General features: G+C 59.2%; 53 protein-coding genes and 1 tRNA gene (1 of these 54 only partly in view). 27 read left to right on the plus strand and 27 right to left on the minus strand.

Going from position 1 to position 56,674, the window contains the following annotated elements; genetic code table 11:
• Positions 1-29: 29 nt before the first annotated feature.
• Together J5289_RS17535 and J5289_RS17540 are read left to right on the plus strand one after the other, a co-directional pair.
• On the plus strand, positions 30-1,124 hold the full coding sequence (locus J5289_RS17535) for an AraC family transcriptional regulator (RefSeq protein ID WP_209207652.1): 1,095 nt from the start codon (positions 30-32) through the stop codon (positions 1,122-1,124).
• 257 nt (positions 1,125-1,381) lie between these two features.
• Positions 1,382-1,567 (plus strand): helix-turn-helix transcriptional regulator, encoded by a 186-nt coding sequence (locus J5289_RS17540; protein WP_161990996.1) that lies wholly within the window; start codon positions 1,382-1,384, stop codon positions 1,565-1,567.
• A gap of 49 nt (positions 1,568-1,616) precedes the next feature.
• On the opposite strand, the gene fabI is transcribed toward J5289_RS17540, so the two are convergent.
• The 3 genes from fabI to fabA form a co-directional block, all read right to left on the minus strand.
• On the minus strand, positions 1,617-2,423 hold the full coding sequence (gene fabI, locus J5289_RS17545; RefSeq protein ID WP_142831518.1) for an enoyl-ACP reductase FabI: 807 nt from the start codon (positions 2,421-2,423) through the stop codon (positions 1,617-1,619).
• Between the two features lie 4 nt (positions 2,424-2,427).
• Complete coding sequence (fabB, locus tag J5289_RS17550) at positions 2,428-3,651, minus strand: beta-ketoacyl-ACP synthase I (protein ID WP_142831519.1); 1,224 nt, start codon at positions 3,649-3,651, stop codon at positions 2,428-2,430.
• Between the two features lie 67 nt (positions 3,652-3,718).
• Positions 3,719-4,234 carry a 3-hydroxyacyl-[acyl-carrier-protein] dehydratase FabA gene (fabA, locus tag J5289_RS17555; protein ID WP_209207651.1) on the minus strand — a complete coding sequence of 172 codons (516 nt, stop codon included), beginning with the start codon at positions 4,232-4,234 and terminating at the stop codon, positions 3,719-3,721.
• 298 nt (positions 4,235-4,532) lie between these two features.
• Here fabA and irrA point away from each other — a divergent pair, with 298 nt between their 5' ends.
• Entirely contained in the window at positions 4,533-4,952 is a 420-nt protein-coding gene (gene irrA, locus J5289_RS17560; RefSeq protein ID WP_111220854.1) for an iron response transcriptional regulator IrrA, read from the plus strand.
• A gap of 16 nt (positions 4,953-4,968) precedes the next feature.
• Here irrA and J5289_RS17565 read toward each other — a convergent pair whose 3' ends face one another.
• Positions 4,969-5,604, minus strand: coding sequence for a trimeric intracellular cation channel family protein (locus tag J5289_RS17565; protein WP_142831520.1), 636 nt, complete (start codon positions 5,602-5,604; stop codon positions 4,969-4,971).
• Between the two features lie 136 nt (positions 5,605-5,740).
• On the opposite strand from J5289_RS17565, the gene J5289_RS17570 reads away from it, so the two are divergent.
• On the plus strand, positions 5,741-6,217 hold the full coding sequence (locus J5289_RS17570) for a hypothetical protein (RefSeq protein WP_142831521.1): 477 nt from the start codon (positions 5,741-5,743) through the stop codon (positions 6,215-6,217).
• Positions 6,218-6,246: 29 nt separating this feature from the next.
• Here the strand turns inward: J5289_RS17570 and J5289_RS17575 are convergent, their stop codons facing one another.
• From J5289_RS17575 to J5289_RS17590, 4 genes are all read right to left on the minus strand, one after another.
• The gene (locus J5289_RS17575; protein WP_209182124.1) at positions 6,247-6,978 is read right to left on the minus strand and encodes a pentapeptide repeat-containing protein; all 732 of its coding nucleotides are present in this window, start codon (positions 6,976-6,978) and stop codon (positions 6,247-6,249) included.
• A gap of 101 nt (positions 6,979-7,079) precedes the next feature.
• The gene (locus J5289_RS17580; RefSeq protein WP_111220850.1) at positions 7,080-7,322 is read right to left on the minus strand and encodes a DUF2188 domain-containing protein; all 243 of its coding nucleotides are present in this window, start codon (positions 7,320-7,322) and stop codon (positions 7,080-7,082) included.
• 182 nt (positions 7,323-7,504) lie between these two features.
• Entirely contained in the window at positions 7,505-7,711 is a 207-nt protein-coding gene (locus tag J5289_RS17585) for a hypothetical protein (RefSeq protein WP_111220849.1), read from the minus strand.
• Positions 7,712-7,781: 70 nt separating this feature from the next.
• Positions 7,782-7,958, minus strand: coding sequence for a hypothetical protein (locus J5289_RS17590; protein ID WP_209182125.1), 177 nt, complete (start codon positions 7,956-7,958; stop codon positions 7,782-7,784).
• A 205-nt stretch (positions 7,959-8,163) separates the two neighbouring features.
• Between J5289_RS17590 and tkt the strand changes: the two genes are divergently transcribed.
• The gene (gene tkt / locus J5289_RS17595; protein ID WP_209207650.1) at positions 8,164-10,209 is read left to right on the plus strand and encodes a transketolase; all 2,046 of its coding nucleotides are present in this window, start codon (positions 8,164-8,166) and stop codon (positions 10,207-10,209) included.
• Between the two features lie 105 nt (positions 10,210-10,314).
• Here tkt and J5289_RS17600 read toward each other — a convergent pair whose 3' ends face one another.
• Complete coding sequence (locus J5289_RS17600) at positions 10,315-10,896, minus strand: hypothetical protein (protein ID WP_209207649.1); 582 nt, start codon at positions 10,894-10,896, stop codon at positions 10,315-10,317.
• 318 nt (positions 10,897-11,214) lie between these two features.
• On the opposite strand from J5289_RS17600, the gene J5289_RS17605 reads away from it, so the two are divergent.
• From J5289_RS17605 to J5289_RS17620, 4 genes are all read left to right on the plus strand, one after another.
• Complete coding sequence (locus tag J5289_RS17605) at positions 11,215-11,532, plus strand: PepSY domain-containing protein (RefSeq protein ID WP_142831524.1); 318 nt, start codon at positions 11,215-11,217, stop codon at positions 11,530-11,532.
• Positions 11,533-11,572: 40 nt separating this feature from the next.
• Positions 11,573-12,187, plus strand: coding sequence for a general stress protein (locus tag J5289_RS17610; RefSeq protein ID WP_209182128.1), 615 nt, complete (start codon positions 11,573-11,575; stop codon positions 12,185-12,187).
• Between the two features lie 139 nt (positions 12,188-12,326).
• Entirely contained in the window at positions 12,327-14,444 is a 2,118-nt protein-coding gene (locus tag J5289_RS17615) for a catalase (RefSeq protein ID WP_209182129.1), read from the plus strand.
• A gap of 287 nt (positions 14,445-14,731) precedes the next feature.
• Positions 14,732-15,016, plus strand: a complete 285-nt coding sequence (locus J5289_RS17620) for a hypothetical protein (RefSeq protein ID WP_209182130.1) — start codon at positions 14,732-14,734, stop codon at positions 15,014-15,016.
• Positions 15,017-15,027: 11 nt separating this feature from the next.
• Here J5289_RS17620 and copD read toward each other — a convergent pair whose 3' ends face one another.
• Together copD and copC are read right to left on the minus strand one after the other, a co-directional pair.
• Positions 15,028-15,915 carry a copper homeostasis membrane protein CopD gene (copD, locus tag J5289_RS17625; RefSeq protein ID WP_247749741.1) on the minus strand — a complete coding sequence of 296 codons (888 nt, stop codon included), beginning with the start codon at positions 15,913-15,915 and terminating at the stop codon, positions 15,028-15,030.
• On the minus strand, positions 15,912-16,280 hold the full coding sequence (gene copC, locus J5289_RS17630) for a copper homeostasis periplasmic binding protein CopC (RefSeq protein ID WP_209182131.1): 369 nt from the start codon (positions 16,278-16,280) through the stop codon (positions 15,912-15,914). Before copC ends, copD begins: the two co-directional genes overlap by 4 nt.
• A gap of 322 nt (positions 16,281-16,602) precedes the next feature.
• Here copC and J5289_RS17635 point away from each other — a divergent pair, with 322 nt between their 5' ends.
• A complete protein-coding gene (locus tag J5289_RS17635; protein WP_209182132.1) occupies positions 16,603-17,340 on the plus strand; it encodes a metallophosphoesterase family protein in 738 nt (245 codons plus the stop codon).
• 6 nt (positions 17,341-17,346) lie between these two features.
• Here the strand turns inward: J5289_RS17635 and J5289_RS17640 are convergent, their stop codons facing one another.
• Positions 17,347-17,640 (minus strand): exopolysaccharide production repressor protein, encoded by a 294-nt coding sequence (locus J5289_RS17640; RefSeq protein ID WP_142831531.1) that lies wholly within the window; start codon positions 17,638-17,640, stop codon positions 17,347-17,349.
• A gap of 301 nt (positions 17,641-17,941) precedes the next feature.
• On the opposite strand from J5289_RS17640, the gene J5289_RS17645 reads away from it, so the two are divergent.
• From J5289_RS17645 to J5289_RS17660, 4 genes are all read left to right on the plus strand, one after another.
• Positions 17,942-18,202: a hypothetical protein gene (locus J5289_RS17645; RefSeq protein ID WP_209182133.1), complete on the plus strand. Its 261-nt coding sequence runs from the start codon at positions 17,942-17,944 to the stop codon at positions 18,200-18,202.
• A 204-nt stretch (positions 18,203-18,406) separates the two neighbouring features.
• The gene (locus tag J5289_RS17650; protein ID WP_142831532.1) at positions 18,407-19,087 is read left to right on the plus strand and encodes a sugar transferase; all 681 of its coding nucleotides are present in this window, start codon (positions 18,407-18,409) and stop codon (positions 19,085-19,087) included.
• A gap of 174 nt (positions 19,088-19,261) precedes the next feature.
• On the plus strand, positions 19,262-19,888 hold the full coding sequence (locus tag J5289_RS17655) for a ribonuclease D (protein ID WP_209182134.1): 627 nt from the start codon (positions 19,262-19,264) through the stop codon (positions 19,886-19,888).
• Positions 19,889-20,119: 231 nt separating this feature from the next.
• Positions 20,120-21,733 (plus strand): hypothetical protein, encoded by a 1,614-nt coding sequence (locus J5289_RS17660; protein ID WP_209182135.1) that lies wholly within the window; start codon positions 20,120-20,122, stop codon positions 21,731-21,733.
• Between the two features lie 102 nt (positions 21,734-21,835).
• Here J5289_RS17660 and rpsA read toward each other — a convergent pair whose 3' ends face one another.
• The 3 genes from rpsA to J5289_RS17675 all read right to left on the minus strand — a co-directional run bounded on the left by rpsA (position 21,836) and on the right by J5289_RS17675 (position 25,013).
• Positions 21,836-23,536, minus strand: a complete 1,701-nt coding sequence (rpsA, locus tag J5289_RS17665; protein WP_142831535.1) for a 30S ribosomal protein S1 — start codon at positions 23,534-23,536, stop codon at positions 21,836-21,838.
• A 173-nt stretch (positions 23,537-23,709) separates the two neighbouring features.
• Complete coding sequence (gene cmk, locus J5289_RS17670; RefSeq protein WP_209182136.1) at positions 23,710-24,342, minus strand: (d)CMP kinase; 633 nt, start codon at positions 24,340-24,342, stop codon at positions 23,710-23,712.
• A 26-nt stretch (positions 24,343-24,368) separates the two neighbouring features.
• Positions 24,369-25,013, minus strand: a complete 645-nt coding sequence (locus tag J5289_RS17675) for an FMN-binding negative transcriptional regulator (RefSeq protein ID WP_209182137.1) — start codon at positions 25,011-25,013, stop codon at positions 24,369-24,371.
• A gap of 307 nt (positions 25,014-25,320) precedes the next feature.
• Here J5289_RS17675 and J5289_RS17680 point away from each other — a divergent pair, with 307 nt between their 5' ends.
• On the plus strand, positions 25,321-25,710 hold the full coding sequence (locus tag J5289_RS17680) for a TIGR02300 family protein (RefSeq protein ID WP_142831538.1): 390 nt from the start codon (positions 25,321-25,323) through the stop codon (positions 25,708-25,710).
• Positions 25,711-25,857: 147 nt separating this feature from the next.
• Positions 25,858-25,933, plus strand: a tRNA-Ala gene (locus J5289_RS17685).
• A gap of 88 nt (positions 25,934-26,021) precedes the next feature.
• Here the strand turns inward: J5289_RS17685 and J5289_RS17690 are convergent.
• Positions 26,022-26,501, minus strand: coding sequence for a MarR family winged helix-turn-helix transcriptional regulator (locus J5289_RS17690; RefSeq protein WP_142831567.1), 480 nt, complete (start codon positions 26,499-26,501; stop codon positions 26,022-26,024).
• A 236-nt stretch (positions 26,502-26,737) separates the two neighbouring features.
• On the opposite strand from J5289_RS17690, the gene J5289_RS17695 reads away from it, so the two are divergent.
• The gene (locus J5289_RS17695) at positions 26,738-27,700 is read left to right on the plus strand and encodes a zinc-binding alcohol dehydrogenase family protein (protein WP_209182138.1); all 963 of its coding nucleotides are present in this window, start codon (positions 26,738-26,740) and stop codon (positions 27,698-27,700) included.
• Between the two features lie 78 nt (positions 27,701-27,778).
• Positions 27,779-28,192, plus strand: coding sequence for a cupin domain-containing protein (locus tag J5289_RS17700; RefSeq protein ID WP_209182139.1), 414 nt, complete (start codon positions 27,779-27,781; stop codon positions 28,190-28,192).
• Between the two features lie 298 nt (positions 28,193-28,490).
• Here J5289_RS17700 and J5289_RS29730 read toward each other — a convergent pair whose 3' ends face one another.
• The 3 genes from J5289_RS29730 to J5289_RS17715 all read right to left on the minus strand — a co-directional run bounded on the left by J5289_RS29730 (position 28,491) and on the right by J5289_RS17715 (position 32,592).
• Positions 28,491-30,167, minus strand: coding sequence for a flagellin (locus tag J5289_RS29730; protein WP_209207648.1), 1,677 nt, complete (start codon positions 30,165-30,167; stop codon positions 28,491-28,493).
• A gap of 171 nt (positions 30,168-30,338) precedes the next feature.
• Positions 30,339-31,745 carry a glycosyltransferase family 39 protein gene (locus J5289_RS17710; protein WP_209182160.1) on the minus strand — a complete coding sequence of 469 codons (1,407 nt, stop codon included), beginning with the start codon at positions 31,743-31,745 and terminating at the stop codon, positions 30,339-30,341.
• A 262-nt stretch (positions 31,746-32,007) separates the two neighbouring features.
• The gene (locus J5289_RS17715; protein WP_209182141.1) at positions 32,008-32,592 is read right to left on the minus strand and encodes a dual specificity protein phosphatase family protein; all 585 of its coding nucleotides are present in this window, start codon (positions 32,590-32,592) and stop codon (positions 32,008-32,010) included.
• A 256-nt stretch (positions 32,593-32,848) separates the two neighbouring features.
• Here J5289_RS17715 and J5289_RS17720 point away from each other — a divergent pair, with 256 nt between their 5' ends.
• The 4 genes from J5289_RS17720 to J5289_RS17735 all read left to right on the plus strand — a co-directional run bounded on the left by J5289_RS17720 (position 32,849) and on the right by J5289_RS17735 (position 35,411).
• Entirely contained in the window at positions 32,849-33,064 is a 216-nt protein-coding gene (locus J5289_RS17720) for a hypothetical protein (RefSeq protein ID WP_142831543.1), read from the plus strand.
• A 271-nt stretch (positions 33,065-33,335) separates the two neighbouring features.
• A complete protein-coding gene (locus J5289_RS17725; protein WP_209182142.1) occupies positions 33,336-33,743 on the plus strand; it encodes a hypothetical protein in 408 nt (135 codons plus the stop codon).
• 97 nt (positions 33,744-33,840) lie between these two features.
• Complete coding sequence (locus J5289_RS17730) at positions 33,841-34,560, plus strand: YoaK family protein (RefSeq protein ID WP_209182143.1); 720 nt, start codon at positions 33,841-33,843, stop codon at positions 34,558-34,560.
• A 59-nt stretch (positions 34,561-34,619) separates the two neighbouring features.
• The gene (locus J5289_RS17735) at positions 34,620-35,411 is read left to right on the plus strand and encodes a YdcF family protein (protein ID WP_209182144.1); all 792 of its coding nucleotides are present in this window, start codon (positions 34,620-34,622) and stop codon (positions 35,409-35,411) included.
• A 48-nt stretch (positions 35,412-35,459) separates the two neighbouring features.
• Here the strand turns inward: J5289_RS17735 and J5289_RS17740 are convergent, their stop codons facing one another.
• From J5289_RS17740 to bcsA, 4 genes are read right to left on the minus strand one after another with little or no spacing between them, the layout of a single operon-like run.
• On the minus strand, positions 35,460-37,217 hold the full coding sequence (locus J5289_RS17740) for a hypothetical protein (protein WP_209182145.1): 1,758 nt from the start codon (positions 37,215-37,217) through the stop codon (positions 35,460-35,462).
• Entirely contained in the window at positions 37,214-38,302 is a 1,089-nt protein-coding gene (locus tag J5289_RS17745; protein ID WP_209182146.1) for a glycosyl hydrolase family 8, read from the minus strand. Before J5289_RS17745 ends, J5289_RS17740 begins: the two co-directional genes overlap by 4 nt.
• Positions 38,296-40,626, minus strand: coding sequence for a cellulose biosynthesis cyclic di-GMP-binding regulatory protein BcsB (locus tag J5289_RS17750; RefSeq protein ID WP_209182147.1), 2,331 nt, complete (start codon positions 40,624-40,626; stop codon positions 38,296-38,298). The genes J5289_RS17745 and J5289_RS17750 overlap by 7 nt, the downstream gene beginning before the upstream one ends.
• A complete protein-coding gene (gene bcsA, locus J5289_RS17755; protein WP_209207647.1) occupies positions 40,623-42,863 on the minus strand; it encodes a UDP-forming cellulose synthase catalytic subunit in 2,241 nt (746 codons plus the stop codon). The genes J5289_RS17750 and bcsA overlap by 4 nt, the downstream gene beginning before the upstream one ends.
• 959 nt (positions 42,864-43,822) lie before the next feature.
• On the opposite strand from bcsA, the gene J5289_RS17760 reads away from it, so the two are divergent.
• Positions 43,823-45,784, plus strand: a complete 1,962-nt coding sequence (locus tag J5289_RS17760) for a methyl-accepting chemotaxis protein (RefSeq protein WP_209182149.1) — start codon at positions 43,823-43,825, stop codon at positions 45,782-45,784.
• A gap of 859 nt (positions 45,785-46,643) precedes the next feature.
• On the opposite strand, the gene J5289_RS17765 is transcribed toward J5289_RS17760, so the two are convergent.
• The 4 genes from J5289_RS17765 to J5289_RS17780 form a co-directional block, all read right to left on the minus strand.
• Positions 46,644-48,779, minus strand: coding sequence for a methyl-accepting chemotaxis protein (locus J5289_RS17765; protein ID WP_209182150.1), 2,136 nt, complete (start codon positions 48,777-48,779; stop codon positions 46,644-46,646).
• Between the two features lie 20 nt (positions 48,780-48,799).
• Positions 48,800-49,729: a substrate-binding domain-containing protein gene (locus tag J5289_RS17770; protein ID WP_142831553.1), complete on the minus strand. Its 930-nt coding sequence runs from the start codon at positions 49,727-49,729 to the stop codon at positions 48,800-48,802.
• Between the two features lie 428 nt (positions 49,730-50,157).
• Positions 50,158-51,879: a ubiquinone-dependent pyruvate dehydrogenase gene (gene poxB / locus J5289_RS17775; RefSeq protein ID WP_209182151.1), complete on the minus strand. Its 1,722-nt coding sequence runs from the start codon at positions 51,877-51,879 to the stop codon at positions 50,158-50,160.
• A 146-nt stretch (positions 51,880-52,025) separates the two neighbouring features.
• Positions 52,026-53,429 (minus strand): PLP-dependent aminotransferase family protein, encoded by a 1,404-nt coding sequence (locus J5289_RS17780; protein WP_209182152.1) that lies wholly within the window; start codon positions 53,427-53,429, stop codon positions 52,026-52,028.
• 366 nt (positions 53,430-53,795) lie between these two features.
• On the opposite strand from J5289_RS17780, the gene J5289_RS17785 reads away from it, so the two are divergent.
• The 4 genes from J5289_RS17785 to J5289_RS17800 all read left to right on the plus strand — a co-directional run.
• Positions 53,796-54,278 (plus strand): MSMEG_0572/Sll0783 family nitrogen starvation response protein, encoded by a 483-nt coding sequence (locus tag J5289_RS17785; protein WP_142831556.1) that lies wholly within the window; start codon positions 53,796-53,798, stop codon positions 54,276-54,278.
• An 83-nt stretch (positions 54,279-54,361) separates the two neighbouring features.
• Entirely contained in the window at positions 54,362-55,405 is a 1,044-nt protein-coding gene (locus J5289_RS17790) for a Nit6803 family nitrilase (RefSeq protein WP_209182153.1), read from the plus strand.
• Entirely contained in the window at positions 55,332-56,450 is a 1,119-nt protein-coding gene (locus J5289_RS17795) for an MSMEG_0568 family radical SAM protein (RefSeq protein WP_209182154.1), read from the plus strand. The genes J5289_RS17790 and J5289_RS17795 overlap by 74 nt, the downstream gene beginning before the upstream one ends.
• Positions 56,447-56,674 carry the beginning of an MSMEG_0567/Sll0786 family nitrogen starvation N-acetyltransferase gene (locus tag J5289_RS17800; protein WP_209182155.1) on the plus strand. Its footprint extends 315 nt past the window's final position, so 228 of the gene's 543 nt are visible here — the first part of the coding sequence; the start codon lies at positions 56,447-56,449; its stop codon lies off the right edge, out of view. Before J5289_RS17795 ends, J5289_RS17800 begins: the two co-directional genes overlap by 4 nt.

Raw genomic sequence — 56,674 nt, forward strand, 5'->3', positions numbered from 1 at the left:
GATATTTAACATCCAACGCCAGAAGCTCAATGTCTAAGCAAACGGTCAACGATGAACTGACCACTGTCGCCGGTGTGGGCTCTGCAATAGCTCTTCACGCGCAGAGTTATGGCTTCGACATCGTCCCGATTTGCCGAGCCCTCGATATTGATCCGGACGACCTGCAAAGCCTGACAGCGCGCATCAGCCTAGACCGCATGTGCCGCCTGTTGGAAGCCTGCGCATTAATGGCGAATGATGAAGCCTTCGGACTGAAATGTGCCGCCGGCTTTACGCTCGGCTCCAGCGGTCCGTTTGGCTACGGCATGATGACGGCACCCACCGTTCGCGATTTCCTGGATTTTCTCGTCGACCATCTGGCATTTGCGTCGCAGGTTCGCGACTGTAGTCTTCAGAAGTCAGACAACGGCTCGCTCCTTTCCTGGAATTTCTCCCCATTGGTGTCGAAACGGGATCAGTATGTCGATCTGATCGTCGGCCTGCATCTGCGCCATCTGGGCTGTCTGGTCGGCAAGGACATCGACCGCGTTGGCGTTGGGCTGCAACGGCAGAGGCCGCGTCATCCGGCCTTCTTTCGACAGCACATGACCCGCCATCTGTCGTTTGGCATGCCCGTCAACAGCTTGCACGTGCCGGCCAGCCTTCTCGACCGTCGCAACCCCCGTGGCGACCCTACCCTCTTCAAGCTGATGAATATCCAGATCCGGACCCTGCAGGCGGATGAGGTGACTGAGGAGGAGTTTGTCGAGCAGGTGCGCCGCTACATCCGGCGACGGATCGCCGAGGCGACGCTCTCGCTTGATCTGATCGCAGCCTACTTCGGCTTGTCGGAGCGCACGTTCCAGCGGAGACTGGCAGAATTCGGAACGACGCTCAACGATCTCCGCGACGACGAGCGGCGGCGGCTGTGCCTCGCCTTGCTGCGCGACGGCAGCCTTTCCATTACCACCATTTCCTATCGACTGGGATATTCGGCGCCCAGCGCTTTCACGCGGTCGGTCTATCGCTGGTTCGGCGCGTCGCCCAAGACTTTGCGCAACGTCAATGCCGAAGAAAGCAGCAGACTGCAGGAATCCCGGGGAGATGACCTTGACGCGCCTACACAAATCAGGAAGATTTCATGACGTCGTCTCGATAGGCGACTACAGCCATGAACTGTTGCGCAGAAAGATAAATTTCTGGCGCCCGTCGTTAACGACAGATGAGCCTCTCCATAGTATTCAGCGCTTTCAGCCAGTCATTATCGCGTCGGTCGCCTTGGGCGTAGCGCCGGTAACAGATCTTGCGCCCCCTCATTTAGCGGACCGCCATGCCTAGAATCTTTCCGTCGACGGAATCTACGCCTCCGTCGCCCAAACTCACATCTCGTGAAAAAGATATCTTGCAACTGATAGCCGACGGCCATCGGCTGGAGGAGATCGGCCGGACGCTGGAGCTGCCCGAACCAGAAATCGAGCAGCTGATGAAGACGGTCGAGGAGAAACTGGGAGCAAGCAACCGGCTGCACGCAGTGACCATCGCCGTGCTGCATGGCCATATAGCCATAGGTCCGGAACAGCCAAGATAGGCCCCGCCGTATAGACCGACGCAGCACTGCGCCGGTCTGATGTTTGGTATCAGTCGATTTCAGCCCGCGTCAGCGTTTCCAGCGTCGGCATCGAGGTGATGTTGAAGCCGGAATCGACGTGATGGATTTCGCCCGTCACGCCTGCGGAAAGATCCGACAGAAGATACAGCGCCGAACTGCCGACATTGTCGATCGTCACGGTCTTGCGCAGCGGCGCGTTGTGCTGGTTCCACGACAGGATGGCACGGGCGTCGGCAATACCGGCGCCTGCAAGCGTGCGGATAGGGCCGGCCGAGATGGCGTTGACGCGGATCCCGCGCGGACCGTAATCGGCCGCCAGATAGCGCACCGATGCTTCGAGCGCTGCCTTTGCTACACCCATGACATTGTAGTTCGGGATCACCCGCGACGAGCCGTTATAGGTCAGCGTCAGCATGCTGCCGCCTTCGGTCATCAGCGTGGCAACCCGCTTGGCGATTTCGGTGAAGGAGAAACAGGAGATTACCATGGTCCGCGAAAAGTTATCGCGCGTGGTGTTGGCATAGAGACCCTTGAGTTCGTTCTTGTCGGAAAAGCCAATGGCATGGACGACGAAATCGACGCTGCCCCAGCGGCTCTTCAGGGCATCGATAACGCTATCGACCGAGGCGATATCCTCTACATCGCAGGGCAGGATGAAGTCCGAACCGAGTTCGGCGGCGAGCGGCTTAACCCGCTTGCCGAGCGCATCACCCTGGAAGGTGAAGGCCAATTCCGCCCCCTGGGCAGCCAGCGCCTTCGCGATGCCCCAGGCGATGGAATGATTGTTCGCGACACCCATGATGAGGCCGCGCTTACCCTGCATTATTCCGGTCATTGATTTATCCGTTGTGGCGCTGGAACACGAGCGTAGCGTTGGTCCCGCCGAAGCCGAAGGAGTTGGAAAGCACGGTATCCATCCGGGCGTTGTCGATGCGCTTGCGCACGATCGGAACGCCGTCAAATTCCGGGTCGAGTTCTGTGATGTGGGCGCTCTCGCCGATGAAGCGCTCCTGCATCATCAGGATCGAGTAGATCGATTCCTGGACGCCGGCTGCACCGAGCGAATGGCCGGTCTGCGACTTCGTCGATTGGATCGGCGGAATTTTGTCGCCGAACACTTCGCGGATCGCGCCGATTTCCTTGCTGTCGCCCACCGGCGTAGAGGTCCCGTGAGTGTTGATGTAGTCGACCTCGCCGTCCACTGTCTTCAGCGCCTGGCGCATGCAGCGAATGGCACCCTCGCCCGACGGTGCGACCATGTCGTAGCCATCCGAGGTGGCACCATATCCGGTGATCTCGCAGTAGATCTTGGCGCCCCGCGCCTTGGCATGCTCGAGTTCTTCGAGCACCAGCACACCGGCACCGCCGGCAATGACGAAGCCGTCCCGGCTGACGTCATAGGCGCGTGACGCGGTTGACGGGGTGTCGTTGTACTTTGACGACATCGCGCCCATGGCATCGAACAGGTTGGACATAGTCCAGTCGAGATCTTCGTGGCCGCCAGCAAACATCACGTCCTGCTTGCCCCACTGGATCATCTCCATCGCATTGCCGATGCAATGGGCGGAGGTCGAGCAGGCGGACGAGATCGAGTAGTTGACGCCGTGGATCTTGAACCAGGTGGCAAGGGTCGCCGACGCGGTCGATGACATCGCCTTCGGAACCGCAAACGGGCCGATGCGCTTCGGGCTGTTGTTCTTGATGGTGATGTCGGCCGCTTCGATCAGCGTTCGCGTCGAAGGCCCGCCGGAGCCCATGATGATGCCGGTGCGCTCGTTCCCACCGATATCCGAATCCTCGAGGCCTGAATCAGCGATTGCCTGCTTCATGGCCACGTGGTTCCACGCACCGCCCTGCGACAGGAAGCGCATGGCGCGACGGTCGACCAGATCGGTCGGATCTAGCGACGGCTTGCCCCAGACGTGGCATCTGAAACCGTGCTCGGCAAAATCCGGCGAGAACGAGATGCCGGACTTGGTCTCGCGCAGCGCAGCAGTGACTTCGGCGGCATCGTTTCCGATGGAAGAGACAATACCAAGACCTGTGACAACAACCCGTCTCATGTGTTGGACCTTTTTGTTAGTGTCGAATTGCATGCAGTGGATAGAGGATCGCGCGCGTGAACACCAATCACTCTGCCTTTTCCTTGGCCAACCCGACCCGGAGGTCGGTTGCCCGGTAGATTTCCTCGCCGTCGGCCTTCATCCAGCCATCGGCGATGCCAAGCACCATGCGGCCGCGCATCACGCGCTTGAAATCTATGCCGAATTGCAGAAGTTTCGTCGCCGGACGAACCATGCCCTTGAACTTCACTTCACCAGTCGAAAGCGCCATGCCACGGCCCGGTTCTCCGAGCCAGCCGAGATAGAAGCCCGTCAACTGCCACATGCCGTCGAGACCGAGGCAGCCTGGCATGATCGGATTGCCGGCAAAATGGCACGGGAAATACCAGTCGTCGGGACGCACGTCGTATTCCGCGCGCACGTATCCCTTGTCGAAGGCGCCACCAGTTTCCGAGATATCGGTAATGCGGTGAACCATCAGCATCGGCGGCAACGGCAATTGTGCGTTACATGGGCCGAACAATTCGCCGCGACCGCAGCTCAGGATTTCCTCGTAGTTGAAGCTGGATGGTTTCGTCGTCATAAAAATCCGTTTCCCCCGCATGAATGCCTTTGGCGAGTGAGGTTAGTGTAAGATCGGCAGGAATTGAAGCTCTAGCATTGGCTTGTCCATTCCCGCCCACTGATCGGGCACGTTTCACCTTTATGTGGTGGTCGCATACAGGAAGCCCAAGGCCGCTGCCAGAGGCAAATGCTCTAAAAGCCGGACATTGCGGCTTTTTGCCCGTCAATGTCCCCACTCGAACTATTGAAAGCCGGGCAAGCAAAAGATATATGAAGCACTCAAGAATAGTCGACACGACGACTTTGGAGTCCGTTTGATGGCGTTTGCAGCCGAATTGCCGATCGAGACCAGACTGCGCATGGCGGGCCTGCGGCCGACCCGTCAGCGAGTCGCGCTGGGCGATCTTTTGTTCGCCAAGGGCGACCGTCACCTCACCGTCGAGGAACTGCACGAGGAAGCCGTCGCCGCAAAGGTGCCGGTGTCCCTGGCTACCGTTTACAATACGCTGCACCAGTTTACCGAGGCGGGCCTTATCCGCGTACTCGCCGTCGAGAGCGCCCGCACCTATTTCGACACCAACGTGTCGGACCATCACCACTTCTTCGTTGAAGGACACAACGAAGTTCTCGACATTCCGATCAGCAATCTTGTCATCGACAATCTTCCGGAGCCCCCGGAAGGCATGGAAATCGCCCATGTCGACGTGGTCATCCGCCTGCGTCCGATCCAGCGCTAGCTGCCAGTCAGTCCTTCTATAAGACATCGTCCGGATGCCGTCCGGGCCTCGGGCGATAGCCGCGAAAAGTCCAACCGAACCACAAAGCTCCGCCTCGAACCCCGAACGCCGCGATCACCCCGAGCGCAGAGGCGGCATACAGCGGCATTGGCGTCGAATTGGCGGCAACAAAGACGCATGCGCCGATGAGCGCGGCCGTCACATAGATCTCCGGACGCAGGAGCACCGATGGCTCGTTGCTGATCATATCGCGCAGGATCCCACCGAAGGTGGCCGTCAATGTGCCGGTGACGATGGCAACCGTCGGCGAACCCGTGGCTGCCAGGCCCTTGGCGGCGCCCATCACGCAATAGGCCGCCAGCCCGACGGCATCGAGCCAGATCAGCAGCTTGTATCGCGACTCCAGCAGATGCGCCGTGAAGAACACGACGACACCGATCACGCAGCAGACGAGGATATAGGTCGGATTGAGCACCCAGAAGACCGGCAGCCTGCCGAGCACGATGTCGCGCAGCGTGCCCCCGCCAATCCCCGTCACCGCCGCCAGAAACAGGAATCCGATCAGGTCGAGCTGCTTGCGCGATGCCGACAGGGCGCCGGTCGCGGCAAACACGGCAACGCCTGCATAATCGAGGAACGACAGTAGCGACATGAATGGCCCCACGAACAGGTCTGCTGCAAATGCCGCAGTGGATCACGGCAGTCAGGGCCGCGCAAGGAGGAAGGACTAACTTGCAGCCCGGACTGCCACGCGCCTGTGTCGGAGCCCGTTATTGCGAGGTGATTTTGTGAGATTTTTGTTTCTGGCATTTTTGAATGTGATGGCGTTCGTGGTCATGCCCGCAGTCGCCAGCGCCCAGCAGGCGCTCCTGACCGATCCCGTCGCTTTCGAAAAGGAGCATTTCACCAAGCGTTGCGGCGCCGGTGTCACCTTTGGCGATGGATTTGCAACAGAGCAGGACATCAACAACGACAAGCGCGGCGATATCGTCATCAACGAAGGTGAAATCACCTGCAAGGGCGAAAAAGGCCCCGACTGCACCGATGAAGGTTGCCCGCACAACTTCTACATCCAGGTCGACACCGGCGGCTACCTTATGATCGCCACCGCGCAGATCTACAGCTACGACTTCATCATGCGGTTCGGCAACATGGTGCTTGTGATGAAGATGCATCCGCGCTTCTGCGACCGCACCGACACCGAACCATGCCAGATCACGGTGCGCGTGCGCGGTACAAAGTTCACGACGATATTCAAGAAGTAGGGGCAGGCGCCATTGGCGTCTTCGAGGTCTCAGTCCGCGTGGCAGGGCCAGCCGGCCGGCTTTTTCAGGGCGGGCGGCAGCTTAGTCTTGTCGTCGCCGCAGGACAGATCGATCTGCGGCTGCAGCAGACCGCGCGCATTTGAGAGATCCAGACCTTCGATATCGGTCAGGAACATGAATGCCCTATCGAAGTTTATCGGCCCCTGGACGCTGGCAGCATCGAAATGGGCACGCGAGAGGTTGGCCAGGGTAAAATTCGTATCGCCCAGCACCACCTTGTCGAAGTTCGCCCGTCCGAGTTCGGCCTTCTGGAAGTCGGCCCCAGTCAGTTTCGCTCCGGAAAAATTGGCTCTCTGCAGTTCGGCACTGGCAAAAGACGCACCATCGGCCGACACCTTGGAAAAGCCGCTGCGGTAGGCCTGGACTCGCGCGAAGTCCGCCTTCTTCATCGTCGAGCCGGTAAACCAGGCGCGCATAAGGTTGGCTTTTTCAAGCTGCGCCCCGTCAAGGTTGGAGTTCGGAAGCCCGGTGACAGACAGATCGGCGCCGGAAAGGTTGGCATCCTTGAGGTTGCTGCCGTCAAGCATGATATTCTTCTTGCTGCATTCGCTCCAATCGAGACCAGGCTCCGGCATGCTGTCGCAATCGGCAGCCCGGGCGCCCGGCGCGCAATAAAACGCCAGCGAGGCAGCGAGTGCGAACATGGCAAGCGGCACGGGGTGGCGAAGGCCTTTGCCGCCGATGGCTTCAGCCAAAGGCATTCCCCGTCTCGACGAAACTACCGGCGTATCAACAACCATGCCACACCCATGTCACCTGATTTCCAACGCTCCAGCCTCCGGCTTTTGCGCCTGTCTATCGATCAGCCATCATCCTTGACGTCCGCTTCCGGACGGTCGCCGCCGCTGGCCGACTCGGTCTTCCAGCTTCCGTCCGCCGCCTGATAGGCGATCTCCGCATCCTGGCCGCCGATCTGCTGGCGTTTCGCGGCGTCCTTGGCAGCTTTCAGGGCCTGCGCATGATCAGGGAATGTTTCAGACCATACGTCGCCCAGTCGATAACCCCAGCCTTCGTCGTGTTCGGCAACATGATACGTAACGTGCATGACATATTTTCCTAATTCCAGATGTCGCGCAGCTTAGCCTACTTTGCACGCCGGAAGGCTTAAATCCTTGCGGCTTGCCCGGTAGTCGTCTTCCACGCCTATCGGAAATAGGGCTTCAACGGCCACTGGACAATGTGGATGCTGCGATTGCATCCGGAAATTGTCGTTAGACCGGAGGGGCCCTATTCCACCATGAGCCCGTCAAACACTTCGAGCATGGCATCGGAGATCGCCTTGCCGAGAGCGCCGCCGGTACGCTGCAAGGCTTCCTCGTCCATATCGCGGGCAGACAACGCCAGCGCCGAGCCTTCATTGCGAACGATTTCCTGCGCCCGCTGGATGGCCCAGAGTGCGAATTCGCTGCGGCTGTTGATTTCAACGTTATCCATGACGGCTCCGGCTCAAGGCTGAACATACTGCATTTTCAACCGCCGGTGTCACGCCGGCAGGCCGTGAAAATCACCACCAGCGGCTGGCGTGATCGAGATTGGTGTCCTGACGTTCCTGGACGGGACCCATCAACATCTTCAGCCGACCGATCTGCTTTTTGTCAAGAAGATCGCGGCGTGCAAATTCGTGCATGCTCCAGATGTCGCGAAGGCTGGTATCGCGTTTGTCGGATCGTTTTAATGTCATGGAGCCCACTACAAGACAATCTGGTCAAATGATAGGCGTCGCATGCCCAATCGAGGAGCAATACGCCTCCGACTGCCATCCCCAGCCGTTCACCTTTTGCGGAGGACGGTTGAATTCCACAGCCTGGCTATATCTACCAGTAGACGAGCCCCGGCCCTGTCGCGCGGCAAAACCATTCCCAGCGAACGAAATTTGGAGCATCACCATGGCAACCCAATCCCCGGTCCAGACCGCAAAAACCGTTCCTGCCCCGCGCGATCAGCACCTGCGCGACATGGCCGATTGCATCCGTTTCCTGTCGATGGATGCGGTGCAGAAAGCAAAAAGCGGCCATCCGGGCATGCCAATGGGTATGGCTGATATCGCCACGGTGCTTTTTTCCGAGTTTATGAAATTCGATGCAGCAGACCCGCACTGGTTCGACCGCGACCGTTTCCTGATCTCCAACGGCCATGGCTCGATGCTGCTCTACAGCCTCCTCTACCTGACCGGCGTCAAGGAAATGACCATCGACGAAATCAAGAATTTTCGCCAGATCGACAGCCGCACGCCAGGTCACCCCGAATACCATCATGCCCCGGGCATCGAGACCACCACAGGTCCGCTCGGCCAGGGTCTCGCCAATTCCGTGGGCCTGGCTTTTGCCGAACGCATCATGAATGCCAAATTCGGCGATGCCCTGGTCGATCACTTCACCTATGTATTCATGGGCGACGGTTGCCTGATGGAAGGCATCAGCCACGAGGCAATCTCGCTTGCCGGCCACCGCAAGTTAGGCCGTCTGATCGCTTTCTTCGACAACAATTCGATCACGATCGACGGTGCAGTCAACTTGTCCGAGTCCGATGATCAGGCAGCACGCTTCCGGGCGTCGAACTGGCATGTGCAGGAAATCGACGGTCACGACACCGATGCCATCCGCGCAGCAATCGTCGAAGCACAGAAGGTGACCGACAAGCCGTCGATGATCTCCTGCAAGACCGTCATCGGCTTCGGCTTCCCGACCAAGGCGGGCACCCAGAAGGCGCACAGCGATGCACCCGGCGAAGAAGAAATTGCCGGCGCGCGCCGTCTGCTGAAGTGGGATGCAGCGCCTTTCGAAATCCCGCAGCCACTGCTGGATGCCTGGAGGGCGATCGGCGCCAAGGGGCGCGATGCTCGCATGGCCTGGGCCGACCGCGTCAAGGCAGCCCCCGATGGGCTGGGCGTAGATTTCGACCGCCGGATGAAAGGCGAGCTGCCGGCCGGCTGGAAGCAGGCAGTCACCGACGCCAAGACAGAGCTGCTTGGCAGCGACAAGGATCTCGCCACGCGACAGGCAAGCGGCATCGTCCTCAACCATCTGTTCGATGCCATTCCGGAGATGCTCGGCGGCTCGGCTGACCTGACACCATCCAACAACACCAAGGCGAAGAACCAGGTTGAAATCCCAGCCGGCCAGTTCGACGGCTCCTATGTCCATTACGGCGTTCGGGAGCACGGCATGACTGCGGCGATGAACGGCATAGCCCTGCATGGCGGCCTAGTGCCCTACGGCGGCACCTTCCTGACGTTCTCCGACTATTGCCGCCCGGCACTCCGCCTGGCAGCGATGATGGATATTCGCACTATCTTCGTCATGACCCACGATTCGATTGGCCTCGGCGAAGACGGTCCGACGCATCAGCCGGTCGAGCATCTGAGCGCGCTGCGTGCCATCCCGAAGCTTGCAGTCTACCGCCCGGGCGATCCGATCGAAACGGCCGAATGCTGGGAAGCCATTCTCGACGCACCGCGCCAGGCAGCGCTCATTGCCCTGTCACGCCAGCCGATGCCGCTGCTGCGCCGCGATCCCGGCAAGGAAAATCTTTCTGCCAAGGGTGGCTACGTGCTGCTGGAAGCGGAAGGCGGCCCCCGCCAGCTGACGATTTTTGCGACCGGATCGGAGCTGCACCTTGCCGTCGAAGCGCGCGACCTACTGCAGGCCGAGGGTATTCCGACCGCCGTCGTCTCCATGCCCTGCAAGCTGCTGTTCGAAGCCCAGGATGCCGCCTACAAGGCATCCGTGCTCGGCGAGACGCGCGCACGCGTCGCGGTTGAGGCTGCCGTGCAGGATAGCTGGGACAGGTATCTCGGTCTCGACGGTCGTTTCGTCGGCATGCACGACTTCGGCGCATCCGGTAAAATCGAGGATGTCTACCGCAAGTTCGATATCAACACCGAAGCCGTCGCCCGCGCCGGCCGCGAAGTGGTTGCTGCCCTCGCTGCTTGAACCGCTGAAGAAAACTCCCAATCTGCCGGATAGAAAATGCCGCCCGGTGAGGCGGCATTTTCGTTGAGGAATTAAGTCTGTCCTCTCTCGACCATATTACCGAAGTCAGAGGTACGGCGAATACGTCCCACCCGCCTCGTAGGCTGGCCGGCGAGATGCTGCCGCGGCATTGCTTTCCCGGCGCTCTGCCATGCGCATCGACTGCTGGAACAGATCGTCCAGGCGAACGCGCTCCGTGGCCATCGCCGCGAAAGCGCGATCAAATCTCGCGATTAGATGGCGATGTTTTTTCATTGCCGCCTGCAGCTCTTGCTCGCTCATCCTTTCCTCTGCTGGAAGCGGACGCATGGTCATGCGCTGGCCGATATCGTCCTGGAAGGAAGCGAGAGTTAGCCCGACCTTGCGCAGCTGCTGGCGGGTGGTTGCCGAGGATTCCGTTGCGATCAGGAGACGCACCGCGCTGACAAGCAATTGTTTTCGGAACGGGAGATCGTCGATGTCGACGACGTCGAGCCCCAGATCCGCCAGCTTTAGATAGCGCAGATACTGGTCGACCAGATCGCGCGCCTCGCGCAACGTGTCTGCATCCGACTGCTTGCTGGAATTGGCGCGAAAATTCTGTCTCTGCTGGGTAGGGTTCATCGGGTCCACCATCCTTGTCGACAGCGTAAACGTGATGTGAACCATAATGTTTCACGCAATGACGGTCATTTGATCGTTGCTGTTTTGCGGGCATTTCTGAGCCCGAATAATTCTCGCCCGGACGGCCGCGAATGCCCGCTTGTAAACGGGCTCACGTCCCCCGACCGATTGCTTGATCAATCGGAAATCCGAGCTATCCCAGAGGGTTGGCGTGCACCTTGCGTAAGTCTTGGAGGGCTTGCTGCAAACTCCCCATACCGTTGGGCCCACGCAATTAGTTCAATTTCGACTTGGAACAACTCAACAGCGAACTGGTTGTCAGAGGGCAACAAACAACAACAAGACACAGACGAGGAAACACCGATGAAGAAGATTTTGCTGACGTCGATTGCTGCCCTGATGACGACTTCGGTTGCCTTTGCGCAGAGCCAGACACCGACAACCTCGCAGGATACACCGGCCGTCGCCACGCCTGAAACCACAAACGCGGGCGCACCGGTCCAGGGCAAGAACAGCTTTACGGAATCGCAGGCGAAGTCGCGCATCGAAGCGGCCGGCTTTGCAGATGTCGCTGACCTCAAGCTCGACGACCAGGGCATCTGGCGCGCCAGCGCAAATAAGGACGCCAAGCCAGTTCAGGTGTCGCTCGATTATCAGGGCAACGTTGTCCAGGCCAAGTAATCGCGTCCTCATCAATAATAACATTCGGAAGGAAAACACCATGAGAACTGTCACAGGTCTGTTCGACAACTACGATGATGCAAAGACTGCGGTTGGCCAGCTCGAAAGCGCCGGTATTGCATCGAAGAACATCAGCATCGTTTCCAACACTAACGACGGCCGCAAGGTTGAGGATCAGGGTAACAACGCAGCTGAAGGCGCCGGAACTGGCGTCGGCATTGGCGCAGTTGCTGGTGGTGCCGGCGGATTGCTCGCAGGCCTCGGCATGCTTGCCATCCCAGGCGTGGGCCCGGTCGTCGCAGCCGGTTGGCTTGTCGCCACGCTGACGGGCGCCGTTGCAGGTGCAGTGGTAGGCGGTGCGGCCGGCGGTGTTGTTGGCGCCCTCATCAGTTCCGGCGTGCCGGAAGAAGACGCCCATGTCTACGCTGAAGGTGTCCGCCGTGGTGGCACTCTGGTCACCGCACAGGTCGAAGAGGACGAAGCCGTTTCAGCTGAAGCGATCCTTGACCGCTCCAAGCGTGTAAACCTGACGGACCGTCGCACGGCCTATACCGCCGAGGGCTGGAACCGCTTCGACGACACGCTCGACCCCTATTCGCAGTCGGAAATTGATGCCGAGCGTAACCGTTACGGTACTAACAATCCCCGCATCTGATCGTCTTATGATCCAAAGGAAAGCCGGCCCCCGCGGCCGGCTTTCGTGGTTTTCGGGCATCGGGCTATTTTGAGAAAATAGGGAACGATGTCGCGAGGTCTAGGTTGAGCTTGGACCTACCCCCGACCGGAGAACCCAGATGGCTAGAAAACCAACCCAGACCTTTGTCTCTGACAAGGTGACAATTCATGACCAGACGCTGCAGCGCGGCAACGGTGGCGAACTTCACCAGTATGCCGAAGGCGATACGCCTGTTCTGACAACGTCCCAGGGCGGCCCCGTCTCGGATGACCAGAACACTCTCAAGGTCGGAGCGCGCGGCCCGGCACTGATCGACGACTTTCATTTCCGCGAAAAAATCTTCCATTTCGACCACGAGCGCATCCCTGAACGCGTCGTCCACGCGCGCGGCTATGGTGCCCACGGCTATTTCGAAACCTATGAGTCGCTGGCCGACTACACGCAAGCCGACCTGTTCCAGCGGCCTGGCGAAAAGACACCGGCTTTCGTGCGTTTTTCGACGGTTGCCGGCAGCAAGGGCTCGTTTGACCTTGCCCGCGACGTGCGCGGCTTTGCCGTCAAGATCTATACCAAGGAGGGCAACTGGGATCTGGTTGGCAACAACATCCCGGTGTTCTTCATCCAAGACGCCATCAAGTTTCCCGACGTCATCCACGCCGTCAAGCCCGAGCCTGACAAGGGCTTCCCACAGGCGCAGTCGGCCCACGACAATTTCTGGGACTTCATCAGCCTGACTCCTGAAAGCATGCACATGATCATGTGGGTGATGTCCGACCGTGGCCTTCCCCGCTCCTTCCGGTTCATGGAAGGGTTCGGCGTACACACCTTTCGCTTCGTCAACGCCGAAAACAAATCGACCTTCGTCAAGTTCCATTGGAAGCCGAAACTCGGCCTGCAATCGGTCGCCTGGAACGAAGCGGTCAAGATCAACGGCGCCGATCCGGATTTCCATCGCCGTGATCTCTACCAAGCCATCCAGTCCGGCAATTTCCCTGAGTGGGAACTGCAGGTCCAGCTCTTCGATCAGGACTTTGCCGATAAATTCGACTTCGATGTGCTCGATGCGACGAAGCTCATCCCGGAAGAGATCCTGAAGCCGGTAGCCGTCGGCCGCCTTGTGCTGGACCGGATGCCCGACAACTTCTTTGCCGAGACCGAACAGGTCGCCTTCATGACGCAGAACGTCCCGCCCGGTATCGATTTCAGCAACGATCCGCTGCTGCAGGGCCGCAACTTCTCTTATCTCGATACGCAGCTGAAGCGCCTGGGTGGCCCGAACTTCGCCCATATCCCGATCAATGCGCCGAAATGTCCGTTCAACAATTTCCAGCAGGACGGCCACATGGCGATGCACAACCCGAAGGGTCGTGCCAACTACCAGCCGAATTCCTGGGGTGAAGGTCCGCGCGAATCGCCGACAGCGGGCTATCGTCACTTCCCTTCGGAGGAGCAGGGCCAGAAGGTTCGGCTGCGTCCGGAAAGCTTTGCCGACCATTACAGCCAGGCCCGGCAGTTCTATATCAGCCAGACGCCGCCCGAGCAGCGCCACATTGTGGCGGCCATCACCTTCGAACTCAGCAAGGTCATGACGCCGGTCATCCGCGAGCGGGTCGTCTCGCACCTCTTCAATATCGACGAGACACTGGCCTCGACGGTTGCCCGCAAGCTCGGTCTGCAGACAATGCCGAAGCCGGCCGACGCTGCTGTCGCGACACGCCAGGACCTCGAAGAGTCGCCCTCGCTCAGCATTGCCAGAAAAGGCCCGATGCGCTTCGAGGGTCGCAAGCTGGGGATTCTTGTGACCGACGGCGTCGATGCTGCCATGGTCAAGGCAGTCGTTGCGGCCGTGGTCGATGCCAAGGCGGACTTCGAGGTGATCGCCCCAAGGGTCGGCGGTGTCACCGCATCTGATGGCAAGTGGCTGGCCGCGCATCAGATGATCGATGGCGGACCGTCCGTTCTCTACGATGCTGTCATGCTGTTGACCTCACCGGAAGGCACGGAAGAGCTGGTACGGGAAGCAACGGCACGCGACTTCGTGGCCGATGCCTTCTCTCACTGCAAATACATCGGCTATGTCGATGCAGCTCTTCCGTTGATGCAGAAGGCCGGCATCGCCGATGCGCTCGACGAAGGCACGATCAGTCTCTCCGGAACCAGGGATCTGACTGGCTTCTTCGAGGAAATCGGCAAGCTCCGCGTCTGGGGCCGCGAGCCATCGGTCAAGCTGCCATAAGGCTTCGCGATAGTTTGAAAACAGGCCACGCAGCCACTTCAAGGCTGCGTGGCCTTTTTATTTTCCGCAATGGATATTGCAATAGGCACGATTGTTACGAAAAAAGCCCTATTTCGTCGTACCTATCCATATTGATCAGATTTTCTGAACAGTCCGTTTCGTTTTCCGCCCTTCAATAACCCACGCCCCGATCACACATTACGCCTGCAAGTGCCATGCCCAGCCTCACCCGCTGGTTTGCGGTCGGCCTTGCATCAAAGCGACCTTAAGCGCTGGGAGATATTGATATGGCATGTTGCGATTTTTTCGAGCAGCCCCACCGGGACGAACCTGCAGGCAATGGCGAAAAGGATTATCGCGAACACGTTGCCGCCCACAAGCTGTCGTTCGGCGAGATTATTGTGGTCGTCGCAGCCGTCGTGATGCTGGCGGGAATGGGCTTAGTACACCGTGACCCCGCGCCTGAGCCCCGCATTACCGGCTCGATTTCGGCCTCCGGCGCCTCTCCGGCGAGTGGCTTCACCCGCTGCGACGACGACAACCATTATCTCTCGCAAAGATGCGAGCGTTGAAGCCCGGACAGTCAAGTCGGATCGAGCGTGCCGAACACGGCCACCAGCCCGATAGCGGCAACACCCAGCAGGATCTCGACCAAGCTAGCCCGCCGGATTGACAGCAACGCGGCGTCCGGGTTTTCAGCGATCGCCGGAACGAACACATAGCGGTTGACGATAGCAAGACATGTCATCATGCCGACAGCAGCGATCTTCATCGTCAGCATCAGCAGGTATGGCGATGACCAGTCAGTTGGCCAGCGGCCGAGCGTCATGATGGAATTGACGATCCCCGTCGCCAACACCAGAAAGACGGCGCCGTGTCCGACGTTCGAAAAACGCCGCAGCGCAACTTGCGCCGCGGTATGATATTCGGGCACCGCAAGCATCCTCAGCACGACCACAAACGGGATCAACGCCCCCAACCAGGCACCGCCGGCGAGAAGGTGGACGATGTCGTTGAGCCGATGGGCAATCCGGAGCAGGCCATCTTCCATGGAGGCATGCCCGGTCAGCGCCAGCCCCGCGAGGCCAACCGCTGACGCAAGGGCCACGGTCCCCATTCGCCTGTCAGCGCGGCGGATGAAGGCCAGCATTAGAAGCAACCCTGCCACCGCCTGCGCCTGAAAGAAAAGAGCGAACGGACTTGCGACGAGGACGGCATACACCGTTGCCCCGTCCACGGCATCGGGCCACCCATTGCCCAGAGCTGCCGCCTGCAACGGTAATGCTGCCACTGTCGTCAGAACCGCCACCCCGGCTGCAGCGAGCGGAAAGATGCCGAGACGTATCAGCATCTGGGCGGCCAGCGAGGGTGGCATGAGAAACGCGACGAAAGCAGCCGTACCCCACAACAGCAACAGGGCGCTATCATGCAGAAAGCGGCAGATTTGGATCGCTGTCGATGGTTCGATCAAGGCTTGACGGTGAAACTGAAGGAACCGCTGGTCTTGTGCCCATCGCTCGACAGCACATGCCATTCGACGGTGTAGGGTCCAGCCGTGAGCGGACCGGCGACAGGCACGGTCAGACCCTTGTCCTCATCGCTGAGGCTCGCATCTCCCGTTTTCACCGCAGCCTTTTCCGGCCCGATCAGCTTGATGCCCGAAAATTTGAGATTTAGGCTTTCGGTGAACGTCATCGTCACCGCCGAAGGCGCCGATGCAACGGTACTCTTATCCGCCGGCAGCGAGGTCTTGAGATGGGCATGCGCCGACGCCTGGCCAGCGACGCCGAGCGTGCAGAGAAAGAGGAGGGCTGAAGCGACGCTACGATTTGTCATGATGACTCCTTGCGACAGATGAAACAACGCTCACGGAACGTGAAGGTGCAGCTAGTCGGTCTGAAAAACCAAAACTGCACGAAAAGCCGGTAGGAGCGTCAAAAGCCCCTGTCAATCGAATGATATCGTTGCGCTCCCCATGGTGACGCTTTGCCGCAAGCCCTTGCACCAAGGGCGCAGATGGAGGATTGCAGGTGATATACCCAAGGCTGCAAAGAAAGTGGCGGTCATTTGAGGGCCAAGCGAGTAGCATGTCAGCGAACCGGCGCCGCGATGGCGAATAACCCAAGGACCGTGAAGGCATTTTATGGCAGGCAATGGAATGCAGGAAAGTCAGCGTCGACGTGAGTTTCGCGATATAGCAGGAGTACCGACTTACGCGATCGGCGATATCCACGGTCGCTACGATCTGTTGACCGCCATCGAGGCATTGATCACCGCCGACGCAGCGCAATTTCCCGGGCGCAAGCTGATGATCACGCTCGGCGACTATATTGATCGTGGCCCGGATTCGGCCAGGGTCGTCAGCCATCTCATGGCACCGGCGCCGGAGGGTTTCGACCGCATCTGCCTGACCGGTAACCATGAAACGGCGATGCTGGCCTATGTCGACGGCGAGATCACCTTGACGCAGTGGCTGGCCATGGGCGCCGAGGCCACGCTTCTATCTTACGGCCTGGATAGCAATCACCTGGCGCGGCAATATCCTTCGCCCAAGAAGCTCGACGACTTTATCCGCGCCTCGCTGCCTGCGGATCACATCGCATTTCTGAGAGACCTGCCGATCATGCTGGACACCCCGAGCGTGCTTTTCGTTCACGCCGGCATAGATCCGCACTTGTCCATAGCCGACCAGACCGACCAGGATCTCGTCTTCATCAGAGGCCGGTTCCTGAAAAGCCGAACGCCGCTTCCAAAGCTCGTGGTGCATGGCCACACGCAGGTGAAATCGCCGGAAGCGCGTGGTCGTCGCCTCAATCTCGATACCGGCGCATTTCACTCGGGAAGTTTGTCGGTGGCACGATTTTACGAGGGCACGGTCAACGTCATGTCGACCTGAGCGTTGTTAATGGCCCAACGGACCAGGCTGGTTGAAAGGCGTGGACGGCAAATGGGAGATCTTGTCGTCGCGAAGGCTTTCGGCGCTGTTGATGAGATCGGTGGCGCCGCTGGCCGCCGCGCGCTTCGCCTGCTTCCACACAAGATAGCCAATGCACAGAAAATAGCCGAGCTGCAGCAAGATTGCCGCAGCAATTGATTCCAGTACGGTTATGACGAGAGATCCGGTCATGCAATATGTCACGATTGCAAAGACGATGATCGTAACGAACATGCCCGCGAACACGCGTGGCGCACTCATGAATGTCACCTTGAAGTAGATTTCGTTGATAAGCCGACCGAATACATCGCTGCAGTTCTTCCCGCTCCCGGAAAATGAATATATTTTAGAAAGCGGTATAATTCAATCACATGCTGTTCTTCAGTCGCGGTTTTATGATGCCCTGTGATCATGAATTTTTGGTGTAGTCCAGGCAATTCTACGCCGATCGACACGACGTTAAGTTGCATCAATATTAACGGCGGATGAAGTCGCTCGATTTAATATTCGTCATTTTCCTGCCACTTTTTAAACCCCAAATCCTGCAGTCGGAACGCGTTGAATGCGGCCACAACTGTCTGCAAAAGTTAGCTTCAATCAAATATTATTACAAAGTGACGATGCCGATGGCGCAAGAGTGCGTCGCAACAAAATCGGTGCATTGCAGCAAAAACGATTAGAATTTGAAACGATTGAAAGGCGGCAGACAATATATCCTGCGATTATGCGGATGGAGACAACGTATATATTTCCACCTTCTACGCGATTTTTGGGACAATTTTTGTATAATGTCATTATAAAATCGATTTTAGCAAAAAATTAAGCAACTTTTCTAAGCATAAAAACCGAAAATTTGGGCTTGAAAATTTCTATAGTATCGACAAACGCCGCGATTTTTCACGTCGCCACACGTGTTACAAAAATTTGGCTTAAAAAAACCATGTCCTGCGATATACTCTTGAACATGGAGCCCTATCTACCCTCCCCTGACGCATCCGACCAATCGCCAACAAAAGTGGAGCAATCTATGAAGTATGCGACGAGATCGGCCGATCCGGCTTTTTTCAACGCCGCAAGTTCCGGCACTCATCCACCGACAGGCGGTATTCTGAAGCGGGGATTCGACCTCGCACTGGCGTCGATGGCCCTGCTGTTTCTCAGCCCGGTTTTCCTGATGCTGGTTGCATTGGTCAAGTTTACGAACAAGGGCCCTGCGCTTTACGGGCATTCTCGTATCGGCCACAACGGTCGCACATTTAAGTGCCTGAAGTTCCGCACGATGGTCGTCGATGGCGATCAGGTGCTGCGCAAACATCTCGACGCCAATCCAAAGGCGCGCGAAGAGTGGCTGGCAACCCGCAAGCTCCAGGACGATCCTAGGGTTACGCCTGTCGGCGCAGTGCTCCGCAAGCTCAGCCTCGACGAATTGCCGCAGCTGCTGAACATCATCCGTGGTGAAATGAGCATTGTTGGTCCACGTCCCGTCGTGGAAGACGAATTGATGCTCTATGAGAGCTCCGCAGTCTACTATCTGAAGGCACGTCCGGGTCTGACAGGTCTCTGGCAGGTCAGCGGACGCAACGATGTGTCCTACGCTGAACGCGTTGGCCTCGACACGCACTATGTAAAGAACTGGTCTCTCCTGAGCGACGTGACAATCATCGCCAAGACGATCCCGGCTGTATGCCTCTCCCGCGGCAGCTACTGATCGACCTCTGCAATTGAAAATGCCGGCATGGCGATTTGCCGGCATTTTCTGTGTCTGAGGGCTAAGCCCCACGACCAACCTCTTCGTCCAGTGCCCTCGAGAGGTATCCCCGGCAGTGTCTCTGCGCTATAGCGGTCTCAAAGCTCGCAAGTGGACGACCAGACCGGAGACATCATGGCAACGACCATCCGCTATCACGAAGGCGACATTTCCGACGTGGCCGCAGCGCGATATTCCGACGCGATCGCAATCGATACCGAAACACTGGGCCTGATACCGCGCCGTGATCGCCTCTGCGTTGTGCAGCTTTCGCCTGGCGACGGCAGCGCCGACGTCATCCGGATCGCCGCCGGACAAACGGATGCCCCCAACCTCGTTGCCATGCTCGCAGATCCGGCCCGCCAGAAGATCTTTCACTACGGCCGATTCGATATTGCCGTGCTGTTCCATACGTTCGGCGTCACCACCGTCTCTGTGTTCTGCACCAAGATAGCCTCGCGCCTCTGCCGCACCTACACCGATCGCCACGGCCTGAAGGACAATCTCAAGGAAATGCTGGAGGTCGACGTGTCCAAGGCACAGCAGCAGACCGACTGGGCCGCAGACAAGCTTTCGCAGGCCCAGCTCGAATATGCGGCCTCAGACGTGCTCCACCTTCATGCGCTTCGCGACAAGCTGACATATCGCCTGGTTCGCGACGGACGAATGGAGCATGCGCAAGCCTGTTTCGAATTCCTGCCGACCCGGGCCAAGCTTGATTTGCTCGGCTGGCAAGACACCGATATTTTCGCGCATAGCTGAGCTACGAAGCCTTTTTGTGTGCAATGCGGAATTATCGGCCGATGGATTTAGCTTCCTTAACGGCTTGTTAACGCTCTTGGCGATATTTTATCGGTAACTACTCGCATTCGACAGGCGCCATGATGCGCCGCGCAGCCGTTATCTGGCTCTGGGATGCCATGTCTGCATAAGCAGCCCTGTTTTGTTTCCGTTATTGTGTCCATTTTCAGCTGTCCGATATGGAGCATGCCGATGTTGCCTCCCGTTGCCGCAGTTTCCAGCGCAAGTCCCGTCGCACCGCAGCGCGAGGTCGCAGTCGTAACGGAGATGCTGTCCGGGCTCTCGGCCGAGCCGGATGCAGCGGTTGCCTTGTCACTGGCTGCCAGCGCCGGGGTGGAAGGCAAGCTGAACATCCTCCTGCTCAATGCACGTGCCCGAATGCTCGACAGCCTGTTTGCCGTCATCGACGCTGTCAGCCAGTCCCTCGCATTGCCGCAGGCACCCGGCGAGAGCAAGGCTACCTATGCGCTGAGGCTGGCCGATACCATGACGGAACTGCCGCCGAAGCAGATGGCGGCACTGCAGCAGCAGCTGGCCGCGAAGGGGCAGACGGCACCCTTGGCGCTGGTGGCTGCCGCCCTTCACGATCCGGCCGGCGCCGAGGCAGCGCAACTCATCGCCTATCTCGAAGTCGTCCGCTACAAGGAAAAAGATCTGGCAACCAAGTCGGTCGTTGCCTCCTACGGGCAGAACAACAGCCAGGCCGAAACGGCAGCCGCAGCGCTACCTTTGCCTTTGCGCAACGGAGCCACGCAGACCGCCGCACTCCCGACCACCGTTCCTCCGCAGTCGGGCCAACCTGCCGCCGCGACGTCTGCCGCCACCGCTCCTGCAGACATCGTGCAACTCCAACCACCGGAAACTACTGTCGATCCGCATCCGCCGGAAACTGCCACCATTGCCCTGAAGGACCCGACAGACCAACAACTGCGAAATCCTTCGGTGCCTGCCGCGACCGCCCAGCCCTCGACGGCGCCGGCAAACACTGCAGCCGCCCAAGCACCACAGGCGCCACAAGCACAGACCGTTGCCGCACCGGCACCTTCAGCAGACCCCACAAAGACGGCCGTCCCGACTTTGACGCCGGACGAAAGCATACCGCGCGCCAACCAGCAGATCCGTAGCGACATCAAGGAAGGGCTAAAGGCCGTCTTTGACCGGTTGGTCCAGGCAACCGGCACCGATTTGCTGCAGACCATGGCTGAAGCTGCGCCGCTCGCCGACAAGGCCATTGCCCAGGCGCTGATTTCAGACATGATAGACGGCACGGAACTGCAGAACTTGCCGGTACCGGGCGCAGCAACCGCACCGGAGCGGACACCTCCTCTTGCCAACGCCATACCCGTCTCGCTGACGCAACAAACCTTGGCAGAGGAACAGGCACCTTCGGTGGTCGTTGCCAATGCCCAGTCCGATCAGCCCGAAGCCGCACCGCTGGTGGCCCTGCAGCACGCCCCCGCTGCCACCCCGCCGGGTCTTGCCGTCGCCTTCGTCACCGTGCCCTATGCGCCGGGCGACGATGTCGTCAAGAATAAGGAAGCCCTCCGCATCGACCGCGTCGACGCCGTCGATGACGACGAGCACGAATATCCCGGCCACCAGCCGCAAGAGGACGCCGAACCCGAGGAAGAGCCGGAAACGCCCGCCGAAGAGGCGCTCGACATGCTGGAAGCTGGGCCAGATTCCGAAGCTTCCGCTGATTTGCCTTCGGTCAGCCGCTCGTCGCTGACAGCCCTGCCCCGCCCGACATCCACGGAGCCGGTGCCGAGCGCCGGTTACGATCTCTACCAGCGCATCGGCGCCTGAGCGTTCCACGACGGGTTCCGACAAATCCAGCCTATATGCGGGCACAAAAAAACCCGCCGGATCGCTCCGGCGGGTTTCTTAATTCAGCAAGACTTGCGAAGATTATTCGCCGCGGTTCTTCAGAGCCGCGCCGAGGATGTCGCCAAGCGAAGCGCCGGAGTCGGACGAACCGAACTGTGCGACGGCTTCCTTCTCTTCAGCGATTTCGAGCGCCTTGATGGACAGCATGATCTTGCGGTCCTTCTTGGAGAAGTTGGTGACGCGGGCATCGACGATCTGACCGACCGAGAAACGCTCAGGACGCTGCTCGTCACGATCGCGCGACAGGTCGGCGCGACGGATGAACGAAGAAACGTCTTCGTGCTCGACGAGCTTCACTTCAATGCCGCCTTCGTTGACTGCGGTCACTTCGCACGAGACAACCGCATTCTTGCGGAGTTCGCCCGATGTAGCTGCGTCGCCGACGGCGTCCTTGCCGAGCTGCTTGATGCCGAGCGAGATACGCTCCTTCTCGATGTCGACGTCGAGAACCACGGCCTTGACCATGTCACCCTTGTTGTACTCCTCGATGACCTGTTCGCCTGGACGGTTCCAGTCGAGGTCGGAGAGGTGCACCATGCCGTCAACGTCGCCGTCGAGGCCGATGAACAGGCCGAATTCGGTCTTGTTCTTGACTTCGCCTTCGACTTCAGTGCCGGCCGGGTGGTTATGGGCAAAGGCCTGCCATGGGTTTTCGAGAGTCTGCTTGAGGCCAAGCGAGATACGACGCTTGGTCGGGTCGACTTCGAGAACGACCACTTCGACTTCCTGCGTCGTCGACAGGATCTTGCCGGGGTGTACGTTCTTCTTCGTCCAGGACATTTCCGAGATGTGGATCAGGCCTTCGATGCCGGGTTCCAGTTCGACGAATGCACCGTAGTCGGTGATGTTCGTGACGGTGCCGGAGATCTTCTTGCCTTCAGGATACTTGGCCTGGATGCCATCCCAAGGATCCGACTCGAGCTGCTTCATGCCGAGCGAGATACGGTGGGTTTCCTGGTTGATGCGGATGATCTGAACCTTGACCTGCTGGCCAATGGACAGGATTTCCGACGGATGGTTGACGCGGCGCCATGCCATGTCGGTCACGTGCAGCAAACCATCGATACCGCCGAGGTCGACGAACGCACCGTAATCAGTGATGTTCTTGACGACGCCGTCGACAACCTGGCCTTCTTCGAGGTTCTGAACGATTTCCGAACGCTGTTCAGCGCGGGATTCTTCGAGAACGGTACGACGCGAGACAACGATGTTGCCGCGACGCTTGTCCATCTTGAGGATTTCGAAGGGCTGCGGGTTGTGCATCAGCGGCGTGACGTCGCGGATCGGGCGTATGTCTACCTGCGAACGTGGCAGGAAGGCGATGGCACCGTCGAGATCGACGGTGAAGCCGCCCTTAACCTGGTTGAAGATCACGCCTTCGACGCGCTCTCCGGCTTCGAACTTGGCTTCGAGCTTGACCCAGCTCTCTTCGCGGCGAGCCTTTTCGCGCGACAGAACGGCTTCGCCCAGCGCATTTTCGATGCGTTCGACGTAAACTTCGACTTCGTCGCCGACTTTCAGTTCGCTACCCTTGGAGCGGGCGCCGAATTCCTTGAGCGCGATGCGCCCTTCGACCTTAAGGCCGACGTCGACAACCGCAACATCTTTTTCGATGGCGGTGACGATACCCTTGGTAACGTAGCCTTCAGCCAGATCGTTCTTGGCAAAAGACTCTTCGAGCAGGGAGGCAAAATCCTCATGCGAGGTGGCAGCTACAGACATAAAATCTCCTGGCGTGTCCCGGATGGTCTCGGACACTGGGCGCCGGTGGGTTGTTCTGATGAACCTGGATCCAGTCCGCCCTCTCGAAGAGGACAATCCGGCGCGGGGACGGAAACCCAGGCTTTGCTTGATGCAAAAGCGCCCCGTGGCAACCACGTGACGCCGACTTTAATTCAGGCATGTCGGTTCAGGGCAGCATCGATGATGGTTTTAGCCGCCTGAAACGCCGCCTCTATACTCATTTCCGACGTATCAAGCAAGTGCGCGTCTGCAGCGGGACGCAAAGGGCTGTCGGCCCTTCCCATGTCGCGCTCGTCGCGCCGCTTCACGTCCTCGAAAATCGCCTCGTAATCCGCTGTGACGCCATTCGCGACGATCTCGTCAAACCGCCGACGGGCGCGGATGTCGGCCGATGCCGTCACGTAGAATTTCACCGGTGCTTCCGGGCAGACGACGGTACCGATATCGCGGCCGTCAATCACGGTGCCCGGCAACATCCGCGAAAACTGCCGCTGCGCCTCCACCAGCGCCCGGCGCACCGTCGGCATGACGGCAACCTTTGAGGCCGCCTCGCCGATCTCGTGGCGCGACAGGACCGACCGGTCGAGCGCGTTGAGGTCGAGCCCTGCCGCCACGGCCGCGGCCACCGCCTCGTCGTCCAGAGGCTGGCCGGCATCGAGCAACGCCTTCGCCGTCGCGCGGTAGGTCAGGCCTGTGTCGAGATGGTGGAAGCCATAGGTCTCGGCAATCCGGCGCGACAGCGTTCCCTTGCCGGCAGCGGCCGGCCCGTCGATGGCGATGATCATGCCTTGCTCCTGCTGTCTAAGATTGCTCACGGCGTGCCGCGTTCGCTTACCATGGCGGCCATGGCCGCCGCGTCGTTCGCAACGTCCGGCTCGGCCATCAACCCTTCCGCGACGCCATTGCGGTCGGCTTCAGAACGGTTCTGGCTGACTTTCCACTTGCCGTCGATCTCGGCAATGTCGATTTCAATGCCGACGATGCCCTTGATCTGGGACGCAATATAAGTGTCGGGTGCGTCCCCGACCGCCCAGGGCTCTGCGCGCGGTCCTTCCTGGTCGCGGGTCAATGCCTCGACCTGGGCGCGGATCCAGGCGCCATCTTCTATGACCCGTGCCGGACCGCGCACCTGAACGATGGCGTAATTCCAGGTCGGCACGACCTTGCCGGTTTCCTGCTTGGTGCGGTACCAGGACGGGGTGATGTAGGCATGCGGCCCCTGGAAGACGACCAGCACCGGTGCGCCGTCACGGATCTCCCGCCACTGGCCGTTGGCGCGCGCCACATGCGCCTGCAGCCGGCCCTTGCTACCAAAGGACGGATCGAGATGAAAAGGTATGGGATTGGCAACCGGACCATCGGCGCCCGAGGAGATCAGCAACCCGAGCGGATGGGCGCGGATCAGCCCGTGCTGGATATCGATGCGGTCTTCCCGGAAATGCGGCGGCTGGTACATGGAAACCCTTGGCGAAGTGTGCATCCGGCCGTGCGGGACGACGCGGCAAACGTGGCGCGATTTATCACGGTTTGGCCGTTGCCGACCAGTCATCAACCAAGGTTTTATGAAGGAGCGCGACCGCTCGATAAGAGCAAATTTCAAGCCTTTGCGGGCATTCCGATGAGCCCGGAAAGGCCTTTGGCGAAGTTAGGCTTTGACAGAAACGGCCATAACGACTATGGGGACCGGCTAATAATTTCCCTATGAAACGCCGGCTTGCACGGCACTGCCGAATATCTCTTCGGCCATTCACGAGGCTATGACAGTGGCGAAAGCGGAACTTGGAACGAAGCGGACCGACCCGGACTCCGGCAAGAAATTCTACGACCTGAACCGGGACCCAGTGGTTTCTCCCTACAGCGGCAAGTCCTGGCCCCTGTCTTTCTTCGAGGAAACCGCAGCTGCCGTGAAGGAAGTTCCGGAAGAGGAAGAGGTCGCGGAAGTCGACGTTGAAAACCCCGAAGTCGAACTGGTTTCGCTGGAAGAAGCCGACGAAGCCGCCGCTGGCGACGACATCCCGGATATCGGTGACGACGACGTCGAGATCGACGGCGACGACGATGACGACGACACATTCCTGGCGCCCGACGAAGACGACGATGACGACGATATGAGCGACATCATCGGCGTTACGGGCGATGACGACGAGGTCTGATCGACCCGCTCCGGCCCGCGCAAAGAAAAGTGCGCGGGCCCTGATTTTTCGGCTTGCTATCTGAATTTACCAGACGTAATAAGCCGCCACCCCAACGAGCGAAGCGCTCCACGGGGACCCAGGCCGGCCAGACCGGACCATTTCGATGGGGCTATAGCTCAGCTGGGAGAGCGCTTGCATGGCATGCAAGAGGTCAGCGGTTCGATCCCGCTTAGCTCCACCAAATTTTCCCAAGAACAAATCATTCACAACATCGCAATTTCATCATTCCGCCAACCGCGATCATCGCAGGCGGACCGGATCTCGCCTGATCAATCCTCGAATTCGGCATTCATCGCATCTGCCAGTTGTCGCATCAGGCGTACGAGATTGGCGACGTCCTCTTCTGCCCATGTGCTGAAGATTGCCCGGCCAATTTTCTCCCGGGCCAGGTCGACTTGGTCGGTCATTGCCTTGCCGGCAGCGGTGATCGTGGCTTGTCTCGATCGGCGGTCGGAAGGGTTCTCCTTGCGGTCGGCCAGCCCGAGGCTCTCAAGCTTGGCAACCTGGCGACTGACGGTGGTGTAGTCCCGTCCTACCCGGTCGGCCAATTCGATGACACCTATGGGTCCCAGCCTCTCGATCATGACGAGCAGTGGGAAAAGAGCGCGATCAAGCGAGATTCCTGCCTTTTTGACCATGGCCTCGTCCCGCTGAGGACGGTTCATCACGCTGACAATATCGAGCAGCGCGCCGTGGAGTTCGCGGAGAACTTTTCCATTAAGTGTATTATGCACGTTTTTATTTGACATCGTAGCAATCCCTCTGATACATGCATAATACACGCAATTGAGTGCCGATGACAAATCGTTTTGCCGCCTGCGCTAAACAGGGTTCACCAATGCGCGCTATCTCGTGGGAAAATGACCCGGCGTCTTCAGCGACGCCGAAATCGGGAAGCCCCCCGGGCGCCGCACTCGGCGTTGGGCCGCGGCCCTCAGTGCTTATCCGGCCGAGATAGCCCCGGCACAATCAAAGGACAAAATCTATGAAAGCCGCGATCGTTACAGCTTCCGGGCAACCGCCCATCCTGACAGACATTCCGGAACCCGTTGCCTCCGCAGGCGAAGTCCGCGTCAAAGTCACTGCCTCGGCCGTCAGCCAGGTTACCAAGAGCCGGGCATCCGGGCATCACTACAGTGCTGTCGGCCAGTTTCCCTTCGGCGTGGGCATTGACGGTGTGGGGACTTTGGATGACGGGCAACGCGTCTACTTCGTGCTGCCGCGTCCCCCTGTCGGCGCGCTGGCTGATGTGGCCGTCATTGCCGCCAATCAATGCATCCCGCTTGCCGATGATCTCGATGACTTGACCGCTGCAGCAATCGCCAATCCGGGTATGTCGTCATGGGCAGCCTATAGCGAACGCGCAAGATTGCAGCCCGGCGAAACTGTGTTGGTCAACGGCGCAACCGGGACATCCGGGCGGCTGGCCATCCAGATCGCCAAGCATCTCGGCGCCCGGAAGGTCATCGCCACAGGCCGTGGAAACAAGGACAGCCTGCGCGAACTAGAAGCGCTCGGTGCCGATGTCATCATTCCACTCAGCGGTGATCAGGAAGCATTCAAGGAGAGCCTGAGACAGGAGCTTCGCTCCGGCGTGGACGTCGTTATCGACTACCTCTGGGGGAAGAGCGCGGAAGCGATTCTGTCCACAAAGGCGGAAACCAGCCCGGCGCCAATGCGGTTTGTCCAGGTCGGTTCAATCGCGGGTTCGGATATCGATCTTTCCGCATCGATCCTGCGGTCGTCCGCAATCGACCTGATGGGCAGCGGGATCGGCAGCGTGCCCCCCAAGCGCTTCCTGCACGTCCTCGGCGAAGTCTTGAAAGCAGCGGCAGGAGGCAGGTTCCAGATCGCGTTCAAACCCGTTCCCTTCTCTGAATTCGACGAGGCATATCCGCTGGACGAAAGCACTTGCCGCACGGTATTTACGATGTCCGGCTCCGGCTGAAGTGTAGCTCGCCGGTCGGATTGAAAAGATCAGAGGCCCATCGGCACCCAGAACTTAAAGACTAGGGAGCGACGTCAAATGAATGCTTTGTCTAAGCCCACATGCCGCGTTGTCCGACCGGAAACCACCTATGCCGGCAAGCAGGGATTGGAGTATTTTGAAGGGATTGCCGCCGAGACGGTCGGCTCGACCCGGATCTGCATGCATCTGCTGACTATTCCGGCGGGCGGACGGGCCAAGGCACATCTGCACGCCGAGCACGAGACGGCGATCTACGCACTTTCCGGCGAGACGCAGTGCTGGTTTGGCGAACAGTTGGAACAGCATGTTGTGGTGCGACAGGGCGAGATGTTTTACATCCCCGCAGGCGTCCCGCATCTGCCCGCCAATCTGAGCGATACGGCAGCGACGGTTGTCATAGCCCGAACCGATCCGAATGAGAAAGAAAGCGTCGTCCTGCTGCCGCATCTTGAGGACCTTGTCCCGCGCTAGGCGATCCAGAAATGATGCTTGACTTGGCCGGCATGAGCTCACTCGGAGCAGAACAAAGAAGAGGCTGACGAATCCGGGGGGTGTCGTCAGCCTCGAGCGAAGAGATACGGCTCTTGCGCTTTTTTCGCCTGTGTGGGGCAGAGGCGAGACATTCGAATGCCATGCTAAAATGAGCCGAAGCTGACGAATGTACATTTCGCGCGCTGGTTGGCGCCCGATAGCCGGCATATGGCTTCACGTTTGCTTGATCTTACATATTCGCGGAATGGGCTGTTCTGCCGCATCGGCTGTATGTGCATCAGCCGCGGAAAAGCGACAGCAGTCTCTGCGGCGCCTGGTTGGCGATGGATAGCGACTGCACGGCCAGCTGCTGCTGGGTTTGCTGCGCCGCCAGTTTGGACGACTCGGTTTCCATATCCGCATCGACAAGCCGGCCAACGCCCCGATCGATGCTATCCATCAACGTTTTGGCAAAGTCGGACTGGACGCCGATCGACGATTGCAGCGAGCCGAGCAGTGCTGCGGCGGCCGTCACCCTGTTCTGCATCGCATCGAGGCCGCTGATATAATAGTCGACATCGGCCCCGGCGGTGGTGATGTCGATATCGGTGAAATTGAAGTCGATTGCACCGGCGGTGTGCTTCTGTGGCGCAGAGACGGTCATGCCGACACCGGCCGTCGGATACCGGGCCTTGTCGCCTGACAGCGTGACCGACCCGCCGCTCGCGGTTGCCAGAAGTCCCGTCTGCTGGCCGGCAGCACCAAGCACGGCCGCCATGTCGTCCGCCGTGGAAACGATCCCGTTGGCAGACGTGCCGAGTGCTGCATCGACGGTGGCGCGGTCGACGCTGATGGTCTGCTGCGAACTGCCGTCTATTGCGAAACTGAAAGAGAACGACTGGCCTTCCGGAACTGCAAAGCGACTTCCGAAACTGAAATCGACCTGCGGATAGACATTTTGCACCGACGCCGTTGGCGCACTCTCCAGGCCCAGGCCCGACCCGCCACTGAGACTGGATACCAGATTGCTGGTGGAGACGCTGGAGCCGGCAAGGCCCGTTGCGTGCCGCGTGGCGATTTCAAAGCTCGAGGTTCCGCCCCCCGAGGAGGCCGGTGCGCCGGCCAGCTGGAACGCCTTGTTGAGCACCGCTGCCATGTCCTGTCCGTTCGCGATCTTGCCGTTTGCCGCAGCGCCGAGAGCCGCCGTGACGACGCTTCTATCGATGGTGATTGCATAGCTGTTGCCGGCAGACGCGTCGCTGGCATCCAGCGTGAGGTCGAAGGAAACGGCATCGCTGGCGCCGAATGTTTGCGCGCCGATGAAATTGAAGTCCTGATGGCCGGCCACCGCGCCGATGCTGCCGCCGGAAAAGCTGCCGAGGGTGGCAAGGCCCAGCGCGTCGCTGTCGCTTTGCAGTAACCCGCCGCCACCTGTGTTGAAGAGGATGGTCTTCGTCATGTCGATGTCGCTATCGCTGATGGACACCGTGCCGTCGGCGGAACGGACGAAGGCCGCCGGAACCGAAGTCGTTACCGAATTGGTGGTTTTAAGGTTTGCCGCCTGGCTGTAGCTCAGCATGTTGACGCCGTTGAAGCTGGCGCTGGTGGCAACGCTTGCGACCTGCTGCTTCAACTGATCCAGTTCATCCTGGACTTTGCTCTTGTCGACGCTGCCTTCCTTGGCCGTCACCAGCTTTGCCTTGAATGCGGAAAGCGTATCGAGCACCGACGTCATCCCGGCATAGGCAGTGTCGACGGTGGCAGATGCCACGCCGAGCGCATCGGCCACGGCAGACGTCGCACCCCTGTCCGAACGCATGGTGGTTGCAACGGACCAATAGGTGGCATTGTCGGATGCGGAAGCGACTTTCAAACCGGAGGAGACACGCTTCTCCGTTGAGGTCAGCTGTTGCGTAACGCTCCCCAGCGTCCGCAAAGCCGCCATCGCAGACAGGTTCGTCTTGATCGACGACATACAACCCCCAGGTATCGAACCAAAAAATCAATAGTTTTGGAAAAAGGGAGCATCATGCAGCCATAAGATGCAGAATCGCCAATTTGTGTTAACTTCCAATGAAGTACGGGGAAACTGGATGATATAGCCGATGCGAAGGCCACCCGAGGGCATATCGCGCCTTTTGTCGGCCTACAGGCTGCCACCGGTGGCCAGACAGGACGCATCCAGCCTGTAGGCATAGATCGTCTTGCCGCGATAGTTGCCCGTATGCGGTTGCCATGTCGCCGCCGGCGCCTGAGGTCCGGTCGGACACACGTTCGGATGAGTCGACACGAAGAGCACGGACCCGTGCAGGGACTTCGGCACCGGAAACTTCTGATCGTAGTAGCTCTGCGGCGCATCAGGATCGCCGCTGGCGTAGATGCTATAGCCCCGCCCCCGCAACGTATAGAACATGTCGGCAAGAATATCCCTGTCGTCGCTGACGATATCCCTCAGTCCGAGCGTCCGGGCGAGTGCGGCAGCATCGTTGCTAACCTTGCTGCGGCCAAGATAGCGATCCAGCACGATAGAAGCGCCGCTTTCGCTGACGGGAATGGCAAACACCGGCGCCGTTGCCACCAGGCAGGATACCGTCCCGTTCAGCAGCAACGACCATTTGAGGCCCTGCGGCCAGACGCGCCGCAGGGTCCAGACGGCGAGCAGCGTGCCGGCGACATAGGCCGTGGCCGCCCAGTTGGCATAGGCCTTGGCAAGGGTCGCCTGCAGGGAGATCAGTGCTATGATCGGCAAGGACAGCCAGACCAGCATCTGCTCGCGCCACTCGCCTCCCCGCATTAGCACCCGGTAGCTGGCGATGAGGATCGCCGCAAACACGATCGGTCCAACCACGCCGAACTGGGCACCGAAAAATTCCAGCCCGCCGGACAGGTGCGGATTGAGCCGTCCCCAGTGGGCAATATTCTCGGTATGCTTGACGGTGACCATCCGGTTTTCGAGGTTCCACCAAATGTTTGGCAGGCAGCCGGCACTGGCCACAGCCACAGCGATCCATGCGTCGCGCCACGCGATGCGCGCCCTTGGGACGCACGCAATTGCGATCAGGCCACCCGGCAACAGAAACAGGATCGCGTATTTCGACAGGAAGGCGCCTGCAACGGCAAGGCCAAGCGCAACGGCAATCGTCACGGAACGCCTGCCGGTCAGCACCACGTAGGCCGCAAGAGCGACCGCGAGGAAAAACAGCAGCGGCACATCCGTCGAGAAGAACACCGACGACAGCGCCACACCCGGCAGTGTGATGTAGGTGACGCCGGCCCAGGCAGCGATCTCCCTGTCGAACAGCCGCAATGCGACCTGCATCAGCGCCAGCCCGGTTGCGAGATGCAGCAGCGGCCCGCAGATCCTGATCCAGAAGATGCTACTCGAGCCGGAAATCTCCGACATCGCTCTGAGGATCCATGCGATCATCGGCGGCTTCGAATAATAGCCGAAGTCGAGGCTCTGCGACCATAGCCAGTACTGTGCCTCGTCGACGAATAGATCCGTCGTATCGAATGAAAGGGTCACGATCCGCCACAAGGTAAGTGCGACCATGACGAGAAGGGCAGAATGGATCGATAACGACGGAATCGAGAACGGCGCTGCGGGCGCTACGGTCCAATCCGCCGGTAGAGCAACGTCATTCCCGGCGGCACGATCGACCGTCCGGTCGGCATAGTCAGATGGCACGCCACGACCGGTCGCCAACCGGAGAATGTGAGAAAACATAGAGTAAACCGCTGGAGATTGCTGCTGCCGACCTTATTAGCAATCCAATGTTACAACCAGACGGCAAAACGTCCAGCAGCATGTGAATTCAGCCGCCTTCCCTGACGTCAAGATGATGCTCGAGATCCTTCCAGCTGCGGTCCATGGCGAAGCTGGCTGACAGATATGGAACGCCGATATGTCCGAACAGCACGGACAACTGCCATTCCGCAACATCCTCGGGAACACCCGCGACCTCGTAGCTGTAGATCAGCGAAAACAGGCCGGTTCTGTCGGCGCCGGACATGCAATGCACCAGGATCGGCCTTGGGGCTGTCTTCATGATGTCGATCAGTGCAACGGCCTTGTCCACTGTCAGGATTTTCGTCGCCGACATGCCGAAATCGATATGCTGCACACCGAGACGCCGGGCGACGGCCGTCTCCTCCCGGTACCATGGTTGGTCGTTGCTACCGCGAAGATTAACGATCGTCTTTATGCCGTACTGTTGAACATAGCTCTCGAGTTGCGCACCCGAGGGCTGCGCGGAGCGGTACAACTGGCCGGGGATCACCGTGTGGAAATTTCCCGTTGCCTGCAGCAAGGCGAGATGTCCGCCGAAAAACAGGAGGCCAACTAGAAAACAGGCAACCGCATAGCGCATTATTTTACGAATACGTCCGAGAATTGCCATTCTTTCCCCGATGCTATTTTTTTACTGCACCTTTCCGCAGGCTAGCCACCGAATCCAACAAGAGATTAAAGATAATACGAAGCTTTTATGTCATTGCTGGCTGTGCATGCTTGACTGTCGTCTCCGGCATTTCGGGCAAACTGCGACATGAATAATCCATGCTCATGCCGCACGGATCGGTTATCGATAGTTCTGCGGGTCGGGCCGGGGTTTCCACGACCGAATCGCTATCAACAACCTCACGGAGGACCGACTGATGACGCCTGCCCGCTTCAACGAGTGTCTGCTGCATATCCGCTGGACACCCATCAACCTGGCAAGTGCCCTGCAATGCGATCTGTCCTGGGTCGAAGCGCTTGAGGTCGGCGCCGTCGAGGTACCCGCAGCTCTCGGAGAATGGCTCGAGACACTCGCCCGCTGCCACGAGGCAAACGAAACACCGAAAGCCTTTCGCGGTCGCGGCCAGGATTGACGTCTGCCGGCATCCTGACGCGGAAGCAGCAAAACAGTTAAACCGCTGAAACTAATTGAGCGCGAAGGGCGTATCCCTATAGGCCTTTGGTCGGGCCCGAGGCCGTCGCCCGCACACCGTAAGGTCGAAGGTGGCGGCCTCACTTTATAGTTCCACCCTCAAGGCAAACACCGCATCTGGCCGCATTTGCCCTGCGCCAGCGGGAGGACATGTCCCGCCGATGGCTTTCCGGTTGCATATGCATTACGCATGGTCTTTCGAGGGGGAAATCATGAAGCTCTTTGCCGCAACGCTGTTGTTCTCGACTGTGCTGACGCTGCCGGTCGGCGCGCAGTCTTCCATCTCGACCGACCGCGGCCAGCTCATCGAGAGCTACCGGGCCTTTATCAGCGCCGTCGACATCATCAATTCGAACGGTGACCGCCTCTCCGAGCCATGGCAGATTATTCGCCAGGATCGCGCAAATTATCACCACTTTCATCTGATGGACGCCGACGACGAAACCGATACCTTTTTCGCCAGCCCCGCCAATCGCCAGCTCATGGAGGCGATGCTGGCCGATGGCGAGATCGAAGGCGACGCGGCCGAACGGATCGTCGCCGGCGATGTCCATATCAAGGTCGATATCTACGGCCATGGCACAACGGGCGAACGCATAGACGTGCACATCGAGGACTGACCGACGATCCCCAGTTCTCAGCGCCGCGTCCGCAATTTCTTCTGGCCTCCCAACCATGGCCGGAATAGCATGCACCACCCGTAGCCGCAGAAACGCCATGACCCTCTATCGACGCCGCTTGATCAAGATACGCCGGAAGACGACGGGCCTTGCGCTCGTCGGCCTGATTTCCTTCATCGCCGGTATGACGGATGCCGTCGGCCTTGTGCTGAGCGGCGACTTCGTCTCGTTCATGACCGGCAATACAACCAGGGCGGCCATCGCTCTAGGCAATGGCCAAACCCGGCATGGTCTCGTGCTTCTGGCGGCAATCCTGATTTTCGTCGGCGGTAACGCGCTCGGCGTCGTGCTCGCCCATGCCGCCAGCCGGCCGGCCTTCGTCGTTCTCGGGTGGGTCAGCGTCCTCTTGTCGCTCGCCTCCACCTTCGCATCCCCGTCCAACGTCGTGACGCAGTTCTATCTCGTGGTGCTGGCGATGGGCATGATCAATGCGACGGTCGAACATGTCGAGGGGCTGCCGATCGGCCTGACCTATGTCACCGGTGCGCTGTCGCGTTTCGGTCGCGGCATCGGCCGCCTGATGGTCGGCGACAGGGATTTCGCGTGGACGATACAGATCGTCCCCTGGATCGGAATGCTGGCCGGCGCCGTCGTCGGCGCGTTGCTGGTGCATCAATTTGCAGCAAAGGCCCTGCTGTTCGTGGCTGTCATGGCGCTCATCGCCGCCTTTGTGACACTCATCATCCCTCCTGCCCTGCAGCACCGCTATCGGCAGCGCGTCGCCCGCCAGGCTTTGGCTACAGGACGGGCGCCCTAAGAGGGCTTTTTCACACAGTAAAATCTGTTAGGAAGGCGCGTCGCTGCCGGAGTGCCTGCATGTTCGTGATTTCCAAACTCGTCTGGATCCTGTGCCAGCCTCTGTCGCTCGCCTTCTTTTTAGGCCTCGTGGCGCTGCTTGCAGCACTCCTCCGGCGCCATCGACTGGGCATCGTCTCCTCCGCGCTGTCGGTATCGATCCTGTTCGTCACGCTGTTCACCTCGGCCGGCTCGGTACTGATCGAGACCCTTGAAGACCGTTTCCCCCGCCCCGTCGCCGATCCCGCCACGCTCGAATGCATGATTGTCCTCGGCGGCGGGTTCGCTACCGAGGTCACCACCGGCCGTGGCGGCTACGACCTCAATGCTGCCGGCGATCGCTTCGTCGAAGCGCTCCGGCTGGCGATGAAATATCCCCGTTCCCGCATCCTGATCTCCGGTGGCGACGGCACCATCACAGGCCGCCTCGAGGGCGATGCGATCATAGGCGAGCGGATGTTTGCAGCCTTCGGCATCGACAAAGCCCGCCTCATCGAGGACCGCAGCTCGCGGACAACCTACGAAAACGCCGTCAACACCAAGGCGCTGCTGGCCAGCAATGGTCTTAGCGATTGCCTGCTGATCACCTCCGGCTTCCACATGCCGCGCGCAATGGGGATTTTCCGCAAACTCGATATTCCGGTCGTCCCCTGGCCAGTGGACTATCGCTCGGGCGGCAAAGACACACTGGGGCTAGACGCAACCCAGCCATCGCTCAACAGCGAGCTCCTCGGCATTGCCGGGCGCGAGTGGATCGGCCTTGCCGGCTATTATTTCACAGGCCGTACCTCCGCCCTCTATCCGGCGCCCTGAGCGCGGAGGCATTCGCCGCTTCCAACCTGATCCGACGCCAGTCGCCACTCAGAACGGCCAGTTCTTCGACCCGACGACGCGCTTTTGTAGTGTAGGCTTTGCCGAAACGGTTCTGACGACGCGCTTCGGCTTCTTGGGCACAAAGGTCTTGAAGTCGTTCAAGCCCGGAAAGCGATCCGCGTATTCGCGCTTCAGTGCGGCAACCTTGGTGAAATCCTTGCTTCTGCTCGCAAGGACCGCCTCGCCGATGACGCCTCCCTCGGTCGGCTCCCACTCGACAGATTGCGCGAAAAGCGGTTGTGCTTCCTTCGTGCCCTTGTCTTTCAGCAGTTTCCAACCGAGCGCCTGCGCGCCCAGCGCCGACTTGGCGGCGAAGACGTGGTCCTTGAAGGTCGCAATGTCCTTTTCACTGAGTTGCAGCTTCGAATCCTTGTCAGTCAGTTCGCCCGCAACGATCTCGATATATTCCTTGCGTATGTCGTCAGACTTGTCAGCAAAGCGCGATGCCAGGGCCAATGCGTCGGCAACCTTGTCCAGGTTTCGCAAGGTCAGGATGACGCCTTCGACATTTTTCATGTCTGGGCCATACCGCGTGCCGGCAACGAACCAGGCATTGGCTGCCTGCCACTGCTGCTGGCTGTAGTAATACCAACCGAACAGGCCGGCATCGGCAGCGGACTTTGCAGACTGGACATACGCGCCAAAAGCTTGAAGCTCGCTCTCCGTCGGGCTCTGCGCCAGATGATCGCCGCTGGCAATCAATCCCATTTCCTTGCGCAGATTGTCGAAGGTGAAGTTGGCAAACTCGGATGTCCCGTCAGGCCCGATGCGCGCGAACGCCATCAGCGAATTGGCGCCCGCAGGCGGCAGCAGAGCGCTTGCCTTCTGCATGGTGGCCAGCCGTTCCGGTGCTCCGTCGCACTGGGTCAGGATATACTTGTAGAGGTCGAAGGAACGCGCCATGTCGCCTGTTTTTGCGAGCGCCTCGCCAACCTGCCACATCGTGTTCATTTCGCTGCACGCCAGCAGCTGCGGCTGCTGCTGCGCCGTGGCGACGACCTGGGCCCAGTTGCCCTGCTGGTAGATGCGGTCGATCAGCTTGCGCGTTTCGCCGATCGCCAATTTGGTCATCAGGTCGGCAGATGGCTTCCATTCCGGATTGCTGCTGGCCAGGCGTGCAATTTCGGCGCGCACGCCGGTGAAATTGCCGGCTCCGTACATATCCCACAAAGGCTGTTCGTTGACGGTCGTCGTTTGTGCACTGAAGAGGTCTTCGGACGCCTCCCAGGTTGGGTAAAGCCCTTTCAGCCGGCGTAGCTCTGCGCCGAGCCGCTTCAGGTCGCGGGTCTTGGCATAGTAGCGCAGCGCCGTGTCATCAACCTTGATCTCCGAGGATCCGGGCTGGGGTCCGGAAACGGTCACGTCTTTTGGAGTACCGGCGACCGATGGGCTACCGACAGGAAACTGCTGGGGCATAGGCGCCCTGACCACCGGGGCAGCCGCGGGCGATGCAGCGCCGGAGGCCGGCGCAAACGGATTTTGACCCGGCTCGACATTGACGATAACCGCCTGCGACTGCTGCGGTTTCGCATCAGGCAGGATGACGGGTTGTACGATCGGCTTCGTCGCCGCAGCGGGCGTAACCGTGCTGGAAACGGCATCCGGCATCACTGCATTTGCGCTTTTCGCCGCTGGGACGACGCTGTTGACCCAGCCCGCCCCAAGATCCTCGGCGCTTGTGGTCGAGACGTGAGCGAAGTTCGGAAGCAGCAAGAATGCGCAGCTGCAAAGCAGGACTGTTGTCATTGAAGATCGGGCAGACATCTTGGATACCTTTCTGCAAGTGCGATGAGACTGAGGAGATGCAAGGTCGATGGATAGTAATCGGTCGGCTGAAAAGCGGCGGCATGCACGGCCGTCTTCTCAGCGCCGAGGCTGCAAGCGACGAGATCGACGACAGCGCGATATCCAGGGTCGGGCAACACGGCGACAGGGTCCGCCGTGTCAAGGTCGATGACGGCAGGCTTGCCACCGCTACGCTGCTCGAACGCAGCGTTGAATTTCTCGAGAATGTCGGGGTAATCCCTTGAGAACCAGGCCACGTACATCGGCACCCGGATGGCATCCTGGCCGAATTGCGCGGCGTAGCCTGCTGCCGGTTGAGGTGTCCGCCCCTTCAGCGATATCCAGTCGGATGGCAACTCGGCGGGACCGAAGCGCGCCATCCTGGTGAGTGACAGGCCGGTTGCGATCAGCTGGGTTGCTGGGAACCCAGCCGAGAGATCGCCAAGCTCCTTGATGGCCGGGTAGACCCAGTAGGAAAGATTGACGACAGGCCCATCCGGCTGGTCGTTGGCGCCGAAGCCCTTCGATCCCGGCAGAAGCGCCTTGCCAAAGCTCGTCTCAATAACCAGCCGGCTGGAGATGGCCTCGGCCACTGCCTTGGCGTCCCGGGCATAGGCTGCGTCCTGCCATTTCTGTGCAGCGCGGGCCAGCGCCCAGCCGATCAGCAGGTCTCCGTCCGTGGCGTTGTTGCCGTCCGTGACCCGTGGGGTCGCATTGGGATCCCATCGCCAGGCCGCCAATCCGTCGCCCCGGACATAGAGATTGGCCTTTGTCCAGTTCCACATGCGATCGAACATGCGGCGATCGCCCGTGGATGCGGCAATCAACATGCCGTATCCCTGCCCTTCGCTGTGGCTTACCCCGCCGGCTCGGGTATCGATCACACGGCCTTCAGGCGTGATGTAGTCGCTCCGGTAGAGAAGCCACGATCCCGTAACTAGGTCGTCCGCGATCAGCCCTTCGTCCTGTCCGTGACTGATGCCCGCCGAGCCGGCCAGGGTCCCGACAATCAACAGGGACCTGACCAGCAGTTTTGCCTTCACCATTTCGGACGCCCCAGCTTCAGCAGCAGGAATGTCGAGGCACCGAGGAGAAGTGCGGCGATGATCTGTGCAAGCGTGTATTCCAGTACGTGGTGGGAAAACCAGCCGGCAACGATCAGCCGCAGATTACCCGCACTCGCAGGCTGGGTCTGAAACAGCGCAACCTTGCTCGGCGCGATCTCGTCGATGACCTGTCCGGTCGTCGAAAATGCCTGCACGGATCCATTCAGCCGGGTCCAGGTCGACCGGTCCATGATGGCATCGACGGTTGCCGTTAGCCCCTGTTCGGATGGCGATGCGACAACAGTCCAGACGCCGGCAGCGCCCTTCATGTCTTTCTGTGCAATCAGCAGCGCGGTTTCCGCCTTGGGCTGGTAGCGGACTTCTTCCGGCTGGCCCATGGCCGAGACTTCGTGGCGCAGCTTGTCGATCTGCGCCCCGACGCGATCGGTCAGGACAGTCTTGATCTGACCGACATATCCCAGCATTTGCCCGGTGACGTCGCCATCGGTGCCTGTGGCCGGCGCTGTGTCTTTGGTATTGCGGAACGAAAGAGCAGACGCGACCTCTTGCGTCGGCGCATTGATGGCCGGTCCCGGGCTTGTAATGCGGGTCGAAAGATCGAGGCCCGTCGGCGTCACAACATCGGAAGGAAGCTGGCTGAACGTGCCAAACGCCATGACATTCGGCTGATGAACATCCGGCACCGTGGCAGTGACGTTGACCGGCAGTATGTGGCCGGAAGAATAAGCCATCTTGGCCATGAACGAAGCGGCGGCACTGAGCGCGGTCGAGTTGAGGTTGGGTACATAAAGCGCGATCGGCGCACTGCCCACCCGCTCGTCGAAGGCACTGCCGGAGACCAGGGCGGCAATATCCGGATAGCGGCCGACGCGGGCGAACTGCGGAACCTCAAGGAAGCTCTTGCCGAGCACCAGCAGGCGCGGACGGTCCTCTCCCCCCTTACCGACGGGATCGCAGGTCACGTCGGCAGGAACGGGAAGCCGGGCTTCGAACTGGATGGTATTCTCGCCGGGACGAAGCTTGCTGAGTGGCACCGGAAGACGCTGGTCGTCGATCAGGCCGCTGCGACTGGAACCGAGATTGATATCGGCGACCGTCTCATCGTTTGCCCGCACGATCAGCTCCGCATCGCGCGAAAGGTTTGCGGCGTACTGTGCGCTCAGGTGCAGGACGAGGGAGCCGTAGTCGCCGGGATAGAAATCCGACGGCATCGAAAAGTTGATCTGCTGCTTGTAGAGACGGCCCGAAAACGGTTCGGCAATCAGGCCGAGGTTACGCAAGGGCACTGTCGAGCCCGGCGAAAGCAGGCGACCCTTGCTGTTGGCCAGCGCCCTCAGCCCCTGTGGGGTCCCGTCCGACTGACCCTTTTCCGCCTCGGCCTTGAGGATTTCAAGCGATGCATCGACATCGGCTGCGGTCCGGCCCGTGACCACGAGGGTCTGACCCTTGCCGTGTCCGGCCGGCAGCACGTTGATACCGTCCTTGAGGATTGAATCTGCCTGCTGGCCCAGAATTTCGGCAACGGTGCCCCGGGTTCCGACGACGACGCCGATGCTGCGGTCATCCGCCGCCTGCTGGCCGATCGATACCGCAGGACGGTCGAAATTGCCGATGATCGTCAAGGCTTCGATCGCCGTGATGGTGCGATTGTAGTCGGTACCGGTTGCGCCGGGGGCGATCGAGCCCTGGATGGCGGTGCGACCATCGATCATGCCGCCGCGGGCGATCAGATCCGGCATCGTGTCGCCCATCAGCCTGCCGCCTTCGGAAAATACAAATCCGCTGCGCTCTGGATCGATCTGCGTCCACAATTCGTAAGTTGCATCGATCGAGCAATCGACGCGGTGCTTCTGGTCCACAAGGATGGAGACGGCATTGTAGCCCGGCTGGATGACGCCGTTCGGCACCTTCATCTCGACGCGATACGGTGCGCCTGACTGCAGCTTGATGGAACCGACATCTTGGTCGTTGACGAAAACGCGCATGGAGGAGTTTTCCGGCGCAGCGGAAATTGCCGTCTGCATCCAGAGAACAAGTTTAGCCGAGCCTGCGATTTCCGAGGGAAGCGCATAGAACGGATATTCGTTGCTGGTGCTTTCCCCGTTGAAGAACATCCCCCGGCGGTCGGCGCCAATGCGGCGAAGGTTACGGTCGTCGGTTTCAACGGACATCTTGTCCGAGGAGTTGGCGGCAGGTGCGGTGCCCAGCGAAAAAGCTTGTTGCGAATGGGCGAGCGAGGCGTCGCAAACCACGGCGAGCGCAGCGCCGGCAAGGGCGAGCTTGTAACGAGCGAGGGAGTTCATTTCGCACCTTCCTTGAGGTTCGTTTCGACGAAAGATTTGGCCACGTTGTTGTTGGCGGGAGCTTTGTCCTGCGACGGCTGGCGACGGGCGCCTGCCGAACCGCCGACCATCGCCAATCCGAGAGCCTTGATCGGGCTGGTCACTGCCCAGCGCATCAGCACGGCCGTTGCGACGATGATGTTGCGTCGTTTTTGTCTGCTCGACCGGTTCGCACGTACATCGCTGAGATCGCTGAGGATCAATTCTGCGATGACCGGGTAGTGATGCGGTTCCGGATCGAATTTCAGCGTCAGAACCTGCTGGTCGAGCGCCGGCTGCGCGGCGACGGTGATCGGCATGGATGTGACGATCATGCCTGAACTCGGCTTGACCACCGAAAGCCTGCCGTAGTCGCCCTTGCGCATGGCCTGGGCGACGCCCTTCGGCAAGGTGACAGTGGCGCCGGCAGAGGAGGCCTTGTTGACAACGCCGTGGATAGTGGCCTGGGCAAAGGTCAGTTCGACGTTGACCTTGGACGGCAGTTCAATGCCGGAAACATCGTTGCGACGTTCGGTAATGACGCCAAGCGCAGCACCGGCAATGATGAGATTGAGCAGGTTCCACGCGCCGACGATCAGCAGCAGATTGCCGATTTCAGGCTCGGTATTGTAGCGATAGGCGGAGAAGGCGAGCGTACCGGCGAGGATGGCGAAGATCACGAAATAGGGCAGCGAAAGTTCGGAAACGCGCTCGCCCGTCGTGTTCTGGCCTTTTGCCGTTACGTTGAAGGTTGGCCTGCGCGGATGGAGCACGACGCCGACGATGGCACGGAAAAGATAGACTGACTGCAGATATTCATAGAGTTCGGAAATCCAGGGCCAGCGAACGCTGCCGTAGAGATAATTGCGGATCAGTTCGCTGACGATGAGATAGGTGATCGTGTGGGCGATGAAGTCCTCGGATGAGGCAACGAAGATCTTCATGTTGAGCAGAATGAAGAGCAGCGGTGCGATGACGAAGACTGCGCGGACAAAGGGAAAGAACCAGAAGAGGGCACTGGACAGGTAGCAGATGCGCTGGGCGAAGCTCAGTCCGCTTTTCAGCAGCGGGTTCTTGAGCAGAAGGATCTGGACCATGCCGCTGCACCACCGGGTGCGCTGTCCAATGAAGCTGGAGAAGGTTTCGGGCTGGAGGCCGGACACCAGCGGCTTGTCCACATAGACGCTGTTCCAACCACGCGAATGCAATTCGAGCGCGGTCTCGCAGTCTTCCGTGATGGTAATACCGGAGAAGCCGCCGACTTCTTCCAGGGCTTCGCGACGAAGAACCGCCGCCGAGCCGCAGAAAAACGAGGCATTCCAGCGATCGAGGCCCTTCTGGATCTTTCCGTAGAACATCTCGTTCTCGGACGGCATCGTCTTGAAAGTATTGAGATTGTGCTCGACCGGATCGGGGTTCGAGAAGAAGTGCGGCGTCTGCACCAGGAACAGGTTCTCGTCCTTGGCGAAATAGCCGACGGTCTCGAGCAGGAAATTACGTTCCGGCGCATGGTCGGCGTCGAAGACGACGATCAGTTCGCCATGGGTGTTCATCAGTCCGGCGTTCAGGTTGCCGGCCTTGGCATGGACGTTTTCAGCGCGCGTCATGTAGGTCACGCCGAGATCGGCACAGAGATCCTTGAGCATGGCGGCTCTGACTTTCGCAGCCTCGGCGACATCGGCATTGTCGGAAAACCGCTTCTGTTCAGTGCCACCATCGTCAAGCAGGAAAACCTTCAGCTTGTCCTGCGGATAATACATGGCTTTTGCAGCCGAGAGCGTCAGCGCCAGGATATCGCTACTCTCGTTGTAGGAGGGCACGAAGACGTCGACGCTCGGGGCATCCTCGTCGCTCAGCCGTGGCGCATCTTCGCGCTCCAATGGATCAGAAATAACAAAAAGGCTGATAGCGAGCATCACGACGCAGTACATCTCGGCGAGATAAAGTATAATTGCCGGAAAGAAAGAGTACAGATCATCCATGGAGGGAAGTGTACTTGTCGTACGCCAGTATGCGTACCTCAAAATGACGATTGAACCCAAAGCCAAGAAAATGTGGCGCCAGATCCCATCCAGCTTCAAAAGGCTGATGACCAAGAGAACAACAATGATGCTCACAGAAAGAAAAAGCTGCACCGAGTTACCCAACGGCTGGGTAATAAGGAATGCAGCAAACAATGCACTCAGCATCCATAGAAAAAATGTCGCAATCTTACTCATTACGCCGCCTCATATGTTAACAAGTTGTTTGTGTTAACAAATGATTGACCAGAATAACCGATCGTTCAACAGGAAATTATCGATTAAAAATTATAGCGATTTTTACTAAAATACCGCATTAGAATATGCGTCGCATAAACCGCCATAAAAAATGAAATTTTACTAATTTAGGCGTATTTTTAGATGAAAATTTTTAATTAGAAGTCACTTTCTCGATAATGCTATTTTATAAAAGTAGTTAATTCCCATGGTTGTTTTGGCTCAAAATCACACGAAAAAAGATAGTTGCAGCACAATAGTTTTTCCCGCGCCTAGCAGAACCAAATTTATCCCTGATATCAGCTATGAATTGCGGCTCAAAATGACTGCCTTCCTACTGCTCTTTTGCCGCTTTAATAAGCATTTATATTTTTAGAATAGGCCCATTAAACTACCGCTCATATATCCGGACTCTGCCATCCAAGAGTTAAACCAGCACCAATGATCCTGACTCACCTCCAAGTCCGGAGTTATTTCGCAAGGCAAATATAAAAATTTGAGGATCGGCACGTTTCTTTGATTGGAGCAATCGTTCGAAAATAGAATGACCCAACGCCATTCCTGCCGCTTTAGCGTTCATCTCTCGACATCAGAAAAGCAGCGTCACATATCCGCTCTTCTTCTCAAAAAGCGGTTGAACATATCGAACTACGATGACGATATCAGCCTTGCTTCTTGCCCGTCGCCGCCGGCTTTGCCGCCTCGCATCCCCGTGATCAAAGGCTCTCCGGCAGTAACGGAAAGTATCGTCTTATCGCCTGAGGGTCCGTCCGTGATGGTTCATCGGGGACGTAGCAACGACTTTAAGGTTAATCGACCCTGTATGTTCGTAAGTTAAAATAAACTTATTCTTCATTTTAGTCATCTAGAAGGTTCTTAAATAACTTTACGAATTATGGCGCAAGCGACGGGTCGTTATCATGAAAAATATCTCGATTATTGGAAAATTCCTGTCCATCATGGCGTTGTTCGGCGTCTTTGCCATCGGGGTGGCGAGTTATGCTGCTTTCCAGATCAAGGCAACCGATACGGCCTACAGTAATCTTCTGGATCACGAGACAATTGCTGCGCTGTACTCCGCTCGCGCAAACAGAGCCCTGCAGGGCTCACGCGCTGCAATCGGCGACTTGCTGATAGCCCGGTCGGATGAAGCCAACGCGAAGGCTTCGAAGGAATTCCAGACCCAACATGATAATTTTATCAAGTACATGGATCTGGCGATCGCAGCCCTGCCTTCATACAAGGACGCGCCGTCCCTCAAGGCGGATAGCCTGGCGTTGATCGATAATACGTGCGGCAACACAGTTGCTCTTGCCAAGAAATCAACGACGGCGGACGATATTTCGGCGAGCCAGGAAGTATTCCTGAAAGAATGCCAGCCAGGTTTCGCAACCTTGTTGCCGCGTTTCACGCAAATGGTGGACACTATCTCTGCTGCAAGCAGCCAGAATAGCGACGACCTCACTGTATCGTCCAATCACACGGCAGTTCTCACCATCGTCGGTGTTGTCGGCGGACTTCTGGTTGTCCTTACGATTGGCTTCTTTGCAATCCGTTCGTGGCTTGTGATGCCGATCCGGGGCCTCGCCGAGACGATGGGGACGCTCGCCGGTGGCGATCTGTCTGCGAACGTTGCCGGTACCGAGCGCCGTGACGAAGTCGGAACGATGGCAAAGGCCGTTCAGGTCTTCAAGGACAACGGTCTGCGCAGCCTCCAGCTGGAGCAGGAAGCAGCCACTGTCCGTAACACAAGCGAAGCCGAACGTGCCCGCACTGCAGAGGCGGACCAGAGGCGTGCGAGCGAGATGGCGCAGGCCACGTCCGGTCTTGGCGAAGGCTTGCAGCATCTCTCCAGCGGCGACCTCACCTTCCAGCTCAACGAACCGTTTGCGGCTGCCTTCGAAGGCCTGCGGTCGGATTTCAACAACACCGTCGAACGCCTTCGCGAGACACTCTCGTCTGTGAGCCAGGCAACCGGCTCGATCGACAGCGGCTCCCGCGAGCTTAGCCAGAGCGCCAACGACCTTTCCAAGCGGACCGAGCAGCAGGCTGCGGCCCTTGAAGAAACTGCAGCCGCCCTCGATCAGATCACCACCAATGTCGCCAATTCCTCCAAGCGTGCCGAAGAAGCCCGCTCGGTGGCAATCGAGGCCAACCAGTCAGCCCGTCAATCCGGCGAGGTCGTCTCCAATGCTGTCGATGCCATGCAGCGGATCGAGCAATCCTCCACCCAGATCTCGAACATCATCGGCGTCATCGACGAAATTGCCTTCCAGACAAACCTTCTCGCCCTGAATGCAGGCGTCGAGGCGGCACGTGCCGGCGAGGCCGGCAAGGGTTTTGCCGTTGTCGCGCAGGAAGTGCGTGAACTGGCTCAACGCTCAGCGCAGGCAGCAAAGGAAATCAAGGGTCTGATCCGCAATTCGGCAACCGAAGTCGAAAGCGGCGTCAAACTGGTGACCGCCACTGGCGAAGCCCTCAAGATCATCGAAGGTCAGGTCATTTCGATAAACACCCAACTCGACGCTATCGCGACATCCTCGCGGGAACAGTCGATCGGACTTGCCGAAGTCAACACGGCCGTCAACCAGATGGACCAGGTGACGCAGCAAAACGCCGCGATGGTCGAGGAAGCCACGGCGGCCAGCGTCTCGCTAGCAGACGAGTCCGACAAGCTTCGCCAGTTGATCAGCCAGTTCCAGCTCGGACGCAGCGCTCCCTCCACGACAAGCACCAAAAGCAGAATCACCAGCCATGCTCCAACCCCGATCCACGCCGGCCAAAAGCCCGTCTCATCGCCGGCAAGACGCATGGTAGGCCAGGTCGCAAAAGCTTTCGGCCTCAACACCGCCGCCAAAGCCGAAAGCTGGGAAGAGTTCTGAGACCAAGCCCAAGGGCCTGTCAGCCACTCCGAAGGGCCCGTATCACCGATACGGGCCCTTCGCGTTTCATCTCTCCAGCCGCGCCACCATAAAGGCGTCGCAAAAGCCGCCTTGATCTCAGCCACGGCAGCCTTGGGCTGCTTTCGTCTTGTTGGGGTGCGGGAAGATCTCTCCCTCGAGCGCGTCACTCGACGACAGCAATGAGCGGCATTCAGGTTGCAGTCGAATGCCTGCCGCCTTCAGCCAAGCCGATCCACGCGACAGTCACGACGATGGTAGAATAAATACGGACTGGTGATGAGGGCCCCAAGCCAGAGACGGCTCTGTCGGCGATGCTCGGCCGGCGGGACTGCTAGTTGGGCACCGCGGCAAATAACGACATGGCGAGCCAGAAGCCCGGGAAGGACCGAAGCGAGGTTGAGATAGCCGAGGCGCGGCATCGCCTGCAGTCATCACCATAACTTCGGGAGACCTGGTGATGCTGCGAGCGGTGAAGCAAGTGTCCTGCCGATGTTTGCAGGTTCAGGTTTTTCGAGCGTAACCCTCTCAGGGTGGCATCGGCAGCGGCGGTTAACCGCGCATGAGCAGGGTCAATCGGTTTCAGGCCCGGCTTCGCCTGGGGCGTGCGGCTGGTTAACTGGGTGACCCAAGCTCCCGGATGCGCTTATGGCTGCATGTAGCGGAAGTGGGCGCAGAGCTCACCACTAGACATGCTATTCACGCGGCTGAAGAGCTTTTGATGACGGGCGAGTGTCCGCCATTTACTTCGAAGAATGCAGCACGGATCGTGCAAGGAATTGTTCCCCGATAACCTCGAGGCAAGCTCGCCCGGCCTCGATAGCCGGGCGACTGCCTGGGGTTACGATGCCAGGGCGAAGGGTTGGTGGCCGTGGGAGCGTTGGGTGCGGAAACGGCCGATCATGTTGGCGAGATTTTCCGTTTCCTGGCTCAGGCCTTGGGCTGCGGCGGTCGTTTCTTCCACCATGGCGGCGTTTTGCTGGGTGACCTTGTCCATCTGGTCCGCTGCGGCAGAAACTTCGCGGAGGCTGGAGGCCTGTTCGCGTGCGCTCGTCGCAATTTCACCGACGGTTCCGCTCATAGCGACGACCTGCTGGACGATTTCCCGAAGCGAAACGCCGGACTGGCTGACGAGATTGACACCCGTGGCCACCTGCGTCGACGAGGCGGAAATCAAAGTCTTGATCTCCTTTGCAGCGCTGGCGGAGCGTTGGGCGAGCTCGCGGACTTCCTGTGCGACGACAGCAAAGCCCTTGCCGGCCTCACCGGCGCGCGCTGCCTCGACACCTGCGTTCAGCGCAAGCAGGTTGGTCTGGAAGGCGATTTCGTCGATAACGCTGATGATATTGCCGATCTTCGACGAGGAAGCCTGGATTTCCGTCATGGCCTCGATGGCGCTTGCGACGATCTCGCCACCCTTCTCGGCGTTGATACGAGCGGTCGCAACTGTCGTCTGTGCAAGGCTTGCACCCTCCGCAGTTCCGTTCACGCCACGCGTCACGTCTCCGAGTGCAGCAACGGTCTCCTCGAGCGAGGCTGCCTGTTGCTCTGTTCGCCGTGCGAGATCATTCGAGGCCGTGGAGATTTCACTCAGTCCGGAGCGGATCGTGCTGACGGCATGGATGACCGACTGGATTGCCTCTGCAAGAGATGCGACGGAGTTGTTGAAATGGTCGCGGATCGTCTCGTAGCGGGCGTCCACCGCCCCGACGCGGACCGTCAGATCGCCTTGCGACAGCGCGTCGAGCCCGGCTGAAATCTGCTGGAAAGCGTGCTCCATGGAGCGTGCATCGGACAGACGCTCGGATTCCTGACGGAGCCTCTCGTCTTCCGCTGCAATGCGGCTGCGCTCGGCGTTTGCTTCCGCGATCAGCTTGGCGCGGCCGGTCTCCTGGAAGATTTTCAGCGATCGCGCCATGGCGCCTAGCTCGTGCTGGTATTCCGTGCCTTCGACGGCGATGGTATCGTCGCCGCGTGCCAACCTCTCCATGGCAAGCGCCATGCTGCGCACTGCCGCAGAGATGAGGCGGCCGATGGCGTAGGAGAGAACCAACCCAACGAGAATGAGCATCGCGCTGATGACCAGCGTCTTCGTCGTGGCGGATTGCACGGTGCTTTCCACCGAGCCGTCCAGCGCCGTTTGCGAGTTGGTGATCGTCGACTGCAGGTTCTTGAAGCCACTGGCAATTTTCGGGGCGAGGACATCGAGCTCGCCTTGCCGGATCGCATTGCTTGCGAGCAGCACATCCTTCACGTCGCCGAGACGGGCGGTGTAGTTTTGCATGAGGCGAGCAGCCCCGGCGATACGCTTTTGCTGCAATTCGTTAGGCGCGATTTTTCCGAGCGCCGTATTGCGGTCGACCGCCTCCTTCAGCGCAGCCTGTGCACTTTCATAGGCTTGGAGATCGTCGGCGTGGACGAAGCGTTCGGAGAAATAGAGGCTTCGGTTGAATGCCTCCAGAGCGTCGCCCGCCAGATGAAGGGTGCTGACGTCACCCTGTCTCCAAGCGCTGCGCATCACGTCGTTCAGCGCTATGCTCGTCCATGGTCCGAACTGGGTGACCTTGCCGATCAGCGCATCTCGCTTGGTGTGGAGTGCGACGATCTTTTCGAAGGCCTGGCTGTAGGTGCCGATCTCCGCACGGATCTCGACCATCTGCTGCTGCAGTTCCCGGTTGCCGGACAGACGCGGGTCGTCAAGCGAAAATGCCTTCACGCCTTCTTTGAAAGACTGGACGACGGCGGCGCTGGGATTAGTACGGAAGCTTTCTGCGGCCAGCTGGATTTCGTGCAGCCTGTTGCTGTAGTCCGAGACCGCGACGCTCTGTCCAGCGGTGGCGCGGTAGGAAGTGAACATCGAAGCGAGACCGCTCATGCCATTGATCGCGCTCAGCGACAATACGCTCATCAGCAGGATAAGAGGCAGGAAGCCAACGGTAATTTGGGTCCGGATACCCAATTTTTTCCAGATTTTCATGTGATTGATCCTTGGCTATCTTACTGGCTCTTAGGCAGATATTTGGCGACGTTGTCGGCGGTCACGAGTTCGAACGGGATGTAGATTGTCTTCGGCACGCTCTCGCCCTTGATCAGTTTCAGCGCCGCGTCCACCGATCCTGAACCCTGCCCTGCCGCGTTTTGCAGGATCGTAACGTCCAGATCACCGCGCACGATGGCGGCCAGTGCGTCATCGGTGGCATCGACCCCGGCGACCACCACTTTATTCATCGGCACGTTGGCCTTCTTCAAGGCCTTGATTGCTCCCAGAGCCATCTCGTCGTTGTTGGCGATCACGGCATCGAACTTGACGCCGGCAGTCAGCCATTCCTGCATTTGAAATTCGGCAAGCTGCGGCGACCAGTTTGCCGCCTGCCGCTCGACGACATGGATCTGCTTGCAGTCATCCGTCGCCAGCACTTCGGCAACATCTTCCGTCCGCTTGCGAGCCGCCGCATGAAACAGCTCCCCCATCAGGATGACCACATTGCCCTTGCCATGCAGTTGCCGGCACACTTCCTTTGTCTGGAGCGTGCCGGAATCTTTCTCGTCCGAGGCGACGAGGGTCTGCTTCTCCGGGAGTTCGGCGAGGTTGGCTGGCTCGTTGTTGACGTAGACCAGCGGAATTTTTGCATCGCTGGCGATCTTGGAAAGTTCGGCACCCATGTCACCGTCAGCGGGACCGACGATCAACGCGTCGACCTTGTCCGCGACGAATTTTTTGACGGTTTCCATCTGCTTTGCGGCATCGCCACCGGCGCTTTCCATCGTGATCTTGACCCCGGGTATCTTTGCGCCGTGATCGGTGATGCCAGCGGCAAGCGCCGTCTGGAACTTGTCCATATTGGCCATGGAGACACCGATGGTCTCAGCCGAGGCGGCACTGGAATAGAGACAAGCTATAGTTAGGATGAGGCGAATTTTACACATGTGAATCACCAGTTGCGACGTTCTTTTCCGCACACTGGTTCAAATTATTTAAGTAAATGTTGATTTCAATTTTTAACGAACTTGAAGTTAATGTTATTAAAATAACAAACGACTTTGTCGTTGTAGCTTCATGATAAATGTCAATTTTTAGAGAGCATAATTAAAATATATCATGCGCTTATTTACCAGTGATACGCCGACAACGAAGCATTCCATGAATACGGAAATATGGATGCTGCCGGTATATTGCAGCGAGTATCAGGATAAGCACTAAATTATCTTAAAAATTTGGATATCTTCGTGGATAGGCGCCCGTATCTACAACAAGGGAGGCCCGGTGTATCACGCACAGCGGAATGCGGTGCTCACTCCAGCCATGCCGCATGCTGTCGTAAGAGAGGATAGTCTGCGGCAGGCATCCGGGGCGATCATCGTTTTAGGTTCGTCTTCGCAAGGTCCACGAGCTGGTTCGCCCTTCCGTCAAGCACCGCAGCCATCATGAAGAGGCCGAAATTGAAGGCCTCGCCGAATGTGGTCTTCGGTGGCATCACCAGCTCCTGCCGGGCGCTGACCACATCGACGATCACCGGACCGTCATGGGCCAGTGCCTCCCGCAACGCTGCTTCCAGATCCTCCGGCCTCTCCACCCGGATACCCCTTATGCCCATGGCTTCAGCCATCGCCGCAAAGTTGGGGTTCTTCAGGTCACAGCCTACATCGAGGAACCCGCCCGCCTTCATTTCCATCTCGACAAAGCCAAGCGTACCGTTGTTGAGGACGATGACTTTGACCGGCAGCTGCATCTGGGTAAGGGTGATGAAGTCGCCCATCATCATGGTGAAACCGCCATCGCCCGACATCGATATGACCTGGCGTTCTGGGAATGCTGACTGGGCACCGATGGAGTGCAGCAGAGCGTTCGCCATAGAGCCGTGATTGAAGGAGCCGACCAGCCGGCGCTTGCCGTTCATCTTGAGATAGCGAGCCGTCCAGGCGATCGGGGTTCCCACGTCACAGGTAAAGATGGCGTCCTCGGCCGCCAGTTCGCTAACCAACCGCGTCAGATATTGCGGATGGATTGTGCCGCTTTCCGGATCGGGCACCGCCAGCGCATCGAGTTCGTTGCGCGCCTTCGCGTAGTGGGCAAGCGCATTGTCGAGAAAGCGGTGGTCGGTCTTTTCCGTCAGATGGGGCATCAGCAGCTTCAACGTCGACCCCACATCGCCCAGTATGCCGACATCCAGCCTGCAGCGGTTGCCCAGCGCTTCCGGCCGGACATCGACCTGCGCGATCAGCGCCTTTTCGGGATAGAACTGACGATAGGGAAAATCGGTGCCGAGCAGAAGCAATGCATCGCATTCCTTCATGGCAGCGTAGCCCGAGGAGAAGCCGACGAGGCCGGTCATGCCGACATCGTAGGGGTTGTCGTACTCCAGATATTCCTTGCCCCGGAGCGAGTGGATGATCGGAGCTTTCAGCCGGGCTGCAAGCTCGACGACCTCGTCATGCAGCCCGGCGCACCCCGCGCCGCACATCAAAGCCACCTTTTTCGAGGAATTCAGGATTTCCACGAGCTTGGCGACCTCCGACGCGTCGGGGATCACCTTCGGCATCATCGGCGTGAGCCACGCCGGCACGACTGCCTTGGTCTGCTTCAGGGCGACGTCGCCCGGAATGACGACGACTGCCACGCCTTTCCTGCCAACCGCCACCCTCATCGCCCGGGCAAGGATCTGCGGAAGCTGGTCGGGATTCGATACCAGCTCGACATAGTGGCTGCATTCCCTGAACAGATGCTCGGGATGCGTTGCCTGGAAGTAATCGATACCGATTTCCGAGCTCGGGATATGCGCTGCAATTGCGAGCACCGGCACCCCGCTGCGGTGGCAGTCGAAAAGGCCGTTTATGAGGTGCAAGTTGCCGGGGCCGCAGCTGCCTGCGCAAACGGCGAGTTCGCCGGTCAGATGCGCCTCGGCACCGGCTGCGAATGCAGCACCTTCCTCGTGACGGACGTGCACCCAGTCGATCGTCTTCAGGCGCCTGAGAGAATCGGTAAAGCCGTTCAGGGAATCGCCGACAACGCCGTAGATGCGCTTCACCCCCTGCTGCTGGAGGGCCTCTGCGATGTAATCGGCCACCGTTCTTGACATCGAACTCTCCTGTCTGGTTTCAAAATAACCTAGGCGGGTTCCGCTGGACGGCAAGGCAGCTCGCACGCGCGTAAAACGCATATCGGGGATGCATTATAGCCAGGAACCCCAAGCTCAGGCTTGCAGGGCTGCGGCCGGCAAGTCGGTCAGAAGAAAGCGCCGGCCGTTTGGGGCGAACCTTCGAGCGCATGCCCCATGAATTCCAGCGCGCCTTTCAGCGTATCGCGACGGATCGGGCCGCCGAGGCAGACGCGGACGGCCTCTTCGGCCGGACCGTCGACGGTGAATGCATCGCTGGCAACGACGCCTATGCCGGATGAGCGCATATGTGTCCCGAACGTCGAACGCGTCCATCCCCCGGTGAGCGGAAGCCATATATTGAAACTGATGGGATCGCTCTTGTAGCTCCCCGGCGGCAGGAGTTCCGCGACAAGCGCCTGGCGGGCTGCGGCCTCGGTGCGGATGAAGCGAAGGATGCTGTCGGCCGTTCCGTCCTCGATCCAGCGTGTGGCAAGGGCGGCAGACAACGGCGACGCCATGACGCTTGCCGCACGCATGGCACTGGCGAAGGGCCACGCAGCCTTGGTATCCGGCACCACGACATAGGCGAGACGTAGGCCTGCGCCGATGCACTTTGCCAATCCGCCGATATGCCAGGTGAGATCCGGCGCCATGGCGGCAAGCGGTGCCGGACTGTGCAGGGGAATGAACCCGTAGGCATCGTCCTCGACGATCGGGACATGATATTTGCGGGCGACCGCGCAGATTTCTTCCCGGCGCTTCTCGGGAATGGTCAGGGTCATCGGGTTTTGCAGCGTGGGATTGAGATACAGCGCCTTCGGCTTGCCGGTCTTGCAGACCTCGGCGAATGCGGCCGGAATAATGCCTAGCTCGTCCATTGGCAGGCCGACCAGATTGAGGCGCAGCTGGGCTGCGATCGAACGCATGCCGGGATAGGTGATATTTTCCGAAAGCACCGTTTCGCCCGGCTTGGCGAGAAGCCCGAAAATCGCCAGAAGAGCCGGATGTGCTCCGGGCGTTACGAAGATTCGCTCCTGGGACGGCACCAGACCGCGCCGACTAAGCCAAGACGCCGCCGCTTCCTTGTCGATCCCGGCACCTCCGAAACCTTGATAGCGCAACAGCGGGATCAGGTTGGTGGCAACAGCGGAAAGCCCTTCCTGCATGCGGGCGAGAAGAGCCGGATCTTCCGGCTCCGGCGGCATGTTCATCGAGAAATCGACGACGGATGTGCGCCGGCTATCGAGCGCGGCATCGGCGATGAACCCGCGCCGTTCTTTTTCCCGTCCACCCGTCACAAAGGTCCCGCGTCCCACATGTGTGGTGACAAGACCGCGCTTCTGCGCCTCGACATAACCGCGTGCCACCGTGGTGAAATCCATCGACAGCTGTTTTGCGAGTTCGCGTTGTGGCGGAAGCCTGTCGCCGACCAGAAGCTTGCCGCTTCTCAAATCCATTTCGATGACGTCGGCGATCACCATGTAGCGGGGACCGTTGCTGCGGGAGAGATCTGGGAGCCAGGTTTTCATGGAGGCTCGTGGTTTTGCAAGATTGACTGCAAATTGTTGCTTTCCAGATCCGACGTGTCAACCACACCAGCCACGTAAAAATGTAATTATATCGCACGTAGGCCCTTCCAGTCTCGCGCCCGCGACGCCTCAAGCTTTTATTGACTGTATATTGACTGCACCAAAAGTAGTTCGATAAGCACGGATTTTTGGCAGACGATTGCCTTGGATATGACGAGGCAATCGCTCGGATTGAAAAATTGACTGGTTTATTGACTGCAATTTTGGCCCTTTTGAACGTATATTAGGCATAAAGCGTACTGGCACGTCCTTTGCAAATGAAAGATGGCGCCCATCGCAGGGCCGACGTCAAAACAGGAGCCAAACATGCCAGCAATCACAGCACCGGCCCACGCCGACGGAGACTTCTTCGTCGATTACGAAGAAAAGGTTTTTGAGGACATCCAGGCCAACGAGGGCGAAAAAGCGCTCGTCACCTTCCACACCGTCGCCTTCGAAGGGTCCATCGGCCTCGTCAACCTGCTGCAGGCCAAACGCCTGAAGCGCAAGGGCTACGACACGTCCATTCTGCTCTACGGCCCGGGCGTGACGCTCGGCATCCAGCGCGGCTTCCCCAAGCTCGGCGCCGAAGCTTTTCCGGGGCACCTCAATTTCAATAACCAGATCAAGGGTTTCCTAGAGGAAGGCGGCAAGGTCTATGCCTGCCGTTTCGCGCTGCAGGCCCTTTATGGCCACGGAGAGCCGGCACTGATCCCGGGGATCACGCCCATCAGTCCGCTGGATGTGCTCGACCTGATGTTGATCCACCGGCGCGCCGGCGCGGTCATTCTCGACACCTGGACGCTCTGACCCAGCAAGCGCTGCCGATCTCGGCAGTCCATCCCGGGAGGCGGATCGCCTTCGCCTCCTTCCCTCAATCCAAGGAATTCGTCATGGAGAAAAGCAGAACTGTCCGGGCAGCAGCCGCGCAGATTGCACCGGACCTGACCTCGCGGGACAAGACGCTCGCCCGCGTGCTGGAAACGATCCGCGAAGCCGCCTCGAAGGGCGCCGAACTGATCGTCTTTCCCGAGACGTTCGTCCCTTGGTATCCTTACTTTTCCTTCGTGCTGCCGCCTGTCCTGTCCGGCCGCGAGCATGTCCGGCTCTATGAAGAAGCTGTCACCGTCCCGAGCGCCACAACGGATGCGGTTGCCTCGGCCGCGCGCGAGCACGGCATTGTCGTCGCTCTCGGCGTCAACGAGCGGGATCGGGGCACGCTTTACAATACGCAACTGGTGTTCGACGCAGATGGCACCCTCATTCTGAAGAGACGCAAGATCACCCCGACCTTCCATGAGCGGATGATATGGGGACAAGGCGATGGGTCCGGCCTGAAGGTCGTGGACAGCAGCATCGGTCGTGTTGGCGCGCTGGCCTGCTGGGAGCATTACAATCCGCTCGCCCGCTACGCGCTGATGGCCCAGCACGAGGAAATTCACGTCGCGCAATTTCCCGGTTCCATGGTCGGTCCGATCTTTGCCGACCAGATGGAGGTGACCATACGTCACCACGCGCTGGAAAGCGGCTGTTTCGTCGTGAATTCCACCGGCTGGCTGTCAGACGAACAGATCGCCTCGATCACACCGGTCGAGGGTCTGCAGAAAGCACTGCGCGGTGGCTGCATGACGGCGATTATATCACCCGAGGGCAAGCACCTCGCTCCGCCGATTACGGAGGGTGAAGGCATCCTGATTGCCGATCTCGACATGAGCCTGATCGTCAAGCGCAAGCGGATGATGGACTCGGTCGGTCACTACGCGCGCCCCGAGCTGTTGCATCTGGTGATCGACGACCGGCCGACTTCTCCCATGGTCACCTCATATCCTTCTCTCGAAACCGCACCGGCAAGGAGCACGATCGATGAACACCACACGTCAGCTTTCGACGGAAACCCTGATCAACGAGCTGCAGTCGTTCGGCGCCAGGCTGGTTGATCCGAAGGCCGGTCACGAAAGCCGTCGCGGTGGCGCCGGTCCTTCCGACCACAAGGCGCTGACGATCGACGGAATGACGGTGATGGTCCCCGTGCACACCGCGCCGGCGTTCGAAAGCCCCTATCTCGTGGAAAAGCCGGATGAGACCGGAAACAGCCGCATCAGTCGCGATGGCGTTGTCATCGGCGAGGTGTCCTTTCCCCTGCGTCCACGTTTCTACGATTTGTCGACTGCAGACGGCGTCCCCTACTCGCAGATCGCCGTACTCCATGGGCGCGACGTGCTGGCGACAACTGTGCTGCAGACCTGCATTCGCTACCAGAGCCGGACGAAAACCTGTCAGTTTTGCGCCATTGGCCAGTCACTCGCGGCAGGCCGCACCGTCGCCCACAAGACGCCGGCGCAACTTGCCGAGGTCGCAAGGGCCGCCGTCGAGCTCGATGGAGTCAAGCACATGGTGATGACGACCGGCACGCCGAAAAGCGACGACCGCGGTGCTGCGGTGCTTGCGGAAAGCGCCCGCGCCATCAAGGCCGCAGTCGATATTCCGATCCAGGCACAATGCGAACCGCCGGAAGACGACATCTGGTTTTCGCGCATGAAAGACGCCGGTGTCGATGCGCTCGGAATGCATCTGGAAGTCGTCACACCCGAGCTGCGGGCGCGGATCATGCCCGGCAAGGCGCAGGTCAGCATCGAGAAATACATGGCCTCGTTCAAGGCAGCGGTCGATGTCTTCGGGCGCGGCCAGGTCTCGACCTATATCCTGGCGGGCCTCGGCGACACGCGCGAAGCGATCCTCGATATCTGCAGGGAGCTCGTCGCGATCGGTGTCTATCCCTTCGTCGTGCCCTTCGTGCCGATCTCCGGAACGCCTCTCGAAAGCCACCCGGCCCCGAAACCGGAATTCATGCATTCGATCCTCGGGCCGCTGTCGAAGATGCTCGTCGAAAGCGGCCTCAAGGCGGTCGATATCAAGGCTGGCTGCGGCAAGTGCGGCGCCTGCTCCGCTCTTTCGACCTATGAAAGGATGCTGACCAGATGATGATCGAACCATTTGCACCCTTCCGCACCGGTGAATTCCAGGTGAAGTTCGCGACATCCGACTGGGAGCGCCGCCGGGCCCATGCCCTTCGTCGCGACGTCTTCTGCCGTGAGCAGAAACTCTTCGATGGCGACGATCGCGATGAGATCGACAATCACGCCATCCCCATCGTTGCTCTGTCGATGCTCGGCATAGCTGCCGACCGGCTCGTAGGGTCGGTACGA

This window comes from Rhizobium sp. B230/85 (assembly GCF_019355735.1).
GTDB lineage: Bacteria > Pseudomonadota > Alphaproteobacteria > Rhizobiales > Rhizobiaceae > Rhizobium > Rhizobium rhododendri.

What these genes read in the sequence shown, in the direction of transcription:
- J5289_RS17715 (WP_209182141.1), bottom strand. Translation starts at nt 32,592, where the DNA reads ATGGCAATTCTCGGACGTATTCGTAAAATAATGCGCTATGCGGTTGCC.
- J5289_RS17750 (WP_209182147.1), bottom strand. Translation starts at nt 40,626, where the DNA reads ATGAACTCCCTCGCTCGTTACAAGCTCGCCCTTGCCGGCGCTGCGCTC.
- irrA (WP_111220854.1), top strand. Translation starts at nt 4,533, where the DNA reads ATGGCGTTTGCAGCCGAATTGCCGATCGAGACCAGACTGCGCATGGCG.
- J5289_RS17765 (WP_209182150.1), bottom strand. Translation starts at nt 48,779, where the DNA reads ATGAAAATCTGGAAAAAATTGGGTATCCGGACCCAAATTACCGTTGGC.
- J5289_RS17710 (WP_209182160.1), bottom strand. Translation starts at nt 31,745, where the DNA reads ATGGTCGCACTTACCTTGTGGCGGATCGTGACCCTTTCATTCGATACG.
- J5289_RS17790 (WP_209182153.1), top strand. Translation starts at nt 54,362, where the DNA reads ATGGAGAAAAGCAGAACTGTCCGGGCAGCAGCCGCGCAGATTGCACCG.
- J5289_RS17535 (WP_209207652.1), top strand. Translation starts at nt 30, where the DNA reads ATGTCTAAGCAAACGGTCAACGATGAACTGACCACTGTCGCCGGTGTG.
- J5289_RS17605 (WP_142831524.1), top strand. Translation starts at nt 11,215, where the DNA reads ATGAAGAAGATTTTGCTGACGTCGATTGCTGCCCTGATGACGACTTCG.
- J5289_RS17690 (WP_142831567.1), bottom strand. Translation starts at nt 26,501, where the DNA reads ATGTCAAATAAAAACGTGCATAATACACTTAATGGAAAAGTTCTCCGC.
- J5289_RS17735 (WP_209182144.1), top strand. Translation starts at nt 34,620, where the DNA reads ATGTTCGTGATTTCCAAACTCGTCTGGATCCTGTGCCAGCCTCTGTCG.
- J5289_RS17610 (WP_209182128.1), top strand. Translation starts at nt 11,573, where the DNA reads ATGAGAACTGTCACAGGTCTGTTCGACAACTACGATGATGCAAAGACT.
- J5289_RS17615 (WP_209182129.1), top strand. Translation starts at nt 12,327, where the DNA reads ATGGCTAGAAAACCAACCCAGACCTTTGTCTCTGACAAGGTGACAATT.
- J5289_RS17580 (WP_111220850.1), bottom strand. Translation starts at nt 7,322, where the DNA reads ATGCACGTTACGTATCATGTTGCCGAACACGACGAAGGCTGGGGTTAT.
- J5289_RS17785 (WP_142831556.1), top strand. Translation starts at nt 53,796, where the DNA reads ATGCCAGCAATCACAGCACCGGCCCACGCCGACGGAGACTTCTTCGTC.
- J5289_RS17720 (WP_142831543.1), top strand. Translation starts at nt 32,849, where the DNA reads ATGACGCCTGCCCGCTTCAACGAGTGTCTGCTGCATATCCGCTGGACA.
- bcsA (WP_209207647.1), bottom strand. Translation starts at nt 42,863, where the DNA reads ATGAGTAAGATTGCGACATTTTTTCTATGGATGCTGAGTGCATTGTTT.
- J5289_RS17585 (WP_111220849.1), bottom strand. Translation starts at nt 7,711, where the DNA reads ATGGATAACGTTGAAATCAACAGCCGCAGCGAATTCGCACTCTGGGCC.
- J5289_RS17795 (WP_209182154.1), top strand. Translation starts at nt 55,332, where the DNA reads ATGAACACCACACGTCAGCTTTCGACGGAAACCCTGATCAACGAGCTG.
- J5289_RS17770 (WP_142831553.1), bottom strand. Translation starts at nt 49,729, where the DNA reads ATGTGTAAAATTCGCCTCATCCTAACTATAGCTTGTCTCTATTCCAGT.
- J5289_RS17635 (WP_209182132.1), top strand. Translation starts at nt 16,603, where the DNA reads ATGCAGGAAAGTCAGCGTCGACGTGAGTTTCGCGATATAGCAGGAGTA.
- poxB (WP_209182151.1), bottom strand. Translation starts at nt 51,879, where the DNA reads ATGTCAAGAACGGTGGCCGATTACATCGCAGAGGCCCTCCAGCAGCAG.
- copC (WP_209182131.1), bottom strand. Translation starts at nt 16,280, where the DNA reads ATGACAAATCGTAGCGTCGCTTCAGCCCTCCTCTTTCTCTGCACGCTC.
- J5289_RS17620 (WP_209182130.1), top strand. Translation starts at nt 14,732, where the DNA reads ATGGCATGTTGCGATTTTTTCGAGCAGCCCCACCGGGACGAACCTGCA.
- fabB (WP_142831519.1), bottom strand. Translation starts at nt 3,651, where the DNA reads ATGAGACGGGTTGTTGTCACAGGTCTTGGTATTGTCTCTTCCATCGGA.
- J5289_RS17740 (WP_209182145.1), bottom strand. Translation starts at nt 37,217, where the DNA reads ATGACAACAGTCCTGCTTTGCAGCTGCGCATTCTTGCTGCTTCCGAAC.
- J5289_RS17760 (WP_209182149.1), top strand. Translation starts at nt 43,823, where the DNA reads ATGAAAAATATCTCGATTATTGGAAAATTCCTGTCCATCATGGCGTTG.
- J5289_RS17725 (WP_209182142.1), top strand. Translation starts at nt 33,336, where the DNA reads ATGAAGCTCTTTGCCGCAACGCTGTTGTTCTCGACTGTGCTGACGCTG.
- fabI (WP_142831518.1), bottom strand. Translation starts at nt 2,423, where the DNA reads ATGACCGGAATAATGCAGGGTAAGCGCGGCCTCATCATGGGTGTCGCG.
- J5289_RS17645 (WP_209182133.1), top strand. Translation starts at nt 17,942, where the DNA reads ATGCGGCCACAACTGTCTGCAAAAGTTAGCTTCAATCAAATATTATTA.
- fabA (WP_209207651.1), bottom strand. Translation starts at nt 4,234, where the DNA reads ATGACGACGAAACCATCCAGCTTCAACTACGAGGAAATCCTGAGCTGC.
- J5289_RS17780 (WP_209182152.1), bottom strand. Translation starts at nt 53,429, where the DNA reads ATGAAAACCTGGCTCCCAGATCTCTCCCGCAGCAACGGTCCCCGCTAC.
- tkt (WP_209207650.1), top strand. Translation starts at nt 8,164, where the DNA reads ATGGCAACCCAATCCCCGGTCCAGACCGCAAAAACCGTTCCTGCCCCG.
- J5289_RS17575 (WP_209182124.1), bottom strand. Translation starts at nt 6,978, where the DNA reads ATGCCTTTGGCTGAAGCCATCGGCGGCAAAGGCCTTCGCCACCCCGTG.
- J5289_RS17565 (WP_142831520.1), bottom strand. Translation starts at nt 5,604, where the DNA reads ATGTCGCTACTGTCGTTCCTCGATTATGCAGGCGTTGCCGTGTTTGCC.
- J5289_RS17590 (WP_209182125.1), bottom strand. Translation starts at nt 7,958, where the DNA reads ATGACATTAAAACGATCCGACAAACGCGATACCAGCCTTCGCGACATC.
- J5289_RS17700 (WP_209182139.1), top strand. Translation starts at nt 27,779, where the DNA reads ATGAATGCTTTGTCTAAGCCCACATGCCGCGTTGTCCGACCGGAAACC.
- J5289_RS17650 (WP_142831532.1), top strand. Translation starts at nt 18,407, where the DNA reads ATGAAGTATGCGACGAGATCGGCCGATCCGGCTTTTTTCAACGCCGCA.
- J5289_RS17730 (WP_209182143.1), top strand. Translation starts at nt 33,841, where the DNA reads ATGACCCTCTATCGACGCCGCTTGATCAAGATACGCCGGAAGACGACG.
- J5289_RS29730 (WP_209207648.1), bottom strand. Translation starts at nt 30,167, where the DNA reads ATGTCGTCGATCAAGACGAACCTGTCTGCGATGGCGGCTTTGCGGACG.
- J5289_RS17660 (WP_209182135.1), top strand. Translation starts at nt 20,120, where the DNA reads ATGTTGCCTCCCGTTGCCGCAGTTTCCAGCGCAAGTCCCGTCGCACCG.
- J5289_RS17695 (WP_209182138.1), top strand. Translation starts at nt 26,738, where the DNA reads ATGAAAGCCGCGATCGTTACAGCTTCCGGGCAACCGCCCATCCTGACA.
- rpsA (WP_142831535.1), bottom strand. Translation starts at nt 23,536, where the DNA reads ATGTCTGTAGCTGCCACCTCGCATGAGGATTTTGCCTCCCTGCTCGAA.
- J5289_RS17600 (WP_209207649.1), bottom strand. Translation starts at nt 10,896, where the DNA reads ATGGTTCACATCACGTTTACGCTGTCGACAAGGATGGTGGACCCGATG.
- J5289_RS17675 (WP_209182137.1), bottom strand. Translation starts at nt 25,013, where the DNA reads ATGTACCAGCCGCCGCATTTCCGGGAAGACCGCATCGATATCCAGCAC.
- J5289_RS17640 (WP_142831531.1), bottom strand. Translation starts at nt 17,640, where the DNA reads ATGAGTGCGCCACGCGTGTTCGCGGGCATGTTCGTTACGATCATCGTC.
- J5289_RS17655 (WP_209182134.1), top strand. Translation starts at nt 19,262, where the DNA reads ATGGCAACGACCATCCGCTATCACGAAGGCGACATTTCCGACGTGGCC.
- J5289_RS17745 (WP_209182146.1), bottom strand. Translation starts at nt 38,302, where the DNA reads ATGGTGAAGGCAAAACTGCTGGTCAGGTCCCTGTTGATTGTCGGGACC.
- cmk (WP_209182136.1), bottom strand. Translation starts at nt 24,342, where the DNA reads ATGATCATCGCCATCGACGGGCCGGCCGCTGCCGGCAAGGGAACGCTG.